The sequence below is a fragment of the Staphylococcus simulans genome (assembly GCF_025561465.1).
Lineage (GTDB): Bacteria > Bacillota > Bacilli > Staphylococcales > Staphylococcaceae > Staphylococcus > Staphylococcus simulans.
The window spans coordinates 288,358-346,028 of record NZ_CP095100.1 but is presented as its reverse complement, the minus strand read 5'-3'; the positions used below and the strand labels follow the sequence as shown (position 1 = coordinate 346,028).

The following is a 57,671-nucleotide window of genomic DNA, read 5'->3' as shown; positions in this document are numbered from 1 at the left end:
CTTGTTTAGAGATTTCCATACTTCTTAGTAAATCTCTGATGGTAATCCCAGGCACTTTATCGATAAAGAATAAGAAGCGATGGTGTTGGCGGCGCATTCCTTTCTTCTCAATAATTTCATCTGCGGTATGAATAAATGTTTTATAGGCAAAATAGAACAAGAGATGATCATAGTCGTTATTATGTGCAGTCATGGTTCACAGTCCTTTATTTCAAAATGTTGTTTTCTGATAATTAACTTTATTATAGCAAGTCTTATAACAGACCTAAAGCACTGATTTTTCTTTTAAGCTTGGTTCAATCAAATAGAAACTTGTGCAATTTGTCTTTATTCTTTGTACAATGACATCAATATAGAACAAAAGGGAGATGATCGAATGGTTCGATTTAAAACTGTTCAAATCACAGACTTAACTGACGAAGACTTACAAGCTATGGGGGCACAAGATCAACTAATTGATGTAAGAGAAGCTGATGAATATGAAGCTGGTCATATTGAAGATGCGTTAAATTATCCACTTTCAACGTTAAATACGAAATTTCCATTAGACCAAGGCAAAACGTATTACATTTATTGTCAAAAAGGCGGACGCAGTCAACAAGCCAGCCAAATGTTAAGTGACAGCGGTTTTGATGTGATTAATTTAAACGGCGGTTATGAAGCATATCTTTCTCAACAAGAAGCACAACCACAACATCAAACTACAAGTAAGCAGGAGCAGACCGAAGTCACTGCCTCTGAGAAAACAATTAAACCAGAACGCAAACAATTAAACTACAGTGGTTTACAATGTCCAGGTCCTATCGTGAATTTAAGCCAAGCCATCAAACAAATACAACCTGGCGAACAAGTTGAAGTGATTGTTACGGATTTAGGCTTTGCGAGTGATATACAAAGTTGGGCAAAACAAACGGGTCATCACTTAATTGATTTAAAAACAGATGATTCAAAAGTCACAGCTATCATCGAAAAAGGTGAAGCTTCTGATCAAGCTATGTCTGTCCACGAATCAAATAATGGCACAACGATTGTCTTATTCAGCGGTGAACTTGATAAAGCTTTAGCTGCTTTAATCATTGCGAATGGCGCACGTGCAGCAGGTCGTGAGGTTTCTATCTTCTTTACTTTCTGGGGATTGAACGCATTAAAACGTACAGATGCGCCTAAAGTGCAGAAAAAAGGATTAGAAAAACTCTTTGATTTCATGTTGCCAAAAAGTCCAGAAAGTATGCCGTTATCTAAAATGAATATGTTCGGTTTAGGACGCTTTATGATGAAACTCTTAATGAAACAAAAGAACGTCGATTCATTACCTGCTTTAATCGATAAAGCAATCGAAAATGATATAAAACTAATCGCATGTACTATGAGTATGGATGTCATGGGTATCAAACGTGAAGAATTGCGTGATGATGTCCAAATCGGCGGTGTTGGCACATATATCGGCGATACAGAACATGCCAAACATAATTTATTTATCTAAAGCATATAGATAATCCTCTGTCTTCAAATTAAGGCAGAGGATTTTTTACATCATCTTTAAATATCCTTCTTACTCTTCAAAATTAATCGAACGTTTGTTCGCTTTTTCTTTGAAAACGCGTCCGTAAAATGCTAAACTTAATTCATGAGTAAAGGTCGTTCTACTATATTGTGAGTACCTCACGTGCCTTGAACTGCAAGAAAGTGAGGTGATATGGATGGACATTATAATCCATGAACTCACGATTAACTTTTCTTCAATTGTGCAAGTGACACTTTTAGCAACAGCCATCAAGTTTATTATCAGCAAGAACGACAAAAAAGACTAGCTATGCAGCAACATAACTAGTCTCTCATTCGGTTCGTTTGGTAATCACAATTGTGCGTTGTGAGCCTTTACTCTAGCCTTCAGTCCTGTAAGACTGAGGGCTATTTTAATACAACTAAAGCTTACCAAATTTATAGCCCACTTTCAATTAAATTGCGGTTCATCTAAAACAAGATTCCATACAATACATCATGCTATTGATCAGTAGCTAATAATCGCAATGGCCCATTAAATACAATCTTAGAAATATATTGAATTAATGTATCTATATCCACACGCTGTTCGTCTTGAACCCAATATTTAATCACACTCAACATTGATCCACTGACATAACTATGGAAATACATCACAGGAATACCAGCTATATCTCCTTTTGGATTCATTCGTAATTTCATGTTCTCTAAAATCATTTCAGAGATTCGTTCCTCTATTTGACTTTGTCTTTCTATTGTTAAAATAACTTGATAAAACTCTAAATTATTATAAACATGAGTGATCACATTTCTTAACACTTGATTAGAAAAGACTTCATAGAACTTATCAATAGATTCAATTGTTTTCATACTTTCAAAAATACGTGTTTTATCATAAAGCACATTCGCATATTCATCTTCCATCTTTTCTAATAAATCATATTTATCTTCATAATGCAGATAAAAAGTTCCTCTATTAATATCTGCGGCTTCTGTAATGTCATGAATAGTAATATGATCTAAGTCTTTTTGTTTAAGTAATTGAATAAAAGCCTTTTTAATCGCGCTTTGTGTTTTACGAACACGTCGGTCTACAGCCATAAATGAACACTTCCTTATTCTTTAATGAACAATTATCAACAATGTGTTGATTAACGAACACGATGCATTAAATTGGTCATTGCATCTATTTCATTACCAATTATAATAATCAAAGTAATGATAAATCAACACTATGTTCAATAAATCATAAGGAGTGAAAAAAATGAACATTTTAAAAAATAAACTACTTTGGATTGCGCCTATCGTATTAGTTTTAATTATGATGTTATTATCAGTCGCATTCTATCCAGCATATAACTCAAAACCAAAAGACTTGCCACTAGCGATTGTGAATTTAGATGAGGGTACATCTATTCAAAGTAAATCTATTAATATCGGAAAAAATTTAGAAGACCATTTACTAAAAAATAAATCAGAGGCCATTCAATGGAAAGCTGTATCCAGTGAGGATAAAGCTAGATCAGGATTATTCAACCAAAAATATTACGGAATCATTGTCTTAGAAAAGGATTTCTCAAAACACGCCTTAAGCAAAACACAAGCAACTGTTATGAAAGCAAAACAACAAGAAATGGAAGACAAAGTAAAATCTGGAGAGATTCCACCACAAGTTGCACAGCAAATGGCGGAAAAAATGAAACAATCTGGATTAGAACAAGTAAAACCACAAGCTGCACATTTAAAAACAATTGTAAGTGAAGGTTCTGGTTTACAAGGCTCTCAAATAGCAAACAAAGTTTTTAATGGGATCAGCACGAATTTAAACCAAAAAGTCATGAAACAAGGCTTAAACATTCTAAATAAACAAAATGTCTCTATTCCAGCTAAAGAGATTGAAAGTTTAATTCAACCTGTTGAAACCAAAGCAGTGTCTGTTGATAAGGTGAAAGATCACCAAGCCAATGGTAATGCGCCATTCTTAATGTTTATGCCAGTTTGGATGGGATCTATTGTCAGCTCAATTTTATTATTCTTTGCGTTTAGAACTAGTCATTTAATTCAACGTAGTCAGCGTGTTATTGCGGCATTGAGTCAAATTGTTGTGGCTGTCCTCACAGCGTTTATCGGAAGCTTTGGATACATTTACTTTATGTCAGGCGTTCAAGGTTTCCACTTTGACCATCCAAACCGTGTCGCATGCTTTGTGATGTTAGCATTCTTAGGTTTCATCGGTTTGATTTTAGGTACAATGACTTGGTTAGGCATGAAGAGCGTACCAATTTTCTTCTTATTGATGTTCTTCAGTATGCAATTGGTCACTACGCCAAAAGAAATGTTGCCTAAATTTTATCGCGACTATATCGCAGGTTGGAATCCATTCTCTAACTATGCGACAACCTTAAGACAAATTATTTATATGCATCATCCTATTGAACTTAACACTACCGTATGGATGTTCATCGGCTTTATGACTTTCGGTATTATTTCAGTGATTGTAGCTGCGTTTGTACGTAAACATTCAGATAAAAAAGCTGAAATCCCAGCTTAAAGATTATTCTCAAATACAAAAATCAATCCACCTTCAAACACGCTTGGCTTTGAAGGTGGATTTTCATATCTTACCTTATTTAAACAACATTATTTCTTTTTCTTCTTTTTGTCTTTTTTCTTTTTATCCTTTTTCTTCTTGTCTTTTGAATCTTCTTTTTTATCGTCTTTCTTTTTACCTTTCTTCTTAGATTTCTTATCTTTGTTGTCTTTGTCGTCTTTCTTACCTTTTCCTTTTTTATCTTTGTCTTTCTTGTCTTTTGATTCTACTTTTTCTTTATCTTCTTGTTTCTCTTCTTTCTCTTCAGATGACTCTGGTGCGGACTTGTCATCTCCAGAAGATTCATTTTCTGAAGACGCTTTATCTGCCTTTGTTGGTTCTTCTTTTACTGCAGTGAATTCTTCTTCTAGTTCTCCTACTGCGATGACTTCGCCTTTGTCATCTGTAGTGAGTGTTGTTTCTAATTCTTCATTTTGCTCTTCATCTAGATGGTAACCCAATTCTAAGACCTGTAAATAAACGGTTACTTGGAAGTCTTTATATTCACCTTTATAGATAGCTTGAACATCACTTTGACGAGATTGTAAATCAGTATGTTCTGTTAACGCAGGTTCTATTACGTTAGTTTGTATAGGTTCTTCTACAATTTCTTCAATAGAATGATCACGTTCTTGTTGATGGTTTTGTATACTTTTATAAATTAAATCAGCATCTTTCAACTCTGGATATTGTTTTAAAAATGCGCTTTTAGTTTCTGGTAATTCAAAGTCTTTCTTGGTTTTTACATCGATATAGACTGCCGCATAATGGAATTTTGTTTGGTCAGAAACATTGTAAACCCAAGATTTAGGCGGGTTTGTCATTTTCTTTAAATGTTCAGTAAAATCACGTTGAATTGTTGATACCGCATGACCTGCTTGGCCGCTAGCGCTTGGTTCAAAATCATGTACATAAACCGTTCTTAGTTTTACCATATCTGTCATTTCATTTTGATCTAGAACTGCTAAATCTAAACGTGACATCTCTCTAGCGACAGTTTCTGACTGTGCTTGACGCAAAACTTGAATTCCTAATAAATCTTTTAATGACTTATCTATACCTGACACTAAAGTTAAATACGTCATATCATCTGCGTAGTGTTTAAAGTTACCTTCTAACTTGCCCAATCTTTTAGTTAAAGCATCTGCGATATTGATTTTCATGTTAATTCCCCCATAGGTTTGATTTATACACTAAGTTAGTAACTTATACCCTATCAGTCGCAAAATAAGATTAAGATTTTATTAGATTGAATACTAATTTAGATTTGCGTCACTCAAAATAAAAAAGCGGTACAGGAGTACACGCTTTATAAGAATTAGCCATTCATGAATTTCAAAACTTCATCATACACTTTTTGAGAACGTTCATTATTTTTAATACGTCTTTTTTGAGACCGAGCCACATACTCCATGGGCACCATATTAAATTGTTTCTTAAAATTGTTGAGGAAAGAACGTTTACTAGAGTATGAATATCTTTTCCAAACTTCTTTGGTTTTTTGATTATCTTCACCATTAATTAATAGATATTCTGCCACGTTAAAGATTTTCACTTGTTGTACGTAATCATTGTAGTTAACACGTGCTGCATCTTTAAATACACGTGATAAATAACTGATATTTAAATCAAAACTTTCAGCGATAGTTGTTAACTTTAACGCTTCATCTGAATGATGATTGATGTACTCAATAATGTGGTTGATTGTCGGGTTATTAGTCATATTGAATAAGTAGATGTCGAAGTTTTCCAAGTAAACACGTAAGTATCTTACCAGTCGAACAATGGTCGCATTCGCTTTCACAAAGTTTGTTTCACATACATAACGTAAAGCCTGGATATAATCATTTTTAATGATATGGTGGATTTCAAAATTGCTTTCAACATGATTGATTTCTTTTAAACAAGCCGGCTTAAAATACACATAATGAATTGATAAGCAGACAACTTTCCCTTCTTTTATTTCCACTTCCATATTTGTGAAATGTGGTTTTTGAACAAAAAGATCTCCTGTTTTATAGGTAAAGTGCTGTGCCCCTTTTTTAACGAAGACTGTACCTGATAAAACTAAATAAATATTAACGTACTCCTCGCTTTTCGAATTATCTTTTATACAAGACCAACCTTGAAAAATATTGTAACTGTAATCCAAAAATATACCCCCCTAATAAAATAAAATGATAATGTGAATGAGTTCTTCTAAATATCCATAGAAAAGCAAGCAGTAAAATAGAAGTGTAAAAGAAGTGATGATTGAGGTAGATACATTTCATAACTGATGAAATTATCCAAAATAAGACTACACCTATTTATAATAAACTAAATGTTCAGAAAATCGAATGCTTTATTGTAAGTTTTTGTGCTAAAATGTTATATTTTTATCTGTTTTATTCAACCAGAAAGCCTTTAGTCCATTCTTTAAGTATATGTAAAATTACTTTATGATTTCTGTGGATTTCATTAAAAAAATTATTGACGCGTTACACATTCTCCTATATAATAAATCTTGTGTTAAAAAGCTATGGAGAAATACCCAAGTCCGGCTGAAGGGATCGGTCTTGAAAACCGACAGGGGCTTAACGGCTCGCGGGGGTTCGAATCCCTCTTTCTCCGCTACGATAAAGGATGAGATACTAAACGGTGTCTCATCCTTTTTTATTAACTTAACGTAAAAATTTCACTAAGTTATTATCATACGCTTAACAAATATTAGACTACATCACTAAACCCCACTCTATCATCTTAGAATGGGGTTCTTTTTATGGCGAGACTACTTTGTCTCACTTATTACGAGTATTTAGACGAAACGGTAAAGATATAGCTGATATTAAGATATAAAAAATAATACGCTGTCAAAAAAGCCGCACTCCCTACGAGTACGACTTTTGTTTAAATATTAATTTTTTCTACGACGACTGCTTACTAAGAATGCGACGCCAATCAATGTGGCTAATCCGCCTACAAGGATGCTGTTAGATTGTGACTGACCTGTATTTGGTAAAGCTTTTTGTTGTTTAGAAGAAACTGTTTGTTCTGGATGTGTAGTTCTAGTTGCTGTGTGACTTAATGTTTGTGATGAACTTTCTTTATCATATTGATGTATATGTCCATTAGAAGTTCGAGTAGTATCTTGATGTTCATTTGTTGATTCATCAGAAGCATTGTTATCTTTAGACGTTTGATGTTTTTGTGTTATTTCGGTTTGATGTTCTACCTCTATAGACGCGCTTTCAGATGATGCTTTCTCTTCTGTTGTATGCTCTAGTTGTTTGTTTGTACCTTCTGTTTTGACTTCTTGTTTAACTTCACTCTCAGTATTCAAATCAACTGATGAAGTTGTTTCAGAAACTATCTGGTTAAGAGAAATTTCATCTGCATTTTCTAGGTGTATTTCTTCTTGTTGTGTAGTTGTTGTAACAGACTTTTCCGATACTACTTCATTGGAAATTGTTTCAAGAGAAGTTGTAGATTTATCTTCAGTTACTGCTGGAATTTCAATATTTTCTATGTTGTTTAACTCTGAAATCAAGTTGCCTTTTAATTCACTTGGTAACTGAGCTATTGCTGATTGTGCTAATTCTTTTGTTGTCTTTACTTTTTCTTGAACAATCGTTAATGCTTCTTGTTCTTCTGTCTGTACATGATGATCTGAAAGTACTTTTTCAAGTTCAATGTGTGCTGTATTATTTGTTGATATTGCTTCCTTCAACGCTGCTTCTGCTTCATTTAACCATTGATCTTGGATGTCGTTTGTACCATTCGCATTAGCGTCATTGATTTCTGGGATGTCGATGCCTTGTAATTGTGCTAATAACGCTGGTAAATTGCCTTTTAGTTCACTTGGTAATACGTTTACTTTTCTCTCTGCTGATGTTTTTAATATTTGCGCTTCTTCTTGTGCAGATTTTAGTAATGTTTGTTCTTGTGGTGTGATTAAGTTGTCGGAAACTGCCATGTTCCATGCTGATTGAGCTGCTTTATCCGCAAGTTCTGCTGCTTTCACAGCGGCTTCGGCATCATTTAACCATTGATCTTGGATGTCGTTTGTACCATTCGCATTAGCGTCATTGATTTCCGGGATGTCAATACCTTGCAGTTGTGCTAATAACGCTGGTAAATTGCCTTTTAATTCACTTGGCAGTGCGTTTACTTTTGTCTCTGCTGATGTTTTTAATGTTTGTGCTTCTTCTTGTGCTGATTTTAGTAATGTTTGTTCTTGTGGTGTGATTAAGTTGTCGGAAACTGTAGAATCAAATAATATTTGAGCATGCTCATCAGCTGACTGTGCTACTTTCACCGCATCTCTCGCTTCATTGATTAATACATCTACATTATCATCAATACCATTTTCATTTTGATCATTAATCTGCGGTAATGTAATACCTTTGAGCAACGCTAAATCTTTTGGAAGATTACCTTGCAATGTTAATGGTAATTGATTTACCTTTTCTTTTGCTTGTGCTTTCACATCTTCGTAAATTGCTTGTAATTGAGCTAATTGTTTATATTCGCTTGGTGTAACTAAACCATCTGCTGTATTCGTTGCTAGTTTTTCCTGTAGTTTAGCATCCATTGCTTGTGCCACTCTGACAAACTCTGTTGCTTCAGCTAATGCAGCATCATCTGCATCTGAAATATTATTGGCATTTTGATCATTGATGTTTGGAACTGTGATGCCTTGAAGTTGTTTTAAACGTACTTCAAATGGTGATTGATAAGCTGCTGGTAATTGCTTCACAATTTGTTGTGCTGAATCTTTAGCACCTTCAAACAATGCTTGATGTTGTGATAAGTTTTGATGTTCTTGTGGTGTAATCAAGCCATTTTCATTTGCTGTATCAAGTTCAGATTGTACCTCTTGATTCATTTTTTCAGCTTGTGCCACACGTGCTTCTGCTTGTTTTAATAATGTATCAATATCATCTGCAATACCATTAGCATTTTGGTCATTGATGTCTGGAATTGAGATAGCTTGCATTTGCGCTAAAGCATTCAGTAATTCATCTTTAACTGCTGCTGGAATCTTACTTTGTTGAATCGTCTCAGTTGCTTGTTCTTTTAGTTTTGATGCATGATTTTGTGATTCAATCAATGTGTCTTGTTCTTGTGGTGTAATTAAGTAATCTGCATTCGCTTTTATTAAATCACCTTGTGCTGTTTCATGTGCAGCTTTTACTGCATTTATTAAATCTTGAAGTGTTTGATCTAACGTATCATCTACATCATTATGGTTGTGATCATTGACTGCTGGTACTGCAATACCTTTTAAAGCATCAAGCATTTTTAGAAGTTCACCTTTTAGTGCATCATCAACTAAAGCAATTTTATCTTTAGCAATATTTTTCTGTGCTAAGAATGCTTTTTGAAGATTTGATAACATATCATGTTCATCGTCGTTGATAACACCATTGTCCTGAGCTGTTTCTAATCCTGCTTTCGCAACTTTTTCTGCTGCTTCTGCTGCCTTAATTGCTTGTAATGCATCACTCATCAATTGATCTTGGTTATCATCGATACCATTTGCATTTTTATCATTCACTTCTGGGATATCGATTGCTTTTAACGCATCTAATTGTGGTTGGAATTCCGGTCTTAAGTTTTCATCAATCATATCCACTGCTTTTTGAGCATAGTGTTTCGCTGTCTTCGTATAGTTGACTTGGTTAATTAATTCTGACTGTTCTTTTGGTGTGACTAATTGATCTTGTTGAATTGACTCTAGTTGTTGTTGTGATGATTCATGTGCACGTTTTGCTTCATCAACTAAGTCTTGAACAGCTGCTTTCAATGCATCTGTATGATCATCAATGTGGTTATTATCTTGATCATTGACAGTTGGTAAAGTAATTTCATTAATCGCATCTAATTGTAACTGCAAGTCTTTTTGATATGCCATTGGTAAAGCATCAATTGCTGCTTGCGCCGCAGCTTTATTAGCTTCTACTAAATTTTTAGCACCGCTTAGAACTTCTAATTCACTAGGATTGATTAAACCGTCTACTAATGCCTCATCTGCTTTAGCTTGTGCTGCTTGCGCCATATCTTTAGTCGCATTGATTAATTGTTGTGCCTTGTCTATTAATGTATCAATATCATCACGAATACCATTTTGATTTTTATCATTCACAGATGGAATTGAAATTCCTGTTAACGCTTGTACTTTTTCAGGCAAATCTTGTCTGTATTTACTCTCAACTGCTTCAAGCTTTTCTTCAGCTAATGCTTTCTTTTGTTTAAATTCTTCTTGTAACGCTTTTAATTGTGCTTGTTCATCAGGGTTTACCACACCATCTGCTTGAACTTCTTCTAATGCTGTTTGTGCTACTGTTTCTGCATTTTTTGCTGCTTCATAAGCTTTGGCTGCCTCATCAAATAAGCTATCTTCTTTATCCGGCACACCATTTTGATTTTCATCGTTGACTTGTGGTGGCCCGATTGGTGTTAATTCATCGAGTTCGGTTTGTAATGTTTGTTTTGCATGTTCTGAAAATAATGCGTCTACTAACGTTTGTGCTGCTGCTTTTTTGTCCTCTGCTAATGAAATTGCTTTGGCTAAATCTGTGCTTTCTTCTGGTGTAGTGATATTATCTTTTTGAATATCATCCATTTGCGTCAATGCATTGTTATAAGCTGCTTTTGCTGCTTCTACCGCTTCTTTCGCTTTATGAATGGCTTGATCTACGTCATCACGAATCCCGTTTTTATCCTCGTCATTCACTTCTGGTACAGTAATACCTGTTAATGCCGCAAGTTGTTTTGGCAGGTCTTTGCGGTATGCTTCTTGAATCGCATTAATTTTTTCATTTGCTAATGCTTTCTTTTGTTCAAAGTTAGCTTGTGCTGCTACTAATGCTTGGTGTTCTGTTTCATCAATTAATTCATTTGGTTTTAGTGCTTCAGCTAACATTTCTTTTGTTGATGTATCTGCTGCTTGTGCCTCTTTCAATGCATCTCCGGCAAAGCGTATTAATAAATCTTCTGAATCTGGAATATCATTTGCATTGTTGTCATTTACTGGTGGAACAATTAAATCAGGGTATTGTCTTAAAACGCTCAGTAACTCTGCTTTTAAAGGCGTTCCCTCTGAGAGATTATGAACATCGGTAAAGGCATTCATTTTAGATTCATATGCAGCAAGTTTGAAAGATCTTAATGATTCGATTTCGTCTGGATTAACTAATCCATCATCTTGTATCGCTAAAATCGCTGCTTTTGCTGCTTTATCTGTTTCTATAACTTTTTGTACAAGTTTTCTGAGTTCAGCCTCTTTATCATCAGCTACATCATTACTATTAGCATCATTCACTTCTGGTACATCAATACCTGTTAATGCTTTTAATTTCCCAGGCAATACACCTTGATATGCTGGATCAACTGCGTCTAATGCTTGTTGTGCTGTTGCTTTCTTTTGTTCAAAATCATGTTGTAAGTTTTGTAGTGTCTGATGTTCTTCTGGTAAAATAGCTTGATTCTCGTTTGCTTTTGTTAATTCAGATTTTGCCAAATCATCAACTACTGTTGCTTTTTCAATTGCTGCCTCTGCTGCTTTAACTAAAGCATCTTGAGTATCTGGAATCATATTGTTGTTATTGTCATTGATGTCTGGAACACGAATACCATCTAATTTTGCTAGTTCTTGCTCTAAAGGTGCACGTAATGCTTCAGGTAATGCATTCACTTTTTCTGTTGCTTCTGCTTTTGTTGAAACAGCTGTTTTCTGAGCTTCTGTTAAATCTTGATGTTCTTTCGGATTAATCAGCTTATCTTGTGTTGCGTCTGTTAAGTTATGTTTCGCTGCTAAATCTGCTGCTTTTGCTTTGTCTAAAGATACTTGTGCTTCTTTAAGCAATGCTTCTAGTTCAGCTTTATCAACATCGTCTGTTTTACCATTATTATCTTTATCATTTACTTCTGGTACAACAATACCGTTTAACGCTGCTAGTTGTGTTGGTAATTCTCCACGATACTGTACATCAATCGCATTGATTTTATCGTTAGCTGCTTGTTTCTTCGTTGTGAAATCTTGTTGTAGCTCATCTAAGTTGTCATGTTCTTGTTGATTAATAACTTTGTCATCATTAGCTTTAACCAATTCTTCGTTAGCTAATTTATCCGCTGCTTCAACTGCTTTAATAGAAAGTTTAGCCGCTTCAATCAACGCATCTTGTTCATCAGGGATGTTGTTTTCATTGTTATCATTAATGCCTGGTACCGTAATACCTTTTAACTTAGCCAATCTTTCTAATAATGGTGTTTGTACTTCTGATGGTAAGGCTTTAACTGCTTTATCTGCTGTTGTTTTTATTGTATCTGCATTTTCTTTTGAGACAGTTAAATCTTGATGTTCTTGAGCTTTAATTAAGTTATCTGCATTGGCTTGTTGTAATTGTGTTTGTGCTGCTTGGTCTGCGGCTTCTGCTTTCTTAACTAAATCTTCTGCGTTTTTCAATGCTGCATCTTGTTGTTCTTTTGCATCTTGATCATCTGGTTTACCATTACTATTTGTGTCATTAACAGCAGGAACTGTAATTCCTTTTAATGCTTCAAGTTGTGTCGGCAAATCACCACGATATTTCTCTTCAATCTGGTTAATTTTATCGCTAGCTGCTTGTTTCTTCGTTGTAAAATCTTGTTGTAAGTTTTCTAGGTTGTCGTGCTCTTGTTGATTGATGGCTTTATCAGCTTCAGCTTTAGTTAATTCTTCGTTTGCTTTTTGATCTGCTGCTTTAACTGCGGCTAATAAATCTTGTGCCTCTGCGATTAATGCGTCTTGTTCGTCTGGAATGTTGTTGTTATTGTGGTCGTTAATTACAGGAACTTCAATTCCATCTAACTTAGCTAATCTTTCTAATAATGGTGTTTGTATCTCTTGAGGTAAGGCTTTAACTGCTGCATCCGCTGTTGATTTTGTTGAATGTGCATCTTCTTTTGCAGCAGTTAAATGAGTATGTTCTTCTGGCTTAACTAATTGATCTTCTTTCACTTGGTGTAATTTTGTTTGCGCTGCTTGATCAGATGCTTCTGCTTTTTCAACAAGATCTGTTGCATTTCTTAATGCAATCGATTGTTGTTCTTTAGCATCTTCAGCATCTGGTTTGCCGTTTTTATTTGTATCATTTGCATCTGGTACCTTAATACCAACAAGTTGGTTTAACTTTTCTGTTAATGGTGTTTGATACTGCACATCAATCGTTGCAATTTTTTCTTTAGCTTTTTGCTTCTTATCTTCAAATTCTTGTTGAAGTGATGCTAAATTATTATGTTCTTCTGGTGTAATCGCATTATTAGCATTGGCTTCTTCTAAAGTAGATTTGGCTTTATCTTCTGCATCTTTTGCTTCTTTTAACGAAGCTTCTGCTTCAACAATTAATGCATCTTGACCATCTGAAATATTATTGTTGTTACGGTCATTGATATTTGGCACTTGAATACCTTTTAATTTCTCAAGTCTTTCTAATAATGAATCTTGCATCTCTTGTGGTAATGCTTTAACTGCTGTATCTGCTGTTGATTTTGTTGTGTCTGCATTTTCTTTTGCGGCAGTTAAATCAGTATGTTCTTGAGGTTTAATCAGCTTGTCTTCATTAGCTTTTTGTAATTGTATCTGAGCTGTGTTATCCGCTTCTTCTGCTTTGCTAACTAAATCCTCCGCATTTTTCAAAGCTGATGCTTGTTGTTCTTTCTTATCTTCTGTATCTGGTTTTCCGTTGTTATCATTATCATTCACTTCAGGTACTGTGATACCAACAAGTTGATTTAATTGATTAATTAAAGGTGACTGATGATTTTCATGTACAGCTCTAATCTTTGCTTCTGCTGCTTTTTTCTTTGCTGTAAAATCTTGTTGTAATGCTGATAAATTGTTATGTTCTTCTGGAGAAATCGCATCGTTTACATTAGCTTGCTGTAATGTTGTTTTTGCTTTATCTTCTGCATCTTTCGCTTCTTTTAACAAAGCCTTTGCTTCTTCAATTAATTTATCTTGTTCATCTAAAATATTATTGTTATTACGATCATTAATTTCAGGAAGGTTTATACCATCTAATTTATTAAGCTCTTCTTGTAACTCTGTTCTTAAACGTTCTGGAAGCATATTCACTTTTTCTTGAGCAGTATTCTTTTTAGATTCACCATTCGTTTTAGCGTTTGTTAAATTATTATATTCTGTTTCACTTACCAGTGAATCACCAATCGCTTGTTGTAATTTCGCTTTGGCTTCTTTATCTGCGATTTTAGCTTCTTCAATGGATGCAGTTGCATCAGCTTTAGTTTTATTATCTATTTCATTTTTAAGTGCATCTGATACTTTTAAGGCAATCATATCATTATCAGTATCTAAGTGCTCCCACTTGTTAACGCCATTATCAAATGACCAAGTTACAGGAACTTCGATAACACCTTTATCAGCATCATAATACTTTTGTAAAGATTGCCATTTAGTACTGTCATTTTTTATATCTTCAGTTGTTAATTGGTGTTCTAAACTAACTGGTAATTCATAACTTTTGTTGTAAAATGCTTGTTGTTTAAAATATTCTGGTTTAGCAACACCGTTTGTACCGGGTACAATTGTTAACTCATTTAATTTATCTTGAGTTAAACCAGTAAAATAGTTTGTCGGAGTTAATGACGCTTTAACACCATCAGGAAATACTGCTTTGATTTCTAGCTTTGTAGGCAATGTTTCAGGCTGTGTTACTTTTCTGTCAGGTAGATATTGGAGTAACGTAATTGCGCCATCACCTTTTGAGTTTGGGTTATCTTTTGTTGAAAAAGGTTGAATCGGTACTAACAATAAACCTTCTGGATGGAATGCTGGTCCACTGGCATTTTGTCCTGTCATAGAGTAAGTAATCTCACTTTGGTTTAAATAAGAAACCGTTACTCTATTTGGGAATCCGTATTTCTCTCCATAAGGATGCTGACCTGATGAAATAATCACTTTTCCATCTTTTAATTCAAGATTTGAAGAAGCAACATGTCTTTCTTTACTGCTAACATATAGTTTTTCTATTTGATCACGATTAAAAGTAACAGATTTTCTTGTATCTAAATTTGTGCGATAGTCATCTAAATCATAAATGTTAAATAAGCCGTTAACACGCTCTGCATCACCTTTAATTTTATTTAGCTCATCTAATACATGTGTGATTGTATCGTTAGTTGAAACGGAGTTATAAAGTTTGTCGATGACTGTTTGATCAGTGTTCTTTAAAAAGTTTAAAGTCGCTGTTGATCCTCCACCAGCTAATGAAACCATTGATAGTAAATCTGTGCCGGACGTTAAGAAGTATCTTGTTTGATTCACATCACTCGATTTAGCTGTGTTAACAACGATGTGTGCTAATGCATCTACTGAGTGTCCGTCTGCAACACCTAAGCTGCTGAAATAAACATAAGCTTCAGAGTTATCTTTATTTAAAGTAATATAATCGCCAAAGTAGGCGTGAATATTACCGTGGCCATTTGCTGTAGTCAGATGTTTTTGAACTGTTTTGTCTTTCTTAACGATAAACGCATATGACTTACTTCTGCCATCTACAAATTTAGGTGAGAAGTTGATTTCTGAAGGCGCTGTTTCAACGCCGGGATTCGCTACTTTCTTCACTAAATCGCTACCAGTATAATCAATGATTTTTCCATTGTACGTTTCATTATTAACGGGTGCTTCAACTTGTTCAACTGGTGGTTCTGTGTCTAATGAACGCTTTGCGCGTGTATGAATCGTTGGATTTGATTCTGATGTTGGGTCAATCGTTGGTGTTGATTCTGGAGTTGTGTCTTTTGCTGTTGGATTTGTTTCTTCTGGTTGTGGTGCTTGTTCTATAGTTGTCGGTGCTTCTGATGTTGTTTGGTTTAATTCTGGATTATGAGGTGCAGTATTTTCAGAGGCAGGAGCTTCTGTTGTTACAGGTGGTGTAACGACTGCTGTTGTTTTTGTCTCTTGGGTTGGTTGAGACGTTGTGTCTGAGTTAGGATTTGGTGATTCAGACTGAGTTTGAGTGGTGTCTGTACTAGATGTTTGTTCTTCTGCTGCTTGGGCGTCATGACTGAGGCCAAACATGAGTGTTGCTCCTACAAGGATAGAAGCGGTTCCTACCGTGAATTTACGGATAGAGTACTTGTTTTGCTTATTAGGCAAAAAATCAAGTCTACGATTGGGTTGTTTCATTGTTGTTCCTCCGATGTGTCTGTGTCTATATGCTGAGTGTTCTTTTCTAAAAATCATTTGCTTACATCCTCTTTTTAAGAGAACAAAATTTATATTAACTGATTTTTTTCGAAAATAAATAGACATCAAAGGAATAGTAAAAAAAGTGCATGTCAAAAGTAAAAAAAGTGCAAGCGATGAATATCCCTTAAATTTTTAGTTGTTTACTGTTTCTAAATAGGACAAAGCTTCTCTATAAATCAATTCAGATATCATATTTTCTGCCCGTTTATAATATTGAGCTTGGTTGATAAATTCTTTGGGACTCATGTGAAATTGGTTTTTAAAGTTTTTTAAATATGTACGATAACTCGCAAAATTATATTCTTTCCATAACTCATTTTCATTACCGCGGATGAGTAATTCTTCTGCTAATTTATATAGCTTGAGTCGTCTTACATATTCATTAAAACCTATCTGCATCTCCTCTTTGAACTTTCTCGAAAGAAAACTACTGTTTACATAAAGTACTTGCGCGACATCGCTTAACTTTAATGGTGCTTTAAAATTATGATTAACGTGTGAAACAGCTTTTAACACATTCTCATTTGTAGTGAAATTAAAAACATAGCTTTCACTTTCGCTGTAGTATATATGCAAATAATTAATGAGTTTAATGATATTGATATCAGCCATAAATAAATCTTCTTCATACATAAAACGAATATAGTTCATAAACGCTTTTTTCATACTAAGCTGTGTTTGGTCTGTTTTAGTGATGTTACGCGCATTTCTTAAATAATATTTATTGAAGTGTACTTTATTGATAGAGAGGCAAACAATACTGCCATCGATACTTTGGATCTGTGAGTATTTCATTTCTGGGGTTGTGACAAATATATCGCCAGTTCCATATTCTAATTCGATCTCATCAATAGTTACTTTAGCCAAACCACTTATCACAAAGTACACAGTAATATATTGGTTGTCGTGCATTAAGTCAAAATTACATACGGACGAAGTAAAAATATTGTAGGTATAGTCCATCATTGATTCTCCTATCAAGTATAAAATTAAGAAAAAGGTGTCTAAAAAATGAATTAAAAAGTGATAGTTAGAAGTGAATTAAAAGTGTCAAAACAAACTAGAAAATGTTTGTGTTAGGAATTAAAAAGGGGCTCTTATGAGAGTTAACTTTGTTTATCATAGCTTATTAATCGTAAAACTTGAATACTTTTTTCTAAATTCAATTGTACTAAATTACAAAATCGGGGATTTCCCTATATGCATAAAAAAGACCGTACCCAATAAAGTGTACGGTCTAAAAACTACTTATGATTTAGTTTTATTTATTGTCATCGTGATTACGACGTCTTCTGAATAACAAGATTGAACCTAGGGCTGCGAATAATCCGCCAAATAATACGCCGCTATTAACAGTGTCTTTACCTGTATCTGGTAAAGCTTTAGCAGTTGATTTTGCTTTTGATTTGTCAGCTGTTTTATTTGAAGATTCATCTTTCACTGTTGATACTCCAACTTTAGAAGATTTATTGTTTCCATCAGTTGTGTTCGTATCAATTGTGTTTGTTCCACCAGATTCTGGTGTATTAATTTTTTCTTTATTCGGAGCAGGTACAACTTCTTTGTCGCCTACTACGATTGCAGTTGATGATTTAGAAATATTACCTGCTTCATCAGTAGCAACTACAGTTACTTTATCTCCATCTTTCAACATTACATCAGAAGGAACATCCACTGACCATGTGCCATCTTGTCCAACTTTGACTGTAACTACTGTGCCATTAGGGAACGTTACAGTAACTGTTGTACCTGGTTCAGCAGTACCTGTGACTACTTTATCTCCAGCATGAATTACATTAACAACTGGTGCTTCTGGTGCAACTGTATCTTTAACTGGTGTTACTGTTTCTTTTGAAACATTGCCTGCTTCATCAGTAATTACTGCTTTCACATTGTCTCCATCTTTCAATGTTACAGCTTCAGGAACATCTACTTTCCAATTACCATCTTTATCTACTTTAGTTGTTACAGTAGATCCGTCTGGGAATGTCACTGTTACAGTTGAACCTGGTTCTTTTCCAGTTCCTGTGACAGTTCTGTCTCCTGCTTCAATCGGGTTCACAACTGGTGCTTCTGGTGCAATTGAATCATGTACTGTGACATCAACAGTAACATTTTCTGTTGAACCATCTGGATATGTCACTTTAACTATAACTGTAACAACATCTCCTTCAGCAGCATCTTCTGGTACTGTAACTGTAATTTTACCAGTATCAGGATTTACTGTAACTGTCCAATCTTTATCTATTCCTGATTCACTCGGAATTTCAAAGCGTGTGCCAGTTGGAACATCGTCTTTGACTTGAGGAATTTCAATAGATTCTTCAGGGTTCACTTGGACATCGTTATATCCAGGATTGTATATATCAGCATCTGGTTGCGGATAAACAGTGATTGTGACATTTATATGGTCAGTTGTGCCATCTGGATAAGTGACTGTTACTGGGACATCATACACACCTGGAATTGAACCACTTGGGATTAATGTTGGATTATCCACTGTAACTTTATATGGTTTTTCAGTATCAGGGTAACCTGGAACAGTTACTTTACCTACAATTTCATCAATCGTTGTATGACTGCCATACGGTTTTTCAATTGGTTGAGTTGTCGGTTCATACGTATCTGAATCTTTTGGACCAACGACTACTTTCACAATAATATGGTCAGTCGAACCATCTGGGTAAGTCACTGTAACTGGAACATCGTATACACCTGATGTGTTTCCATTAGGTAAAACAGATGGGTTATCTACCGTAACTTTATAAGGATTATCCACTTTTGAATAACCAGGTACGATTACTTTAGAAGTAACATCTTCAATTGTAGTTGGTGTACCATATGGTTTTTCAACTTTTCCAGCAACTGGTTCAAAGACATCTGAAGCTTTCGGACCTACTGTCACTTTCACAGATACGTGATCTTTTGTGCCGTCTGGATAAGTGACTGTTACTGGTACATCATACACACCTGAAATTGAACCACTTGGGATTAATGTTGGATTATCCACTGTAACTTTATATGGATTTTCAGTATCAGGGTAACCTGGAACAGTTACTTGGTTTGTGATTTCGTTTACAGTTGTTGGGTGATTATATGGTTTTTCAATATCTTTAGATACTGGTTCATATTTATCATTTTCTGGTTGTGGATTAACCGTAACTTTAACTGTTACGTGGTCAGTCGAACCATCTGGGTATGTCACTGTAACTGGAACATCATATACACCTGGTGTGTTTCCATTAGGTAATACAGATGGATTGTCTACAGTAACTTTATAAGGATTATCCACTTTAGAATAGCCTGGTACAGTTACTTTAGAAACAACATCTTCAATTGTAGTTGGTGTACCATATGGTTTTTCAACTTTTCCAGCTACTGGTTCAAAGACATCTGAATCTTTCGGACCTACTGTTACTTTCACAGATACATGATCTTTTGTACCGTCTGGATAAGTGACTGTTACTGGTACTTCATATTCACCTGGAACTTTGCCATCAGGGATTAGCGTTGGGTTATCTACAGTAACTTTTGGTTGATCACCTGTTGTTGGGTAATCAGGAACAGTTACTTGATTTACGATTTCGTTTACAGTTGTTGGTTGATTATATGGTTTTTCAATATCTTTAGATACTGGTTCATATTTATCATTTTCTGGTTGTGGTGTTACAACAACTTTAACTGTTACATGATCTTTTGTGCCATCTGGATATGTCACCGTTACTGGTACTTCATATTCACCTGGAACTTTGCCGTCAGGGATTAATGCTGGGTTATCTACAGTAACTTTTGGTTGATTACCTGTTGTTGGGTAATCAGGGACAGTTACTTGGTTTACGATTTCGTTTACAGTTGTTGGTTGATTATATGGTTTTTCAATATCTTTAGACACTGGTTCATATTTAGCGTTTTCTGGTTGTGGTGTTACAACAATTTTAACTGTTACATGATCTTTTGTGCCGTCTGGATATGTCACCGTTACTGGTACTTCAAAGACTCCTGATGCGTTTCCACTAGGTACTGTTGTTGGGTCATCAATTGTAACAACAACTTTGCCACCATCTTTAGGGAAGTCTGGAACACTTACTTTTTCTTTAACTTCTTCTGGAGTAGTTGGTGTGCCATATGGTTTTGTGATTTCTCCCGCAGTCGGTTCATATTTTTCGTTTTGTGGTTGCGGATTCACTGTAACTTTAACCGTTACGTAATCTTTTGTGCCGTCTGGATAAGTGACTGTCACTGGGACATCGAATGTGCCCGGTGTTTGACCATTAGGTACTTTTGTTGAATCGTCAACTGTTACTATCGGTGTTCCTTTGTCAGCTGGGAAGTTTGGTACTGTGACTTTGTCTTTGACTTCTTGTTCAGTTGTACCTTGACCAAATGGTTTTGTGATTGGTTGAGTCGTTGGTTCATAAGTATCGGAGTCTTTTGGACCGACCGTAACTTTTACATTCACTGTATCCGTTGTTTTATCCGGATAAGTCACTGTGACTGGAACTTCGAACTCGCCGCTTGTTTTACCGTCAGGTACTTTCGTTGTATCTACAGTAATAACTGGTTGATCTCCTTCTTTAGGGAAATCTGGAACGCTTACTTTGCCTTTGACTTCATCTTCAGTAGTCGCGCTGCCATATGGTTTTGTGATTTCTCCTGCAGTCGGTTCATATTTATCATTTTGCGGTTGTGGAGTCACTGTAACTTTGACTGTTACATGATCTCTTGTACCGTCTGGATATGTCACCGTTACTGGCACATCGAATTCACCTGGTGTTTGACCGTTCGGAATTTTAGTTGGGTCATCCACTGTTACTACTGGTGTTCCTTTATCTGCTGGGAAGTTCGGTACTGTCACTTTGCCTTTCACTTCACCTTCAGTTGTACCTTGACCAAATGGTTTTTCAATCGGTTGGACAGTTGGTTCATAAGTGTCTGAATCTTTTGGACCGACTGTTACTTTCACATTCACTGTATCCGTTGTTTTATCTGGATAAGTCACTGTGACTGGAACTTCGAACTCGCCGCTTGTTTTACCGTCAGGTACTTTTGTTGTATCCACTGTGATTACAGGTTGGTCGCCCTCTTTAGGGAAATCCGGAACACTTACTTTACCTTTGACTTCATCTTCAGTAGTTGCTGTGCCATATGGTTTTGTGATTTCTCCTGCAGTCGGTTCATATTTATCATTTTGCGGTTGTGGAGTCACTGTGACTTTCACTACCACATGATCTTTCGTACCGTCTGGATAAGTGACTGTGACTGGCACTTCAAACTCACCGCTTGTTTTACCGTCAGGAATTTTTGTTTCATCTACTGTCACTGTGAATGGTTGGACGTTTTCTGGATATCCTGGAACAGTAACTTTTCCTTTTACTTCATCAGGTGTTGTTGTTTCACCATAATGTTTAGTTACCTCTCCTGCTTTAGGATCGTATTTCACATTATCTGGTTGATCGCCTACAGTAACTTTAACTACTACATGGTCTTTTGTACCATCTGGATAAGTGACTGTAACCGGCACATCAAATACCCCATGAGTATTTCCATCAGGTAAATTAGTTGGATCTTCCACTGTCACTACTGGTGTACCTTTATCTACTGGGAAGTTAGGTACTGTCACTTTATCTTTCACTTCTTGTTCTGTTGTGCCTTGACCGTATGGTTTTGTGATATTTTCAAATTTCGGTTCATAAGTATCAGCGTCTTTCGGACCTACTGTTACTTTAACTTTCACAACATCTGTTGTTTTATCCGGATAAGTGATTGTTACTGGAACTTCGAATTCTCCACTTATGTTACCGTCAGGGACTTTAGTTGTGTCAACCGTAATAACTGGTTGGTCTCCTTCTTTAGGGAAATCTGGAATGCTTACTTTGCCTTTGACTTCATCCGCTGTAGTTGGAGTTCCGTATGGTTTTGTGATTTCTCCTGCAGTCGGTTCATATTTATCATTTTGCGGCTGTGGAGTCACTGTAACTTTGACTGTTACGTGATCTTTTGTGCCATCTGGATATGTGACTGTCACTGGAACTTCGAATTCACCCGGTGTTTGACCGTTTGGAACCTTAGTTGGATCATCCACTGTTACTACTGGTGTACCTTTATCCGCTGGGAAGTTTGGTACTGTCACTTTATCTTTCACTTCTTGTTCTGTTGTGCCTTGACCGTATGGTTTAGTGATTGATTGTGTTACCGGTTCATAAGTGTCTGAATCTTTTTGTCCTACTGTTACTTTCACATTAACTGTGTCTGTTGTTTTATCCGGATATGTGACTGTCGCTGGAACTTCGAATTCACCTGGTGTTTGACCGTCAGGTATTTTAGTTGTGTCAACCGTAATAACTGGTTGGTCTCCTTCTTTAGGGAAATCTGGAACGCTTACTTTACCTTTTACTTCGTCTTCAGTAGTTGGAGTTCCGTACGGTTTTACGATTTCTCCCGCAGTCGGTTCATATATATCTTTTTGAGGTTGATCGCCTACAGTGACTTTAACTGTTACTTTATCTGTTGTTTTATCCGGATAAGTAACAGTAACTGGGACATCGAATACTCCGTGAGTATTTCCATCAGGCAATTTCGTTGGATCATCTACTGTTACTACTGGTGTACCTTTATCCACCGGGAAGTTTGGTACTGTAACTTTATCTTTCACTTCTTGTTCTGTTGTGCCCTGACCGTATGGTTTTGTGATTGGTTGAACTGTTGGTTCATAAGTGTCTGAATCTTTTGGTCCAACAGTAACTTTTACATTCACTGTATCTGTTGTTTTATCTGGATAAGTCACTGTGACTGGGACTTCGAACTCACCGCTTGTTTGACCATTAGGAATTTTCGTTGTGTCAACCGTTATTACTGGTTGGTTTCCTTCTTTAGGGAAGTCTGGAATGCTTACTTTGCCTTTTACTTCGTCTTCAGTAGTTGGAGTTCCGTATGGTTTTGTGATTTCTCCTGTTGTCGGTTCATATATATCTTTTTGCGGTTGTTCCCCTACGGTCACTTTAACTGTTACTTTGTCTGTTGTTTTATCTGGATAAGTGACTGTCACTGGGACATCGAATACTCCGTGAGTATTTCCATCAGGCAATTTCGTTGGATCATCCACTGTTACTACTGGTGTACCTTTATCCGCTGGGAAGTTTGGTACTGTGACTTTGTCTTTCACTTCTTGTTCTGTTGTGCCTTGACCAAATGGTTTTGTGATTGGTTGTGTTGTTGGTTCATACGTATCTGAATCTTTCGGTCCAGTTGTAACTTTTACATTGACAATATCTGTTGTTTTATCTGGATATGTCACTGTGACTGGAACTTCTACTTCTCCTGGCGTTTGACCATCTGGAATTTTTGTTTCATCTATTGTCACTGTATATGGTTGACCATTTTCTGGGTAACCTGGAACGGTCACTTTTGATTTCACTTCATCTGGTGTTGCTTTTTCACCAAAGTGTTTAACGATTTCTCCGGCTTTAGGATCATATTTCACGTTATCCGGTTGTTCGCCGACTGTAACTTTAACTGTGACTTTATCAGTTGTTTTATCTGGGTAAGTGACTGTTACAGGAACATCAAATACGCCAGGTGTTTGACCATTTGGTACTTTTGTTTCGTCATCGATAGTAATAACTGGTTGAGTACCTTCTTTAGGGAAGTTTGGAATTGTAACATTTCCTTTAACTTCATCCGCTGTAGTCGGTGTACCAAAAGGTTTTACTATTGGTTGTGTTATAGGTTCATACGTAACTGAATCTTTTGGTCCAACTGTTACTTTAACTTTCACAACGTCTGTTGTTTTGTCTGGATATGTGACTGTAACTGGAACTTCAAATTCACCACTTGTTTGACCATCAGGCACTTTACTTGTGTCCACAGTAATAACTGGTTGATCGCCTTCTTTAGGGAAGTCCGGAACACTTACTTTTCCTTTTATATCTTCTTCAGTTGTAGGTGTACCGTATGGTTTTTTAATCTCTCCTGTAGTCGGTTCATACGTGTCTGAATCTTTTGGTCCTGTTGTCACTTTCACGTTAACAATATCTGTTGTTTTATCCGGATAAGTTACTGTGGCTGGAACTTCTACTTCTCCCGGTGTTTGACCATTTGGAATTTGTGCCGGATTATCGACTTTGATTGTCGGTGTACCTTTGTCTTTAGGGAAGTCTGGTACTGTGACTTTATCTTTCACTTCTTGTTCTGTTGTACCTTGACCATATGGTTTTGTGATTGAACCTGTTGTTGGTTGGTACGTATCTGAGTCTTTCGGTCCGACTGTCACTTTCACATTCACTGTATCTGTTGTTTTATCTGGATATGTTACTGTGACTGGGACTTGGAACTCACCGCTTGTTTGACCGTTTGGCAACTTGCTTGTATCAACTGTGATTGTTGGTGTGCCTTTTTCTTTAGGGAAATTCGGCACTGCGACTTTATCTTTTACTTCTTGTTCTGTTGTACCTTGACCATATGGTTTTGTGATTGAACCTGTTGTTGGTTGGTACGTATCTGAGTCTTTCGGTCCGACTGTCACTTTCACATTCACTGTATCTGTTGTTTTGTCAGGATAAGTCACTGTAACTGGGACTTGGAACTCACCGCTTGTTTGACCGTTTGGTAAGTTGTTTGTATCAACAGTGATTGTTGGTGTGCCTTTGTCTTTAGGGAAATTCGGCACTGCGACTTTATCTTTTACTTCTTGTTCAGTTGTTGCTTGACCGTATGGTTTTGTGATTGAACCTGTTGTTGGTTGGTACGTATCTGAGTCTTTCGGTCCGACTGTCACTTTCACATTCACTGTATCTGTTGTTTTATCTGGATATGTTACTGTGACTGGGACTTGGAATACGCCACTTGTTTGACCGTTTGGTAAATTGTTTGTATCAACAGTAATGACTGGTTGTGCACCTGTTTTAGGGAAGTTTGGAACACTTACTTTTCCTGTTACATCATTTGATGTTGTTGGTGTACCATACGGTTTTGTAATTTCTCCTGCTGTTGGTTGATATTTATCATTATCAGGTTGAACTCCTACTGTCACTTTGACATTCACTGTGTCCGTTGTTTTGTCAGGATAAGTCACTGTGACAGGGACTTGGAACTCACCGCTTGTTTGACCATTTGGCAACTTGCTTGTGTCAACTGTGATTGTTGGTGTGCCTTTGTCTTTAGGGAAATTCGGTACTGTGACTTTATCTTTTACTTCTTGTTCTGTTGTTGCTTGACCGTATGGTTTTGTAATTTCTCCTGTAGTTGGTTGGTACGTATCTGAATCTTTTGGTCCTGTAATAACAGGTACATTTACTACTTCACTTGTACCATCTGGATATTGTACAGTCACTGGTACATTTACTGTTCCTGGTGTTTGACCATCTGGAATTGTTGAAGTATCTACTGTATAAGTCGGTTGATTACCATTTCCTGGGAAATTAGGTACAGAAACTTTTGATTTCACTTCATTTTCATCTGTTTTTTGACCAAATGGTTTATGGATTGCTTCAGTTGTCGGTTGATATTTATCGTTATCAGGTTGTACTTTTGTAGTAACCGGAACTTCAATAACTTCTGAAGAATTATCAGGATAATGTACAGTCACCGGTACATTCACTGTTCCTGGTGTTTGGCCATCTGGAATTGTTGTTTCATCCACTGTATAAGTTGGTTGATTACCTCCAGTTGGGAAGTCTGGTACAGATACTTTTCCTGTGATTTCACCAGGTGTTGCTTTATGACCGAAGTCTTTTTCAACTGAGCCTGCAGTTGGCGTATATTTGTCTTTATCAGACTGTGCTTTTGTGACTACTGGTACATTAACGTGCGCAACAGAACCATCTGGATACGTAACAGTAACAGGTACTAGAACTTTACCAGGCGTATTTCCATCAGGTAATTTATCAGGATGATCTATTGTTATTGTAGGTTTTTTAAGATGAGTCGGATATTTAGGGAATGTGACATGACTCATAACATCTTCTTCAGTTGCTGGTTGTCCGAATTCTTTAGTAACTGTTTGCGCTTTTGGTGGATATTTATTAGCTTCTGTTATATGAACAATTACAGATGAACCAGCGATATCGTTACCACCAGAAACAAGTACTGCAGTATAAATATCACCTTCCTGAGCCTCTTTAGGAATCGTAAATCCACTTACTTGTTCTCCTCGTTTTGGCGTTGTAAAGTCCGGAGCTCTATGCACTGTTTGTCCGCTAGGATCTCTCCATTCGATGTGTGTAGGCATTGGTGGTACATCACCATTAGGCAATTTAACATTAACACGACTGCCTGGTGCTGCTGGGTTGTCTGTCGCATTATACGGTACAGTATGAAGATCAATGGTATCCGATGGACTCAATACTACCGCAAAGTTCACATTCGCCCATTGTTGAACCCCTGAATAAGGTGCTGAAATTGGTACGAAAGAGATATTTTGGTTCGCTTTTCTAAATTCTGGTGAGGTAAATCCTGAATACGTTTGGACGAGTTTACCTTTAGTATTTAGCACAAAACCATAAATATGATCTACATCCAAAGTACCATTAGGAAATTTAGCTGCGTAAACCCCATTTCCATCAACCACTGAAACAACAGTAGCTGAAATATATTCTGGATGCGCAGTTAATAATCTTTTCGCAGCTGCAGCACGTTCATGTACAGGTACACGTTGTACTTCATTTCTATAAGCTGCTGCACCTTGTGAAGTTAATGAACTTAATACAACTTTATAACCCGCTGCGACTCTATCTCCTAAATTTGGGTTATAGTTAGGACCAGTTGCTGAGTTGGCTCTATCTCCACCTGAGCTTTCTATCCAAACTTTACCACGAACGACATTATAACCATCAACAGCTAATAGTTCTGGATAACTATGGTTACCTTCGCTTGTAATCCATTGATTTTTAGGTTTCGTCATATAATTACCGACTGGCACTTCAGCCATAAAAATACCTGTACGGCCAATGTTTTTACCTACTACTGGAGTTTGCCCCATATTGTTATCAGTAAATGTGTCTACAAATACACCTGGATAGAATCCACCGGCTTGTCGTAACATTGTCGCTTTGTTGCCATTAGGTAATGTAAAATCTGGAATAGCAAAACGATATTTTTGTCCTTTAAAAGCTTTATATACATGGTGTTTACCTGTCGCATCTGTCCAACCTTGTCTTAAGTCAAAGGCAAAGGCACCTGGACCATCTTGTGCACTGTCATCACGATTTTTATTATGTGTATATGCACGATAAATTGGTGAAATTGATCCATCTTTGTCCATCCATTGTAAATAAACCGGTGTATTGACAGGTACAGGTGCTAAACCATTTGTACCTACAGATGGGATACCTTGGTCCGCCATCCAAGCACGACCGGAAATTAAGTTAGTTTTACTTAATTCATCTGAACCTGAACGGACATAACCGTTTTTAATCGCATCTGCATCAATAATTATCGGTTCAATCGGAAGTGTTACCGCATATTTTACAAAGTCTGGATTATCTGCCACTTGTTCTGCTTCTGTAGTCAAATCTTCACGTACAGCAGGTTTATACCAAGTTTCATATTCATGGGATAATTGATAAAGTAAAGCTTGTTGAATTTCTTCGGGTGTGGCTTGACTGTCTAAATTCAATTCTTGAATTAAAGTCTGCGCTTCTTCTATAGAGACGCCTGAAGATTGTGCATAAAATTCAGCAGCTGTATTCAAATCTTGAACTTGTTGAATGCCTAAAATAGATTGAGGTACTTCTACTTTAGGTGTTTCAGCTACTTTTTGAACTGTTGTGTTTGTCTCAAACGGAGCTGTTTCTGTTGAAACTTCTTGTGATTTTGGAGCTGCAGTCGCTTCTTTTTCGACTGTTGGATCTACAACTTCTTGATGATCAGAAGTTGCTTTTTCTGTTGAATCATTACTAGCTTTTGTTGGTAGTGATTCAACTTCTGTTTTCGGTACTTCTTTAGTTTCATCTGGTGTTGTTATTTCAGATGATGTAGTTACTGCAGTTTCATTAACAACTGCATCTGCATGATTCACTTCAACATTAGTGTCTTTGTCTGGTGTTGTTGCGTTAACTGTAGATGTGGTTGATGTTTCAGCTGCTTTCGCATCTTGTGTATTCACCCCGAATAATAAGATAGCTCCTACTAGAATAGAAGCAGTACCTACAGTGAATTTACGAATAGAATATTTGTTTTTTCTATCCGGTTGGAAAGATGCTTTGTTCTTAGATGTGTGTTCGTCTTTCAACCTAGACACTCCTTAATTTTAATTTAGGCATGCAAAATAATAACAAGAATAATCCCTTTCACCCCTTCTTGCTCTCTTTGAAAATTACAGATTCGTATTCTTCTTATCATCATACATAGCACCAAATAAATTATAACACTTATCTAATTGTACGTAACAATTTTTTGGTTCGTTTTCCTTATGTTATTTTATAAAAAAACGTTATAATTTCACCCAAACTAGTTAACGCATATCTAAATTTAGTTATCTCTCAGAAAGAGAATTAAATATGCTTTTCTATGAATTTTAGACATACAAATAACGTTACAATATAAAAAAGGAATGGATTGCTCCATTCCCAATGTGTTTTACTATTATAGTTTCCTTAGAGTTATTTAATTCTCTTCATTTTCTTGTTCTTGATCAACCCATTCTAACATCAAGTCAAAGTGTCTGCCTTCAGGTTCAATGTTATCCATATGAGCTAAACTTGAAAATGCATATAAATCAATCGTGTTTTCAGTATTTTTTGTCACATAATCAATCGTTGTATCAATCTCTACTTGTGTATCATCAAAACCATGAATGATTAATGTTTTAGTATTCAATGGCAAACGTGAAATGGGTGATGCCGCATATAATATATCTTCTGAAACATCACCAAAATATTCTTCTGCTGCGTTTCGTCCTAATTCCTTCGCTTTTGTATACGGTACATCAGTGACAGGTGATAATGCGACAATTCTATCCGCTTCATCTTCATTATTCAATACGAGTTGTCCACCCACTGAATGTCCTATAAGAATCAATGATTGACCTTCACCTACAAATTCAGAATTTCTAAATGTTTGAACTGCTTTTTTAACGTCCTCTTCTGGTATAGGCCATTTATGTTCTCCACGACGATATTCAACATTTGCGACATTGTAGCCTTTATTTGTTAAAACTTCAATCATTTTATCATTTAAAGAACGATCAAATTTTTGGCGCCAATAACCACCATGAACTAACACAATCCATTTATCAGCATGTTCTCCATTTTTATCATTTGATGCATAAACATCAATTAATTGTTCTTCATGGTCTCCATAATATAATACTTCCATCGATAATCACTCCTAAGTGAATGTGATTTTCTAGCACTAACTCTTTACCCCCTTTTGTCAGCACCCACACTTTGCCGGACTGATAATACATACAAGTTGATGAAATCTGCATTCGTCACATAAAATTAGCCGACAAACCTAGAAGATTTGCCGGCCATTTAAATGATAGTTGTGTTATTATTTTAAGCTGTCTTGAATTTTTTTGATTTCATCTTGTTTTAAATCAACCACGATTTCGCCATCTTTAACTTCTTCTTTTAAAGCTTTTTGAGCTTCTTTAGAATGATAAAGTGCCGCAACTTTTTTCAATGTTTTATCGTCTTTGTCTTTAGAGTTTACTGCGATAATGTTGATGTATGGTTGTGATGCTTTTGTATCATCTTTTTCTAAGTAGATTGGATCTTTCTTCGCATCTAAACCTGCTTTAGTTGCTACGCCGTTGTTGATAACTGAAATATCTACATCATCTAATGCACGTGCTGTTTGTTGTGCATCTACTGCTTTGATATCTAAATTCTTTTTGTTTTCTTCGATATCTTTAATGCCGCCTTTTAAACCGAAGTCTTTAGAAAGTTTGATGTAACCTGCTTTTTCTAATAATTTTAATGCACGTGCTTGGTTAGAAACATCGTTTGGAATGATAACTTTCGCACCGTCTTTTAAGTCTTTAATGTCTTTAATCTTTTTAGAATAGATACCTAATGGCGCAAATACTGTCGTACGAATCGGTGTGATTTTTGTACCTTTATTCGCTTTTTCATATTGATCTAAGAATGCAAAGTGTTGGAATGCGTTCATTTCGATATCCCCATCGTTTAGCGCCTTGTTTGGTACATTGTAATCAGAGAATTGTTTAACTTTCACTGTAATACCATCTTTTTTCGCAAGTTCTGCAACTTTATCCCATACTTTTGTTTCGTTAGATGCTACACCGACTGTAACTGTTTTACTATCATCTTTCTTACCGCATGCAGCTAAAAGAACCACAAATGCGATTGCTAATACTAATAATTTCTTCATTCAATGACTTCCCCTTTACTTGTTTAATTTCTACGAATTTTCTTAGCCAAGACATTCCCTAAAGATTGAATCAGCTGAACCATAATAACTAAAATGACTACTGTAATCACAATGACGATTGTGTCGAAACGTTGATAACCATAAGCAAGTGCCAGGTCACCAATACCGCCTCCGCCGACAGCGCCGGCCATGGCAGTTGCTCCGATTAAACCGATAATTGCTGTTGTTAATGCTAAAATCAATGAACCTAATGCTTCAGGTAATAAGAAGTAACGGATGATTTGAAGCGGTGATGCACCCATCGCATTTGCTGCTTCAATCACACCTGAATTCACTTCTAATAATGAGTTTTCAACCAATCTCGCAATATAAGGTGCGACATAAACTGTTAACGGTACGATTGCAGCGGCTGTCCCAATTGATGTACCTACCACTAATTTTGTGAATGGCACAATCGCAATTAATAAAATAATGAAGGGTACCGAACGCAATACGTTGATGACAGGGTTGAGAATATGATAAATCACCACATTTTCCCATATACCATCTTTCTTAGTGACTACAAGTAGTACACCAAGCGGAATACCGATTAAAGAACCGATTACTAATGAAATAGAGACCATCAATAACGTTTGATATAACGCCTCCATTAATTGAGACGAATCTAATGTAGATCCAAGCATGTTATACGACCTCCTCAAATTCAATATGACTTTGTTTCATATAATCAAATGCACGTTGCTTACTTTCATTTGATCCTTTGATACGAAGTGTTAAATAACCGACTGAAGTATCTTGAATATCTGACATCGATGCATAAATAACATTCACATCTAAATTGAAGTCTTTAATTAATGTTTGAATCACTGACAATCCAATTTGTGAACCTTCTAGATAAACTTTGACGTCCACATAATCTGCGTCAGTTGGTAATTGATGAATCATCTTATCACTAATATCTGTACTGATAACTGTAGAAACGAAGCTTTTCGCAGTTTTCGTCTTAGGATGACTGAACACCTCTAATACACTGCCGATTTCGATGACACTGCCTTGCTCCATAACCGCAACTTTATCGCAGATTTGTTGAATCACGCCCATTTCATGGGTAATCAATAAAATGGTAACGTCAAATGTTCGATTGACCTTCTTCAACAATCGCAAGATTGAATCTGTTGTTGCTGGGTCTAAAGCACTTGTTGCTTCATCACATAACAAGATTTTAGGATCAGTAACCAAAGCTCTCGCAATCGCAACTCTTTGTTTTTGACCACCCGATAACTCATTAGGATACTGTGAACCTTTATCTCCTAGACCTACGAACTCAAGCATTTCGTCAACTTTCTCTTTTATGTATGACTTTTCCTTGCCTTCAAGGATGAGCGGCATCGCAACATTATTGAATACTGTCTTAGAATTTAATAAATTGAAATGCTGGAAAATCATGCCTATATTTTTCTTCACTTTACGCAATTCTTTTTTGCTGTATTGATTGATGTCATGACCATCCACAATAATGTTTCCTGATGTCACATTTTCAAGCTTATTGACTAATCGGATTAACGTACTTTTACCAGCACCGCTATACCCGATGACACCGAATATTTCTTGGCGTTCTACAGTAAAGCTGACATCTTTCAAAGCCTGAATTTCCGTTGAGCGTTTACGGAATGTTTTATTGACATCCTTGAACTCAATCATAGGTAAATCCCCCTTAATAATTTGAAATAAATGAATGTTAACTATTTTGAGATAACTCTATAAAAAGAAACTCCCGAGGACTAATGAAACAAGTCCTCGGGATACATATATCGGCTCGTCTCATCTTCACAGTGTTCTACTGTAGGAATTGGCACAGTAATTAATCTTCATAATTAATCCTGTTGCCGAGGCTTCGCAGGGCCTGTCCCTCCGCCTCTCTGGATAAGATAGTTTTATTCAATTCATTTATATTCCATATATTACAAAGTCTGACAGAAAAAGTCAACATTATTTTTCAGAAATTTAGATAAATTTATTCAATTCAAAAAATCTAAAATAAGAAAGCGATTACATTACTCGCAATAAAAAGAACCAGGCCGAAGCCCGGTTCTTACATACTTAGAACTTAATCTTATTCTTCTTCTTTACGACGTCTTGATCCAAGTACTGTTGTTGCACCTAAACCAGCCATAATTGCACCATAAACTAATGCTGCTGTATCGCCTGAACCTGTTTCAGGTAAAGCTTTAGCTGTTTGTTTAGGTTTTGTTGTTACTTTTGGTTGTGGTTGTTCTACATTATGATAAACCACTTTATGCGTAGTTTGTTTACCTACGAATTTATGACCATGATCATTATTTACATTAATGAATCCAGTATAACCATGAGTATCCGATGTTGGTGTACCATTGTTTCCACTTGGTGTAACTGTATCTGGTGTTGTATTTGGTACTGGTACTGTATTTGGTACTGGTACCGTATTCGGTACTGGTACTGTATTTGGTACTGGTACTGTATTTGGCACCGGTACTGTATTCGGTACTGGTACTGTATTCGGTACTGGTACCGTATTTGGTACTGGTACCGGTGTCGGTGTTGGCACTGGTGTCGGTACTGGTGGTGTCACAGTATTGTGTTGTGCTGGAACCAATGGAATCATTGGAATTGTCACTTTTGGTGTGTCTGGTTTTCTGCAAGGTACGATAATTCTTGTATTATCTGCACATTGTAATATTACATTGCCTTTCACATCATGATTATATCCAATAATCACAACCGCGTTACCGTTCGCATCACAAGGAATATCAACACGTTGACCATCGCTAAAGATAATCACATTCGTATTATCATTATCAATGTAGTTATTGATGATATATATCGGTTGTGTTGTTTGAGCATCTCTGCCATCGCGACCATCTCTGCCGTCACGTCCATCTCGACCGTCTCTACCATCATTTCCTTTTTGAATAGTGATTCTTGATCCATCACTAAATTCAATCACTGTATTACCATTTGGATCTTGGCTTGTACCTTTGACTGTAACTGAAATGCCGTCTTTGCCTTTCGGTACTGTAATTGAGTTGCCATCACTGAATGTCACTACTGTATTACCATTCGGATCGATTGTTTGGCCTGTCACCGTGATTGATTTACCGTCTTTTCCGTCACGGCCATCTTTACCGCGTTGAACAGTTACTTTAGAGCCATCACTGAATTCAATTACTGTATTACCGTTTGGATCTTGGCTTGTACCTTTGACTGTAACTGAAATGCCGTCTTTGCCTTTCGGTACTGTAATTGAATTACCATCGCTGAATGTCACTACTGTGTTGCCATTCGGATCGATTGTTTGACCCGTTACTGTGATTGATTTACCGTCTTTTCCATCACGGCCATCTTTACCGCGTTGAACAGTTACTTTAGAGCCATCACTGAATTCGATTACTGTATTACCATCTGCATCTGGATGTGAATCTTTGACTGTAACTGAAATGCCGTCTTTGCCTTTTGGTACTGTAATTGAATTACCGTCACTGAATGTCACTACTGTGTTGCCGTTCGGATCGATTGTTTGACCTGTCACTGTGATTGATTTACCGTCTTTTCCATCACGGCCATCTTTACCGCGTTGAACAGTTACTTTAGAGCCATCACTGAATTCGATTACTGTATTACCATTTGGATCTTGGCTTGTACCTTTAACTGTAACTGAAGTGCCGTCTTTGCCTTTCGGTACTGTGATTGTGTTGCCGTCACTGAATGTTACTTTTGTATTGCCATCAGGGTCGATTGTTTGACCTGTTACTGTAACTGATTTTCCGTCTGCACCGTCTTTACCAGGTAAACCTTGGTCACCTTTATCTCCTTTTGAGATTGTAACTGAAGTACCATCGCTAAATTCTACAACTGTATTTCCATTAGGATCTTTCGTTGTTGAAGTAATAGAGATTGATTTACCATCTTGGCCTTTTGGAACGACAATTTCATGTCCATCGCTGAAGACTACTTTCGTATTACCATCTGGTTGAACTGTAGAAGAAGTAATTGTGATAGATTGTCCATCTTCACCTTTAGCACCTTTAGGTATTACAACTTCGTGTCCATCGCTGAATGTCACTTTAACATCGCCATTAGGTAAGTTTTCAGTATTTGTGATAGTAATTGATTTACCGTCTACACCATCTTTACCTTTCGGCACAGTAACTTTCGAACCATCACTGAAGTCAATCACTGTGTTGCCATCAGCATCTGGTTCAGCTTTAGTAATTGTGACAGATTTACCGTCTAATCCTTTAGGAATGTTGATTTCACGACCATCTGAGAACGTTACTTTAGTTGAACCGTCAGGTTGTACTTCTGTGCCTGTAATAGTCACTGATGTACCGTCTGCACCTTTGTCGCCTTTATCTCCTTTAGGGATTGTGACGCTGCTGCCATCACTGAAGTTAACTACAGTGTTGCCATCTGGATCTTTCGTTGTTTTAACTACAGTAACTGATGCGCCTGCATCTCCTTTAGCGCCTTTAGGAATGATGATTTCATGTCCATCACTGAATGTAACTTTGATATCACCGCTTGGTAATGTTTCGTTACCAGTAATAGTAACTGACTTACCATCTACGCCATCTTTCGCTTTAGGAATTGTCACTTTAGAGCCATCTGAGAACGTTACTTCTGTATTACCATCTTTATCTGGCACAACGTTTTGAACTGTAATAGATTGACCATCTGCACCTTTATCGCCTTTAGAGATAACTGCTGTACCACCATCACTGAAGTGAATAACAGTGTTGCCGTCCGCATCTTTTTCAGTGCTTGTAACTGTTAATGGTGCTGCATCTTTACCATCTACACCGTCTTTACCTGGGTCACCTTTTTCTCCTTTAGGAATGACAATTTCTTTACCGTCAGAGAATGTAACTTTTGTATCACCATTTGGTTGCGGTTCTACTTTCGCAACTGTAACTGAATCGCCTTTAGCACCTTTATCGCCTTTTGCGATTGTGATTTCATGTCCATCAGAGAATGTGACTTTCGTATTACCTTCTGGTGTTGTTTCTGTGCTTTGAACTGTAACTGATGTACCATCTTTACCGTCTTTGGCTTTTGGAAGTACAACTTTTGAACCGTCAGAGAAAGTCACTACTGTATTACCGTCAGCGTCAGGCGTTGTACTTTGAACAGTAATTGATTTACCGTCCGCACCATTTTGTCCAGCTTCACCTTGTGCACCAGTATCACCTTTGTCGCCTTTTTCTCCTTTAGGAATCACAACTTCTTTACCATCTGAGAACGTTACTTTTGTATCGCCGTTTGGTTGCGGTTCTACTTTCGCAACTGTAACTGATTGACCTGCAGCACCTGTTTCTCCAGTATCGCCTTTATCACCTTTTGTTCCTTTTGGAATAGTGATTGTGCTGCCATCAGAGAATGTCACAACTGTATTGCCATCAGCGTCTGGTTCAGTTTTTTCAACTGTAATTGATTTACCATCTTGTGCTTTTGGAATTGTGACTTTTGTACCATCGCTGAATGTCACTTCAGTATTACCATCAGGTGTTTGTGTAGAGCCTGTGATTGTTAATGGTTTCGCATCTGTGCCATTTTGACCCGCTTCACCTTGTGCTCCAGTATCACCTTTGTCGCCTTTTTCGCCTTTAGGAATTGTAACTTCTTTACCGTCAGAGAATGTAACTTTTGTATCACCATTTGGTTGTGGTTCTACTTTCGCGACTGTGACTGAATCACCTTTATCTCCTTTATCGCCTTTTGCGATTGTGACTGTAGTGCCATCAGAGAATGTGACTTTTGTATCGCCTTCTGGTGTTTTTTCTGTGCCTTGAACTGTGATAGATTGACCATTTAAGCCGTTTTGACCCGCTTCTCCAGTGTCACCTTTATCACCTTTCGCACCTTTAGGAACAACAACTTTAGTACCATCGCTGAATGTGATAACTGTGTTACCATCCGCATCTGGAGCTGTTGATTGAACAGTTACAGATTGACCATTCGCACCTGCGTCACCTTTTTCTCCTTTAGGAATAGTAAGTTCTTTACCATCACTAAATGTGACTTTCGTATCACCATTTGGTTGTGGCTCTACTTTTGCGACTGTAACTGATTGACCGTCTGCACCATTTTGTCCAGCATCGCCTTTTTCGCCTTTAGGGATAACAACTTCGTGACCATCGCTGAATGTCACTTTTGTTGATCCGTCTGGTTGAATAGCTGTTTCAGTAATTGTGATTGATTTGCCGTCTACACCATTTTGACCTGCTTCACCTTGTGCTCCAGTATCACCTTTCGCACCTTTAGGTATTGTGACTGTTGAGCCATCACTAAATGTCACAACTGTATTACCATCCGCATCTGGTTCAGTTTTTTCAACTGTAATTGATTTACCATCTTGTGCTTTTGGAATAGTCACTTCATGTCCGTCTGAGAAGACTACTTTCGTGCTGCCATCTGGTTGGACTTCAGAAGATTGAACTGTCACGGATTGACCGTCTGCACCATTCGCACCAGTATCACCCTTGTCGCCTTTTTCTCCTTTAGGAATAGTAAGTTCTTTACCATCACTAAATGTGACTTTTGTGTCGCCATTTGGTTGTGGCTCTACTTTTGCGACTGTGACTGATTTACCGTCTGCACCATTTTGTCCAGCATCGCCTTTTTCTCCTTTAGGGATAACAACTTCGTGACCATCGCTGAATGTTACTTTTGTTGAACCATCTGGTTGAACAGCTGTTTCAGTAATAGTGATTGACTTACCGTCTGCGCCGTCTTTCGCTTTTGGAATAACAACTTTAGATCCATCATTGAATGTGATTTCTGTGTTGCCATCTTTATCAGGTTGAACACTTTGAACCGTAATTGATTTACCGTCCGCACCGTTTTGACCTGCTTCACCTTGTGCACCTGCGTCACCTTTATCGCCTTTTGCGATTGTGATTGAAGTACCATCTGAGAACGTTACTTTAATATCGCCTTCTGGTGTTTTTTCAGTGCCTTGAACCGTAATAGACTTACCGTCTGCGCCATCTTTCGCTTTTGGAATAACGACTTTAGATCCGTCACTGAATGTCACTTCAGTATTGCCATCAGGTGTTTGCGTTGAACCTGTAACTGTTAATGGTGTCGCATCTTTACCTGCTTCACCTTGTGCACCAGTATCACCTTTCGCACCTTTTGGAATTGTGACTGATGAACCATCTGAGAATGTCACAACAATATTACCTTCAGCATCAGGGACAGTTTTATCAACTGTAATTGATTTACCGTCTTGTGCTTTAGGGATTGTTACTTCATGGCCATCTGAGAAGACAACTTTCGTGCTGCCATCTGGTTGAACTTCAGAAGATTTAACTGTCACGGATGTTCCATCTGTACCATTCGCACCAGTATCACCTTTATCGCCTTTTTCACCTTTAGGAATAGTAACTTCTTTACCATCACTAAATGTAACTTTTGTATCACCATTTTCTTGTGGTTCTACTTTTGCGACTGTAATTGATTGGCCATCTTTACCATCTTGTCCTGCGGCGCCTTGTGCACCTGTGTCACCTTTTTCACCTTTTGCGATTGTGACTGTAGTACCATCTGAGAATGTTACTTTTGTATCGCCTTCTGGTGTTTTTTCAGTGCCTTGAACTGTAATTGATTGACCTGCGGCACCTGTTTCACCAGTATCGCCTTTATCACCTTTCGCACCTTTAGGAATCACAACTTTAGTGCCGTCTGAGAATGTCACTTCAGTGTTACCATCTGGAGTTTGTGTAGATCCTGTAACTGTTAATGGTGTTGCATCTTTACCTGCTTCACCTTGAGCCCCAGCATCTCCTTTTTCTCCTTTAGGAATAGTAACTTCTTTACCGTCACTAAATATTACTTTAGTTGAACCATCTGGTTGCGGTTCTACTTTAGCGACTGTGATTGATTGACCATCTGCACCATTTTGTCCAGCGTCACCTTTATCGCCTTTTTCTCCTTTAGGAATAATGACTTCATGGCCATCACTGAATGTCACTTTCGTTGATCCGTCTGGTTGAACAGCAGTTCCTGTAACTGTAACTGATTTACCATCCGTACCATTTACGCCATCTTTCGCTTTCGGAATGACAACTTTAGATCCGTCTGAGAAGGTCACTTCTGTATTGCCATCTTTATCAGGTTGAACACTTTGTACAGTAATAGATTGACCGTCTTTACCATTTTGTCCATCAACACCAGCTGCACCTGTGTCACCTTTTTCACCTTTTGCGATTGTGACTGTAGTACCATCTGAGAATGTGACTTTCGTATCGCCCTCTGGTGTTTTTTCAGTGCTTTGGACTGTAATAGATTTTCCGTCTTTACCATCCACGCCGTCTTTAGCTTTCGGAATCACGACTTTAGATCCGTCTGAGAAGTTAACCACTGTATTACCATCTGCATCAGGAGCAGAGTTTTCTACAGTAATAGATTTACCATCTTGACCTGCATCACCTTTGTCGCCTTTTTCTCCTTTAGGAATCACAATTTCACGTCCATCACTGAATGTGACTTTTGTAGAACCGTCAGGTTGAACTTCGCTACCAGTGACTGTAATTGATTGACCATCTTTACCATCCACGCCGTCTTTTGCTTTCGGGATGACAACTTTAGAACCGTCGCTGAATGTCACTTCAGTATTGCCTTCTGGTGTTTGTGTTGAACCTGTGATTGTTAATGGAGCCGCGTCTTTACCAGCTGCACCTGTATCACCTTTATCTCCTTTTGGAATTGTGACTGTTTTACCATCTGAGAATGTCACAACTGTGTTGCCATCTGCATCAGGTTTTGAACTATCTACCGTTACAGATTGACCATCAGCACCTTTAGGAATTGTGATGACTTTACCGTCAGAGAATGTAACTTTTGTAGCGCCTTCTGGTGTTGTTTCAGTACTTGTAATTGTGATTGAAGTACCTGGGTCACCTTTATCTCCTTTTTCACCTTTAGGAATGATGACATCATGACCATCACTGAATGTAAGTTTTGTTGAACCATCTGGTTGAACAGCTGTTTCAGTGATTGTGATTGATTGACCATCTTTACCATTCACACCATCTTTGGCTTTTGGAATTGTCGCATGTGAACCATCGCTGAAGTCTAAGATTGTATTACCGTCAGGATCTTGAGATGTACCAGTGACTGTAAGTGGGGCTGCGTCTTTACCAGCTTCACCTTTGTCGCCTTTTTCACCTTTCGCAATCGTGATAGATGTACCATCAGAGAATGTCACTTTCGAATTACCTTCTGGTGTTGTTTCAGTAGCGGTAATTGTGATTGCTTTACCGTCTTTACCATCTACGCCGTCTTTAGCTTTCGGAATGACAACTTTAGATCCGTCTGAGAATGTGACTTCTGTATTGCCATCTTTATCTGGAGCAACGTTTTGAACTGTAATAGATTGACCATCTTTACCGTTTGCGCCGGTTGCGCCAGTATCACCTTTATCCCCTTTAGAAATGACAGCTTGTGAACCATCACTGAAGTGAACGACTGTATTACCAACATCATCTTTTGTTGTTTCAGTGACTGTTAATGGTGCTGCATCTTTACCAGCTGCACCTGTATCACCTTTGGCACCTTTAGGAATTGTTACTTCTTTGCCATCAGAGAAGACAACTTTTGTATCGCCGTTTTCTTGTGGTGTCACACTTGTGATTGTGATAGATGTACCATCTTTTCCGTCAGCACCCGCTGCGCCTGTGTCACCTTTGTCGCCTTTAGAAACAGTGGCAGTGCTACCGTCGCTGAAGCGAATCACGGTATTGCCATCCGCATCTTTTTCAGAACCTGTAACTGTAAGAGGTTTAGCATCTTGTCCGGCATCACCTTTGTCGCCTTTAGGGATTGTTACTTTTTTACCATCGCTGAAGACAACTTCAGAATCACCATTTGGTAATTTATTGATTTGATCAACAGTTACTGAAGTACCGTCTGCACCTTTTTCACCAGCGTCACCTTTATCTCCTTTAGAGATTGTCGCAGTTCCGCCATCGCTGAAGTGGATGACTGTGTTGCCATCTTTATCTTTTTCAGTACTTTGAACAGTTAACGGTGCAGCATCTGCGCCTTTTTCACCTTGTGCACCAGTTTCACCTTTGTCCCCTTTAGCACCTTTTGGAATAGTCACTTTTGTGCCATCTGAGAATGTTACTTCGATATCGCCATTTTCTAAAGGTTTTGTGCCTTGAACTGTGATTGAGTCACCTGCATCACCTTTCGCGCCTTTAGGGATTGTAATCTTAGTTCCATCTGAGAATGTTACTTCATTATCACCATTATCAAGCACTTTACTTGAAGTAATTGTGATTGATTTACCATCTTTACCATCTACACCGGCTGCGCCAGTTTCACCTTTGTCGCCTTTGTTGATTGTAATAGAGTGACCATCTGAGAAGTTAACTTTCGTATTACCTTCAGGTGTAGTTTCTGTACCTGTGATAGTGATTGAAGCACCATCTTTACCAGCTTCACCTTGAGCACCTGTGTCGCCTTTCTCGCCTTTAGGAACCACAACTTGTGAACCATCACTGAATGTTACAACTGTATCACCATCCGCATTTGGTTCAGATGATTTTACTGTAATAGATGCGCCATCTTTACCGTTAGGAACTGTAATTGATTTACCATCACTAAATGTAACTTTTGTGCCATCTGGTGTTTGTTCAGAGCTTTGAACAGTCACTGAAGTACCGTCTGCGCCTTTTTCACCTGAAGCACCTGTATCACCTTTATCCCCTTTAGGAATTTCAAGTGTTTTACCGTCTGAGAATGTCACTTGTTTATTACCATTTGGTAATGTTTCAGTTTTTGTGATTGTCACTGATGTACCATCTTTACCTTTTGGCACTGTGATAGATTGACCATCAGAGAAAGTCACTTTTGTATCTCCGTTTGCTTGTGGTTCGATACTTGCGATTGTGATAGACGTACCATCTTTACCAGCTGCACCTGTATCACCTTTCGCACCAGTATCACCTTTATCTCCTTTAGGAATTTCAAGTGTTTTACCGTCTGAGAATGTCACTTGTTTATTACCATTTGGTAATGTTTCAGTTTTTGTGATTGTCACTGATGTACCATCTTTACCTTTTGGCACTGTGATAGATTGACCATCAGAGAAAGTCACTTTTGTATCTCCGTTTGCTTGTGGTTCGATACTTGCGATTGTGATAGACGTACCATCTTTACCAGCTGCACCTGTATCACCTTTCGCACCAGTATCACCTTTATCTCCTTTAGAGACTGTTGCTGTTTGACCATCACTGAAGTGAATAACTGTGTTACCCGCTTCATCTTTAGTAGTTTCTGTAACTGTGAGTGGTTTAGCGTCTGCGCCAGCTGCGCCTGTATCGCCTTTTTCACCTTTAGGAATTGTTAATTCTTTGCCATCTGAGAAGACTACTTTTGTATCGCCATTGGCTTGTGGTTCGATACTCTTAATTGAAACAGATTCACCTTTTTCACCTGTCGCACCTGTATCGCCTTTATCTCCTTTAGAGATAGTCGCTGTTGAGTTATCACTAAAGTGAACGACTGTATTGCCAGCCGCATCTTTAGTTTCGCCAGTTACTGTTAATGGTGCTGCGTCTTTACCATTCGCTCCAGCTGCGCCTGTTTCACCTTTATCCCCTTTAGAGACAGTTGCTGTTTGGCCGTCGCTGAAGTGGATAACTGTGTTGCCTTCAGGATCTTTAGTTGTGCTAGTTACTGTAAGTGGTTCAGCGTCTTTACCAGCTGCACCTGTGTCACCTTTCGCACCTTTAGGAATTGTTAATTCTTTATCATCTGAGAAGATGACTTTTGTATCACCGTTCGCTTGTGGTTCGATACTCTTAATTGAAACAGATTCGCCTTTTTCACCAGTAGCACCAGTTGCGCCTGTCGCACCTGTATCGCCTTTATCTCCTTTAGAGATGACTGCTTGTGAACCGTCACTGAAGTGAACGACTGTATTGCCAGCTGCATCTTTATCAGTTTTTGTGACTGTTAATGGCGCTGCATCTTTACCAGCTGCACCTGCATCACCTTTATCTCCTTTAGGGATAGTAACGTTGCTGCCATCACTAAAGTGTACAACTGTGTTGCCGTCTTTATCCGGAGCAGAACTTTCTACAGTTACAGATTGACCATCTTTACCTTTTGGAATTGTGATAACATGTCCATCACTGAATGTAACTTTTGTATCTCCAGTTGGTGTTGTTTCAGTGTTTGTGATAGTAACTGAAGTACCATCTGCACCTTTTTCACCAGTGGCACCAGTTTCACCTTTGTCCCCTTTAGAAACAGTCGCTGTTTGACCATCACTGAAGTGGATGACTGTATTACCATCAGCATCTTTAGTTGTGCTAGTTACTGTAAGTGGTTTAGCGTCTGCGCCGGCTGCACCTGTGTCACCTTTCGCACCTTTTGGAATTGTTAATTCTTTACCATCTGAGAAGACTACTTTTGTATCACCATTGGCTTGTGGTGTGATACTTGTGATTGAAATTGAATCACCTTTTTCACCTTTCTTACCAGTAGCCCCAGTAGCACCTGTTTCACCAGTCGCACCTTGTGCACCCGTATCACCTTTGTCTCCTTTAGAAATAACGGCTTGTGAACCATCACTAAAGTGTACAACAGTATTTCCAGCTGCATCTTTATCAGTTTTTGTGACTGTTAATGGTGCGGCGTCTTTACCAGCTGCACCTACGTCACCTTTATCTCCTTTAGAAACAGTTGCTGTTTGACCATCGCTGAAATGGATCACTGTATTACCTTCAGGGTCTTTTGTTGTTTCTGTGACTGTAAGAGGTTTAGCATCCGCACCTGCTGCGCCTGTATCACCCTTGTCACCTTTCGCACCCTTAGGAATTGTTAATTCTTTACCGTCTGAGAAGACTACTTTTGTATCACCATTGGCTTGTGGTGTGATACTTGTGATTGAAATTGAATCACCTTTTTCGCCTTTAGCACCTGTTTCACCAGTTGCACCTTGTGCCCCAGTATCACCTTTGTCCCCTTTAGAGATTGTTGCGTGAGAACCATCACTGAAGTTCACAATTGTATTGCCTTGCGCATCTTTAATTTCACCAGTCACTGTTAACGGTGCGGCATCTTTACCTGCGGCACCTGTTGCGCCTGTGTCCCCTTTATCGCCTTTAGGAATTTCAAGTTTCTTACCATCTGAGAATGTTACTTCTTTATTTCCATTAGGAAGTGTTTTAGTTTCAGTAATTGTAACTGAAGTACCGTCTTGACCTTTAGGAAGTTCGAATGATTTTCCATCAGTAAAGGTTACTTTTGTTGTACCGTCAGCTAATGTTTCGATTTTATCAATTCCAATAGATGTACCGTCTTTACCCGGATCTCCTTTAGCACCTTGAGCTCCTGTTTCTCCACGGTCACCTTTATCTACAGTAATTGTAGAGCCATCACTAAAGTGAACTAATGTATTACCTTGACCATCTTTTTCAGATGAAGTTACTGTCAATGGTGCAGCATCTTTACCTGCGGCTCCTGTTGCGCCTGTTTCACCTTTGTCACCCTTAGCTCCTTGGGCTCCAGTATCACCTTTGTCCCCTTTAGAAATCGTTACATGTGATCCATCACTGAAGTTAACAACAGTATTGCCTTGGCCATCTTTAGCTTCGCCAGTCACTGTTAATGGTGCGGCGTCTTTACCTGCGGCTCCTGTTGCGCCTGTTTCACCTTTATCTCCTTTAGAGATTGTTGCTGTTTTACCGTCGCTGAAGTGGACCACTGTGTTACCAGCAGCGTCTTTTGTTTCATTGACAACAGTTAACGGCGCTGCATCTTCTCCTTTATCTCCCTTAGCACCTTTTGGTACTACGATGGATTTACCGTCACTGAAGTTGACTTTGATATCACCATTCGCTTGTGGTTCTGTTGATGTGATTGTGATAGATTTGCCATCTTCACCTTTCGCACCTTGTGCGCCAGTTGCACCTGTTGCTCCTGTATCACCTTTGTCACCCTTAGCTCCTTGGGCTCCAGTATCACCTTTGTCCCCTTTAGAAATCGTTACATGTGATCCATCACTAAAGTTAACGACAGTATTACCTTGACCATCTTTAGTTTCACCAGTCACTGTCAATGGTGCGGCGTCTTTACCTGCGGCTCCTGTTGCGCCTGTTTCACCTTTCGCGCCTTGTGCACCCGTATCACCTTTATCTCCCTTAGAGATTGTGGCTGTTTTACCGTCGCTGAAGTGGACCACTGTGTTACCAGCAGCGTCTTTTGTTTCATTGACAACTGTTAACGGTGCAGCATCTTTACCTTTATCTCCCTTAGCACCTTTTGGTACTACGATGGATTTACCGTCACTGAAGTTGACTTTGATATCACCATTCGCTTGTGGTTCTGTTGATGTGATTGTGATTGATTTACCATCTTCACCTTTCGCACCCTGTGCTCCGGTTGCACCTGTGGCACCCGTATCACCTTTGTCACCTTTAGAAATTGTGGCTTGTGAACCGTCACTGAAGTGTACTACTGTGTTGCCAGCTACATCTTTTGTTTCACCAGTCACTGTTAATGGTGCGGCGTCTTTACCTGCAGCACCAGTTGCACCTGTATCACCTTTAGAAATTGTAGCGGTTTTACCATCGCTGAAATGTACGACTGTGTTACCAGCAGCATCTTTTGTTTCATTGACAACAGTTAACGGCGCAGCATCTTCACCTTTATCTCCCTTAGCACCTTTTGGTACTACGATGGATTTTCCATCGCTAAAGTTGACTTTGATATCACCATTCGCTTGTGGTTCTGTTGATGTGATTGTGATTGATTTACCATCTTCACCTTTCGCACCCTGTGCTCCGGTTGCACCTGTTGCTCCTGTATCACCTTTGTCTCCCTTAGCTCCTTGGGCTCCAGTGTCACCTTTATCTCCTTTAGAAATGGTTACATGTGATCCATCACTGAAGCTAACAACAGTATTGCCTTGGCCATCTTTAGCTTCGCCAGTCACTGTTAATGGTGCGGCGTCTTTACCTGCAGCACCTGTTGCGCCAGTATCGCCTTTAGAGATTGTAGCGGTTTTGCCATCACTGAAATGCACCACTGTGTTACCGTTTGCGTCTTTTGTTTCGTTAACAACTGTTAACGGTGCAGCATCTTCTCCTTTATCGCCTTTTGCACCTTTTGGTACTACGATGGATTTACCGTCACTGAAGTTGACTTTGATATCACCGTTCGCTTGCGGTTCTGTTGATGTGATTGTGATAGATTTGCCATCTTCACCTTTCGCACCTGTTGCTCCAGTTGCACCTGTGGCACCCGTATCACCTTTTGGCCCAGATGGAATTAGTGCTTCAAATCCATCACTAAACTTAACAATGGTTCCTTCAGGAGTTATTGTATAACTATTTACTCTTAATGAATCACCTTTATCGCCTTTATCTCCCTTATCACCTTTTGGAAGAATAATAGATTTTCCATCGCTGAAAATGACTTCTTTAGTACCATCTGGTAATGTATTAATTTTGTCTATAGTTATACTAGTGCCTGGATCACCTTTTTCACCTTTATCACCTTTTGGAATAGTTACTACTCTTCCATCACTAAAAGTAATAACTGTATCCCCGTTTGGATTTTGCACTGCTGTCCTAATAAATACAGATTTTCCATCTTGACCATTTCTACCATCTAAACCATCTCTACCGTCTAATCCATCTAATCCTGGTAGACCTTGAAGACCTTTATCACCTTTGGCTCCTTTGTCCCCCTTGTCACCTTTGTCGCCTTTTTCACCTTTCGCACCATCTGGAACAAAGAATTCACCAAGTTTTTCACCAGTTGCTTTATTAGTAATTGTTACTAAAGTACCTGGTTGACCATTTTGTTCTGTTTTCAAGCTAGAATAAGCAAGTTCAGGTGTACGTCCATCTCTAGGAACGATGGTTTTACCTGGTAAACTTGTTTTACCGTTTAATGTGGCAGTCGCTGAAATAACTTCTCCCTCTTTTAACGGTACATTTAATGTTTGTGTAAACTTACCGTTGCCATCAGCAGTTGTTTGATATTGAGTCAAACCAACTGTAATAGTTACATTAGCATTTGGTGTAGTTTCACCTGTTACTTGATTTGTACCTGACAATTTAGGATCTAAAATTGGTGGTAAAACCGTTGCATTTTGATTTGCATTCGGATCGAAAACCCCTAATCCGACTATTTCATCAACAGGCGGAGTTGCAACTCGAGTACCTGTGATATTAGTACCTAATTCAATATTTTTATACATCCAAGTTGTTTGAGTCTTTTCTTCTACCCCTTTGATCCCTCTTTTGAGTGTAACTTGCTCTCCAAGCGGTACATCTTTAGTTAATACATATGTCGTACCATAAGGTATAGAAGTCTCAATTGTTTGAACTTTTTGTTTGATGTTAAAGTCGATATTACCATCTAAAACAACTTCCATATTTTTATTAAAATAGTTTTGTGTTGAATATGGGTTTGGTGTTGAGTTGTAACTGCCCCCACTTGGATACATCATAAGATAACCGTTAATACTTAAGTCGCCGTTCCAGTTTTTTACTGGCAAACTAAATTTAATTTGGCCATATCCATTTTTTGCAAATACGTCACTATTAATCGATGGTCTGCCTTCTAAAGCGTAACCCGCTGGATAACCAGGTTTAATTGTCCCAAATTTTATTTCAGCTTTGTTATTTAATGGTACCGTAGTGCCTACTACTGCCCACGTACCTATGATAGGTGCTTGATTTGCTGGTAATTGGAAACCTTCTCCAAAAGTAAAACCACCTAAATCAAATGTATGATATGGTCCAGTACCGACTGGATCTGTGAAGTATTTAACCTCAAAGTTCATTAAATTGTGTGCTCTATCTGGTTTAGCAATAAATTCATAGTGTGCATCTTTTTGACCAATATAAGTTTTACCGTAACCTGTAATGATGATTCCTCTATCTGGATCAATTGAAGCACTAGCTTTCAGCGCACCAATTGCTTCAGGTGTTGAAGCATTTTTTGGAATATCTAAGTTTGATGTCGTATCTGGATCGTTCACTGTATCATCTGTAGAATCAAGTGCTGCACGCACCGCATACACTGTATATTTAGATGTTTGTTCATTGGCATACTCAATGCCTGCACGTAGGATATCTTGGAATAAATCTTCTGCTGATACTGCATTATAATCAACATTTAACTTACTTAAGATGCCTTCTACATCTTGTGCCTTATATGTTTCAGATAATAGATTACGGACTAATCCTTCTTTATCTGATGAGTGTAAATATTGTTCTACAAATTCAACAGGTGCTTTTGCGCCATCGTTTAAGCTTGAGTAATCTACTGTACTTTCAGGAACAGTGTTTACTTGTGCTGTTTCTGTAGTTTTTACTTCATTAGATGGTGCTGTTTCTTTTGTCGTTGTGTCAGCTTTAGGCGTCGATTCAGTTTGTGAAGTTGCCTCAGCTTTTTCTACTTTTTCTGCTTGAACACTTTCTTTATTTGTAGGTGCTACTTGTGCTGTATTATCGGAAGGTTTTGCTTCTGATGTTGCAGCTGCTTGATTTGATTCGTTTGCTGGCTGTGCTGTTGAAACTTCTGGTGTTGTTTGTTGCGTTTGAGTTTCTTGGTTTACAACAGGTGCCTCAGCTGGAGCTGCTTGATCTGCTCCGTGTTCGGCAGGTTCCTCTGCTTGTTGTGCATCTGTTTCTGCTGCTTCTGCGTCACGGCTTGCGCCGAACAATAAAGTAGTTCCAAGTAAAATAGAAGCTGTACCGACTGTAAACTTACGAATTGAATATTTATTATGAATATTCGGTAAGAAGTCTAAACGCTTGTTGCCTGATTTTTTCATGATGTCCTCCGTTTAGTACTTTTGTACATAAAATAATAATGTTTCAAAATGTTTGTTTTTCTCTCACATTCGACTCATTATAGCAAAGTTTTGTACCATTTAGTATAGCAAAACTTAATTTTTAGTGAATTTGTTCGTGTTTGCACATCTAATTTCACTCAAATTTCTAATTAATCCATTTTCAGCCTCAATTTTTGACAATATTTTGTATCACAAATTAATATGTTCTTAAAATTTCTCTTTAATTCGTGTATACTATCTCGAAATAATCTATATGACTTTTCTACGCACATCTCATAGTTATTAATTTTATGTATAAGAAATATTCATCATCAGTTTCTTAAATTAGCATAAATAGAACTGAACCTTCCATTAAAAGAAAGTCCAGTTCTTTAATTTTATTGATGATCTTTTTTGTCTTGTTTATCTTCTTTCTCTTGCTTATCTTCATTTTCTTTTTCTTTAGCTTTTTCACTCTTTTCCGGTGAATAGTTCACACCTTGAGTATATTCATTTGAAGCATCCCAAAGTAAGAATTCATTGATACCGTGATCACGTAACGCTTGAATTTGATCAGAAACCGCTTCTGCATCATAACTCTTATAATTCCCTGCACCTAAATAACTCGCAGTGAAATCTTGCAGCCAAGGACGTGTTTTCGGTTTATGGTCTGCTTTCTTCAATACATCTGATTCTTTCTCTAAGTACTTGTCTACTGTGTTATAAGGTTCTAAGTCAGGATGCTCAATCCCAAAGTCACCGGGGCTCCAATGTGATGGATATATCATAGAAGAAATCACATCTACATTCTCCGCAATTTTAGGGAAACTTTGACCAATACCCGGTGCTTCTTCTACTGTCGCAGAGTAACCAAAGACGTCTGCAGAGATTTGCGCATCTAAAGGATGAATTTCTTTACGCGCTGATTTTAAGAACTGCCTAATACTATCAACACGTTGTTGTGTATTATCCATATCATCGCCTTTATATTTACCATTAGAATATACTAAATCTTTGTCCATATTTTCAAAGCCTTCTGGGAAGCGTACATAGTCGAATTGTACTTCTCTAAATCCAGCCTTTGCTGCTGCTTTTGCGACATCAATATTATAATCTCTGACTTCTTTTTTGAATGGATTTAAGAATTTATCACCGCCATCACTTTCCCAAACTTCGCCATTCTTCTCTTTAAATGACCAATCTGGATGTGCTTCTGCTGCACGTGCATCTTTAAACGTTACAACTCTGGCAATCGGATAGACATTATTCTTCTCTAACGTCTTCATTAATTTTTTAAGATTGACCATTTCCGTTGTATTCTTTTGAATCAATTTATTATCCGAATTCAAGTCCATTGTAATATTACCTGTGTCATCTTTGACATCAATCACCATGGCGTTCAAATCTGTATCGTTAATCATTTTGATTAATTCATCAAAACGTTCACCTTGAAGTGTCCCAGGTGTCACATAAATCCCTTTAACCCCTTCTTTAGGGTATTTAATTTTATTTTTATTATCGTTATGCTTCTCTGATTGTTGGTGTTCTGCGGACTTGTTGTCATTCTTTGAAGTTGAATCATTATTACCGCATGCTGTAAGGATCAATGTACTCGCTGCAGCTATAGTCAGCACGCGTTTCATCAATTTTATCGTCATCCCTTCATCATAAATCAACAGTTATAATTATTTTATACATTTCATGAACAAAAATAATAAACTATCATCACTATTCTAGCTTAACGAAATCGTTGATAGTTGGCAATGAAATTCCTGTTTCTATTTAAAATCTAGCGAAAATTGATTTCATCACGCATTTATTGATGAAACAACACACCTTTAATTCACTTGTGTATATGGGTATAGAAGAATAATACGTTATTTAGGAGAATGATTATGCGGCTAAAATTGACTACACTCACACATTTCTATTATCAATTACCAGAATATAACCTGACAGAAGTCGATGACAGTTGGTATCATCAAACCTTACACCTTCACCTTTATTACCAACCACCCTATGCATTTGAAACACTACTTCAATTCTTAGATCGACGGTCAATTCCAGGTGTGGAGTCTGTATGTGATGATACGTATTACCGTACAGCACTACTTCGATCTGAATCACACACATTTAAAGGTTGGATTGCGGTTACACAAGATGATGAACAAAATGCTTTAGCACTCACATTCAGTGCGAGCCTCTATCCTGTGTTATCTCAAATCATTACACGCATACGTCATCTCTTCGATTTAGATTATCCTCCACAAGCATCAAGAGAAGTGTTGACGGCTTCATGGATGGATTCAAGCACCAGAATGCCAGGAGGCTTTGATGGTTTTGAGGTCAGTGTACGTACAGTATTAGGACAACAAATTACGGTACAAGCTGCGACGACGCTAGCCGGTCGTTTAGTTCATGCCTTAGGAACTCCCTTTGTCTTAGATTTACCTGGTTTATCTGCTTTCTTCCCACCTGCAGAGACACTCATTGCGGCAGGTAAAGCTAATAGTCTAGAAGGCGGTAAAGGTATCAGCGATATTTTAGGACCACTTGGTATTACAGGCAGACGTGCTTCAACCATTGAAGCCATTGCTCGTGCATTAGTTAATGGAGAAATTCAGCTCAAACCTTACCCAATATGGAAAGATAAACAGATAGATACAGAAATCATGACTCAAATTGAAGTTGAAATGAAACGTTTATTAGCTATCAAAGGGATCGGCCCTTGGACTGCACATGCGATCGGTATGCGTGCTTTAGGATATCCCGATGCCTTCTTAGAATCTGACATTGGGGTCATCAAAGCTATGAAAGCTTTATATCCTGATTCAGAAGAAGCCGAAACTTCAAAAGGCCGGTTAGCTCTCGCTGAAGCTTGGCGTCCAATACGCAGTTATGCGGTTATGAATTTATGGAAATAAATGATACAAAAACGTCCTCCACTTTGAAAAATACTCAAATTGGAGGACGTTTCTTTTATGAATTAATAACCAAGCAATGCTTTAATACTAAATCCGACAATCACAGAAACTGTAATCGCAAAGAAGCCAGGTAATATAAAGCTGGTTGGTTTCGTTTGTTTCGTTTCATCTAAATCTACCGCAAATAATAACGTTGGTTGTGCTGGAATGACGAAGTTAACATTTAAAGTTTGCGCCATCGCAATAAAGTACATCGGCGGCACACCCATACTCATCAGAATCGGCAACATAATAGATGCTGTCGCTGATTGTGAAATCACCACAATCGTAACGAGTGAGACTAATATAATTACAAGCCAAGGCACTTGTTGAATCACACCGCCGATTTGTTCTGTCATAATTTTTTTATTGCCTGGGGCTGTGAAAATCGTCGCACCAAGCCAACCAGGTCCAAGTACTGCGAATAATGCCCCAATCGCAGATTGTGTAATATGACTATCCAAAATATCTCTCGTATTTAATTTAACTAAGACTAAGTTGATTGCGGCACTCATATACATAAAGAGCTGCACAATTTCAGTCGTTTCAAGTTTAACTGTTTCTCCATTGACTTTAAATGTCGGTACTAAATCTGAGAAAATACCGAACATTAAAATTAACCCAACCCCTAATAAAAAGACCAAAACACCTAATTTCACACGAGGCGAAAATTTCGTTTGTAGCGGCTGTGCTTCAATATCTTCCATAATATCTGTCGCAAATTGGCTAGGATTCATCTTACGACGTCTTCCGACTACTGTACAATAAACACTCAGTGCTAACATACTAATAATCGCTGTCGGCATAACGATAGATAGGTATTTGCCCATCGTGACACCTGTCACTGCCAATGTCGCAATAATATAAGCCGTCGCAGAAGCTGCTGGACTACATAATAATGCTAAGTTAGCCGTTAACACAGATACTGTTAATGGACGTTTCGGTTGAATCCCTGCACGTGTCGCAGTTTTAGCGATAATCGGTTCTAGTGATAAGGCAATATTTGTTGTCCCGATACCGAAGACAAAGATAAAGACAATCATGGGTGCGATAAAGATGATAGATTTCGGATAGCGCTCAATCACTTTAGAAGCAAGGTAAACTAAGTAATCAATACCACCTGTAGCTTGTAAGGTTCCACCCGCAATCCCAATGGATAAAATAATCAATACCGCTGTAACAGGTGCTGAACCTGGCGGCAGACCAAAGATAAAAATCATGATCAGCTGTGCCACAATTGCGAAGATACCGCAACCCAGTGCACCTGCCAGCCGTAACCCCATCAGTATGGCCAGAATCATGATAATAATTTCTGTGATAAATAGAAACATTTTAACTCCTCACTTTAGTATCTCTATATTGTGAAAAAGATAACATAGTCCAGTTTATCACGATTGCGTCACAATTTGGTAAGTCAAAATTACTAAAATATGAAAGTTTAGTGAATACAATTTTCTAAAATAACAACTTATAAATATGTATGAAAAAAAGCCCTGGCACGTAGCCAAGGCTTTAAATACTGAATACTATGCTCTATCCCAATAACGTACTTGATCAAATGCTTTCACAATTGTTTGTGGATCATCTGATACAAAGATACCAGGCGCATCTAATTTCACTTTACCATCTTGTAAGTCTTTAGAAGCCGCTTCATTAAAGATAATTGGTTTCTTATGCTTATAAGATAACGCCGCAAACTCTTCAGCATCTGGAATTAAACCATTACCATCTGACAAGATGACTAAGCTGTCGAATAATGTCGCATGCGCTGTATCATACGTTTCATTGATTGAGATATCATCAGACAAGTCTTTTTGTTGCTTGCCGACAAACGCATAGTTTAAACCATGCTCTGCGAATGTTTTCGCATAATTTTTCAATGTTTCTGCGTCAATATCACCGTTCACTAATACTGCCACTGAGTGACCTGGTAATGGACGGTCATATTTTTCCATAGTCAATTGACTGTCTTTCTTATCTGATTTTACTTCTTCATTTTCTTCTGGTACTTGTACACCCACATTGTCTGCGACACGTTCAGCTAATTCACGATCAATTTTATTTAATTGATTCACTGCACGTTGACGCACATCCATGCTTTTACATTTACCGATTTCAAATGAGAAGCCATCCACTGTATGGTCAAATTCAGGTTTTGTTAAACTGTTCAGATATAGTTTCGCTTGTGAATAGTAATCTTTGAAACTGTCACTGCGTTTACGGATTTTGTGTCCTTCTACTTTTTCAGGATAGTGTACATAACCGCCTTCTGCTTTTGAACTTGTGAATGGGCAATTGCCTTCTAAAGCATTCTTATGATAAGACGTTTGACCTTCATGAATGTTCATTTGATGCATCGCATCACGTTGGTTGTTACGTACTTTATTCACAGGACGGTTGATTGGAATTTGGTTGAAGTTTGGTCCGCCTAAACGTGAGATTTGTGTATCTGTGTAAGAGAATAGACGTCCTTGTAGTAATGGGTCATTTGAGAAATCGATACCTGGTACGACATGACCTGGGTGGAATGCGACTTGTTCGATTTCATCAAAGACATTATCTACGTTTCGGTTCAATGTCATTTTACCAACGACTTTAACTGGCACTTCATCTTCTGGCCAAATTTTTGTCGGATCTAATAAGTCGAAATCAAAGTCGAATTCTTGGTCTTCTCTTAAGATTTGTAAACCAAGTTCCCAAGCTGGATAGTCACCTTTTTCAATTGATTCATGTAAATCTTTACGGTGGAAATCGATATCTTTACCTTGTAAGATTTGCGCTTCATCCCATACAAGAGATTCTAATCCGTGAACTGGTCTCCAATGGAATTTCACGAAGAATGCTTCACCTTGTGCATTGACTAAACGGTACGTATGTACACCGAAGCCTTCAATTTGTCTAATATTCTTAGGAATACCACGGTCACTCATTGCCCATACTGCAGTATGTGAAGTTTCTGGATTTTCTGCGAAGAAGTCCCAGAATGTATCGTGTGCTGTACCACCTTGTGGTGTTTCTGTATCGGGTTCAGGTTTAACCGCATGAATTAAATCAGGGAATTTGATTGCGTCTTGAACGAAGAATACAGGAATATCGTTACCTACTAAGTCAAAGATACCTTCATCTGTATAGAATTTCGTCGCAAAGCCACGTACGTCTCTGACTGTATCTGGTGAACCTTTTGAACCTTGTACCGTTGAAATACGTACAAAGACAGGTGTCACTTTGTCAGGATTTGTGAGGAAGTCTGCTGAAGTATACTCAGATAAATCTTCATAAACTTGGAATTCACCATGTGCACCAAAACCACGTGCGTGAACGACACGTTCAGGAATACGTTCATGGTCAAAATGCATAATTTTCTCACGGAAATGGAAATCTTCTAATAAACTCGGTCCTCTTTCACCTGCTGTGAGTGTTAATTCATCTTCACTGACTTTTGTTCCATTATTCGTCGTCATCGGCTCGCCTTCATGACTTTTTCTGAATTGGTCTAATTGTTCTTGCTTTTTGTTTTTAGCCACACAAATAACCTCCTATATATTAAGTCCTAATTATGAGTTTCCCGTTTCATTTTAAACAAAACACTTTTTGTTTTTGAAGATAATTTTAATACAAAGTTTATAAAAATTTACAATCAAACAGTTCTGTTCATCTTGGGTTGTTTTCAGTAAAATGATACTATGTATAATTAATAGAAAAGGTGGAAGCTATGTCACTCCCAACTCATTTACGTATTGAAGGTTCGCTTTCAGAAATTATAGAAGTATTAATGAAGTATGAAGATGCTTCAACGTTATCTCATGATATATTTAAAACCAAAAATGTTGAAGCGATGTTATATCAACTATTTGTTAAACATATGAGTCAAAAAGAACGTCAAATCATAGAACGCTCAATAAAAACGTCTGAATATATGACTTTTATTGAGGAAAAAGATGCGCAACATATGCAGCTTTTAGCACAAACACATTATTTATTGCCAATACAAAAAAACTTAAATTATATCGATACTGAATTTCTGAACAACTACAATTACTATATTTTAAATGGTTCTCCAACAAAATTCCCTGAGTTAGCACAAACAGCCAAAGATCAAAATAGTATTAAATACTGGGTGGAATCTGGCAGACGTGCAAAAGATAATATGACACTCTCAGAATTCTTAGATGTAAACTTTACAGTTAATCAATTAAAAGAGATTTGTCGTACTCATAAAATCAAAGGATTTTCTAAAGGACCGAAAAAGCATATCATTCATTTAGTAGAACAAGCGTTTTTTGAGTCGCCTGACAATTTTATTGTCGGGTATTCAAAAGAAGCTTATCAGCTGCTTGCTTATTTCATATTAGAAAATCGTAATAGTATTCCAAAAAGCATAGCCGAAGACTTAAATACTGATTTCTGGCTGATTGATACTGATCGCTTAAATACAATTTACTTTATCCCTGCAAATACAATGAAACAAATCAAGGATTTCTTTAACACACATAAGATGAATCCTTTAGATTATGTTCGTCCTGAAGACCAAGTGTTATACCAAGATTCAACAAAGGGAACTGTAAAAGAAACAACTGAAGTGGATACATCACATTATACTGCCACAGATGAAGACGAAGCGATAAATTTAGAAGCAAAGCTAGAGCGATTACTTGCTCAAGAAGAACAGCTTTCATCTGAATTTGAATTTTTCGCGGTGTTATTAAACCTTTATGGCGTTGTGCCTTACCAATTTGCGACCACTTTATTCAACCGCTTCTTCAACGAAGCTAAAAGTGAAACAGAAATCAAAACAATGGCAGCAGATCATTTAAAAGATATTTTAGTCAGTGACAACGATTACTATATCCATCCTTTAATTGAAGAAGAATATCCAGATATCCTTGCACACTTTGAAGATATCAGTTATTTCGTTCCGACTAGCTATGAAGCACTGTTAACAGCTGGAGAACTTGATACATTAAACACAAATAAAAATATTCGTAACGCTCTCAAGTTCTTTTTAAAGCTTTTTAAAGATGATGACATGAAAGAATTTTTAATGGACATTATCGTTCTGCAACCGTTAAAAAAACACACAGACATAACACAACTGGATCATATTATAGAGGAACTAGCACTAGAACCTGAAGTTCGCAGATTCAACAATTTAGAAGTCAAACGTCATTTGAAAAAGCTTGCATATTATTTACCGCTATGGAAGTTACGTGGTCATAGCCAAGCAGAACTCGATGCTACTGCACGATAGAACTCTTTAACACAAACTCATATTAAAACAAAAAAAGGAAGTCACTTCATGACGCTGACCATGAAAGACTTCCTTCTTTAATTTGAAAGGTATAAATATAGAGGGTGAATGAATTTTAGAATACTAGCTTATGACTTTACTTGTGCTTTCTTATAATAATAAATTGGAATTCCTGCTAAGGTCACGACAATCCCGATGATTGCCAGTACAGGTTGTGTAATTAATGTGTTAATTAATACGAATATACCTGCCGCTAAGGCAATGATTGGAATCACTGGGTACAACGGCACACGGTAAGGTCGTTGTAATTCAGGTTCTCGTTTGCGTAAAAGTATGACCGCTAGGAAAGCCATACAATAGAATGTCCAAATAACGAAAATCAACATGTTCGTAATCGTATCAAACGCACCTAACAACATCATTATTGTAGCGATAACCAATTGAATGACACCGCCTAACCAAGGTGTATCTGATGGCGTTAAGCTTAAGAATGCGCGTTTAAATGGTAATTGATCGATTTGTGCCATCGCATAAGGAATCCTCATGCCTGTCATCGTATAACCGTTCATGGTACCGTACACAGAAATCAAAATACCGATAGTGATAATCTTGCCGCCGCTTGCGCCGAATAGAATAGATGAAGCATCACTTGCGGCATTTAAGTTACCTACGATATGTTCAATCGGCAAGGTCATTAAGAACGTTGCGTTGATTAATAAATACACAACCATAATCAAGCCAATACCTAAAGCAATTGCGCCAGGTAAATCTTTCTTAGGATTTTTCATTTCCCCGGCAATATTACCGACATGAATCCATCCGTCGTATGCGAACATTGTCGCAAGCAAGCCGCTTCCAATCGCTTCAAACCAACCAGAACTTGTACCATTCACCACTGGGAATAAAGAGAATGATACTTCGCTGCTTTGGAAGAAGCCGAATAATACAATCATCGCAAT

Annotated in this window: 20 protein-coding genes, 1 tRNA gene, 2 pseudogenes and 1 riboswitch (2 of these 24 only partly in view); of the genes and pseudogenes, 5 read left to right on the top strand and 18 right to left on the bottom strand. The window is 37.8% G+C overall.

Annotated elements, in window-relative coordinates:
* Window positions 1-193, bottom strand: the 5' portion of a protein-coding gene (locus MUA87_RS01345; protein WP_002480016.1) for a MarR family winged helix-turn-helix transcriptional regulator. Its footprint begins 263 nt before the window's first position; 193 of the gene's 456 nt are visible here — the first part of the coding sequence; the start codon lies at window positions 191-193; its stop codon lies off the left edge, out of view.
* Window positions 194-376: 183 nt separating this feature from the next.
* On the opposite strand from MUA87_RS01345, the gene MUA87_RS01340 reads away from it, so the two are divergent.
* Window positions 377-1,483, top strand: a complete 1,107-nt coding sequence (locus MUA87_RS01340; protein WP_262551158.1) for a DsrE/DsrF/DrsH-like family protein — start codon at window positions 377-379, stop codon at window positions 1,481-1,483.
* A gap of 521 nt (window positions 1,484-2,004) precedes the next feature.
* On the opposite strand, the gene MUA87_RS01335 is transcribed toward MUA87_RS01340, so the two are convergent.
* Window positions 2,005-2,604 (bottom strand): TetR/AcrR family transcriptional regulator, encoded by a 600-nt coding sequence (locus MUA87_RS01335; RefSeq protein ID WP_070462685.1) that lies wholly within the window; start codon window positions 2,602-2,604, stop codon window positions 2,005-2,007.
* Between the two features lie 163 nt (window positions 2,605-2,767).
* Here MUA87_RS01335 and MUA87_RS01330 point away from each other — a divergent pair, with 163 nt between their 5' ends.
* On the top strand, window positions 2,768-4,054 hold the full coding sequence (locus MUA87_RS01330; RefSeq protein WP_002480019.1) for a YhgE/Pip domain-containing protein: 1,287 nt from the start codon (window positions 2,768-2,770) through the stop codon (window positions 4,052-4,054).
* Between the two features lie 89 nt (window positions 4,055-4,143).
* Here MUA87_RS01330 and MUA87_RS01325 read toward each other — a convergent pair whose 3' ends face one another.
* Together MUA87_RS01325 and MUA87_RS01320 are read right to left on the bottom strand one after the other, a co-directional pair.
* Complete coding sequence (locus tag MUA87_RS01325) at window positions 4,144-5,256, bottom strand: hypothetical protein (protein ID WP_262551155.1); 1,113 nt, start codon at window positions 5,254-5,256, stop codon at window positions 4,144-4,146.
* Window positions 5,257-5,411: 155 nt separating this feature from the next.
* Window positions 5,412-6,245: a helix-turn-helix domain-containing protein gene (locus MUA87_RS01320; protein WP_002480021.1), complete on the bottom strand. Its 834-nt coding sequence runs from the start codon at window positions 6,243-6,245 to the stop codon at window positions 5,412-5,414.
* 371 nt (window positions 6,246-6,616) lie between these two features.
* Between MUA87_RS01320 and MUA87_RS01315 the strand changes: the two genes are divergently transcribed.
* Window positions 6,617-6,706: transfer RNA gene (locus tag MUA87_RS01315), tRNA-Ser, on the top strand.
* A 283-nt stretch (window positions 6,707-6,989) separates the two neighbouring features.
* On the opposite strand, the gene MUA87_RS01310 is transcribed toward MUA87_RS01315, so the two are convergent.
* The 11 genes and pseudogenes from MUA87_RS01310 to MUA87_RS01270 form a co-directional block, all read right to left on the bottom strand.
* Window positions 6,990-14,414, bottom strand: a complete 7,425-nt coding sequence (locus tag MUA87_RS01310; RefSeq protein WP_394356891.1) for an LPXTG cell wall anchor domain-containing protein — start codon at window positions 14,412-14,414, stop codon at window positions 6,990-6,992.
* A gap of 1,751 nt (window positions 14,415-16,165) precedes the next feature.
* Window positions 16,166-16,265: pseudogene (locus MUA87_RS12835) on the bottom strand (YSIRK-type signal peptide-containing protein); the annotation flags it as partial.
* A gap of 195 nt (window positions 16,266-16,460) precedes the next feature.
* Entirely contained in the window at window positions 16,461-17,291 is an 831-nt protein-coding gene (locus MUA87_RS01305; RefSeq protein WP_023015618.1) for an AraC family transcriptional regulator, read from the bottom strand.
* Between the two features lie 298 nt (window positions 17,292-17,589).
* On the bottom strand, window positions 17,590-28,554 hold the full coding sequence (locus MUA87_RS01300; protein WP_262551153.1) for a Rib/alpha-like domain-containing protein: 10,965 nt from the start codon (window positions 28,552-28,554) through the stop codon (window positions 17,590-17,592).
* 374 nt (window positions 28,555-28,928) lie between these two features.
* Entirely contained in the window at window positions 28,929-29,639 is a 711-nt protein-coding gene (locus tag MUA87_RS01295; protein WP_023015621.1) for an alpha/beta hydrolase family protein, read from the bottom strand.
* Between the two features lie 177 nt (window positions 29,640-29,816).
* Complete coding sequence (gene gmpC / locus MUA87_RS01290; protein ID WP_002480032.1) at window positions 29,817-30,659, bottom strand: dipeptide ABC transporter glycylmethionine-binding lipoprotein; 843 nt, start codon at window positions 30,657-30,659, stop codon at window positions 29,817-29,819.
* Window positions 30,660-30,682: 23 nt separating this feature from the next.
* Window positions 30,683-31,342, bottom strand: a complete 660-nt coding sequence (locus MUA87_RS01285; protein ID WP_002480033.1) for a methionine ABC transporter permease — start codon at window positions 31,340-31,342, stop codon at window positions 30,683-30,685.
* 1 nt (window position 31,343) lies between these two features.
* Window positions 31,344-32,360 carry a methionine ABC transporter ATP-binding protein gene (locus MUA87_RS01280; protein WP_002480034.1) on the bottom strand — a complete coding sequence of 339 codons (1,017 nt, stop codon included), beginning with the start codon at window positions 32,358-32,360 and terminating at the stop codon, window positions 31,344-31,346.
* A 117-nt stretch (window positions 32,361-32,477) separates the two neighbouring features.
* Window positions 32,478-32,589, bottom strand: a riboswitch (SAM riboswitch).
* 183 nt (window positions 32,590-32,772) lie between these two features.
* Window positions 32,773-46,917 (bottom strand): hypothetical protein, encoded by a 14,145-nt coding sequence (locus MUA87_RS01275; protein ID WP_449452785.1) that lies wholly within the window; start codon window positions 46,915-46,917, stop codon window positions 32,773-32,775.
* Between the two features lie 1,449 nt (window positions 46,918-48,366).
* A pseudogene (locus tag MUA87_RS12940) lies at window positions 48,367-48,501 on the bottom strand (YSIRK-type signal peptide-containing protein); the annotation flags it as partial.
* Window positions 48,502-48,899: 398 nt separating this feature from the next.
* The gene (locus tag MUA87_RS01270; RefSeq protein WP_394356885.1) at window positions 48,900-50,159 is read right to left on the bottom strand and encodes a putative glycoside hydrolase; all 1,260 of its coding nucleotides are present in this window, start codon (window positions 50,157-50,159) and stop codon (window positions 48,900-48,902) included.
* A gap of 237 nt (window positions 50,160-50,396) precedes the next feature.
* Between MUA87_RS01270 and MUA87_RS01265 the strand changes: the two genes are divergently transcribed.
* Window positions 50,397-51,425, top strand: coding sequence for a DNA-3-methyladenine glycosylase family protein (locus tag MUA87_RS01265; RefSeq protein ID WP_262551152.1), 1,029 nt, complete (start codon window positions 50,397-50,399; stop codon window positions 51,423-51,425).
* 62 nt (window positions 51,426-51,487) lie between these two features.
* On the opposite strand, the gene MUA87_RS01260 is transcribed toward MUA87_RS01265, so the two are convergent.
* Both MUA87_RS01260 and MUA87_RS01255 read right to left on the bottom strand, forming a co-directional pair.
* A complete protein-coding gene (locus MUA87_RS01260) occupies window positions 51,488-52,747 on the bottom strand; it encodes an anaerobic C4-dicarboxylate transporter family protein (RefSeq protein ID WP_394356890.1) in 1,260 nt (419 codons plus the stop codon).
* A gap of 243 nt (window positions 52,748-52,990) precedes the next feature.
* Window positions 52,991-54,925: a catalase gene (locus MUA87_RS01255; RefSeq protein ID WP_119559527.1), complete on the bottom strand. Its 1,935-nt coding sequence runs from the start codon at window positions 54,923-54,925 to the stop codon at window positions 52,991-52,993.
* A 251-nt stretch (window positions 54,926-55,176) separates the two neighbouring features.
* Between MUA87_RS01255 and MUA87_RS01250 the strand changes: the two genes are divergently transcribed.
* Window positions 55,177-56,712 carry a hypothetical protein gene (locus MUA87_RS01250; RefSeq protein ID WP_262551150.1) on the top strand — a complete coding sequence of 512 codons (1,536 nt, stop codon included), beginning with the start codon at window positions 55,177-55,179 and terminating at the stop codon, window positions 56,710-56,712.
* A gap of 128 nt (window positions 56,713-56,840) precedes the next feature.
* Here MUA87_RS01250 and MUA87_RS01245 read toward each other — a convergent pair whose 3' ends face one another.
* Window positions 56,841-57,671, bottom strand: partial view of an APC family permease gene (locus MUA87_RS01245; RefSeq protein ID WP_002480045.1) — the 3' portion only. The gene runs 492 nt beyond the window's last position; 831 of the gene's 1,323 nt are visible here — the last part of the coding sequence; its start codon lies off the right edge, out of view — the gene reads right to left on this strand; its stop codon occupies window positions 56,841-56,843.

Excerpts from the sequence above, each read along its gene's own strand:
- MUA87_RS01340 (WP_262551158.1), top strand. The coding sequence starts at position 377 with ATGGTTCGATTTAAAACTGTTCAAATCACAGACTTAACTGACGAAGAC.
- MUA87_RS01335 (WP_070462685.1), bottom strand. The coding sequence starts at position 2,604 with ATGGCTGTAGACCGACGTGTTCGTAAAACACAAAGCGCGATTAAAAAG.
- MUA87_RS01330 (WP_002480019.1), top strand. The coding sequence starts at position 2,768 with ATGAACATTTTAAAAAATAAACTACTTTGGATTGCGCCTATCGTATTA.
- MUA87_RS01325 (WP_262551155.1), bottom strand. The coding sequence starts at position 5,256 with ATGAAAATCAATATCGCAGATGCTTTAACTAAAAGATTGGGCAAGTTA.
- MUA87_RS01310 (WP_394356891.1), bottom strand. The coding sequence starts at position 14,414 with ATGATTGCCTTAAAAGTATCAGATGCACTTAAAAATGAAATAGATAAT.
- MUA87_RS01305 (WP_023015618.1), bottom strand. The coding sequence starts at position 17,291 with ATGGACTATACCTACAATATTTTTACTTCGTCCGTATGTAATTTTGAC.
- MUA87_RS01295 (WP_023015621.1), bottom strand. The coding sequence starts at position 29,639 with ATGGAAGTATTATATTATGGAGACCATGAAGAACAATTAATTGATGTT.
- gmpC (WP_002480032.1), bottom strand. The coding sequence starts at position 30,659 with ATGAAGAAATTATTAGTATTAGCAATCGCATTTGTGGTTCTTTTAGCT.
- MUA87_RS01285 (WP_002480033.1), bottom strand. The coding sequence starts at position 31,342 with ATGCTTGGATCTACATTAGATTCGTCTCAATTAATGGAGGCGTTATAT.
- MUA87_RS01280 (WP_002480034.1), bottom strand. The coding sequence starts at position 32,360 with ATGATTGAGTTCAAGGATGTCAATAAAACATTCCGTAAACGCTCAACG.
- MUA87_RS01275 (WP_449452785.1), bottom strand. The coding sequence starts at position 46,917 with ATGTATAAAAATATTGAATTAGGTACTAATATCACAGGTACTCGAGTT.
- MUA87_RS01270 (WP_394356885.1), bottom strand. The coding sequence starts at position 50,159 with ATGACGATAAAATTGATGAAACGCGTGCTGACTATAGCTGCAGCGAGT.
- MUA87_RS01265 (WP_262551152.1), top strand. The coding sequence starts at position 50,397 with ATGCGGCTAAAATTGACTACACTCACACATTTCTATTATCAATTACCA.
- MUA87_RS01260 (WP_394356890.1), bottom strand. The coding sequence starts at position 52,747 with ATGGGGTTACGGCTGGCAGGTGCACTGGGTTGCGGTATCTTCGCAATT.
- MUA87_RS01255 (WP_119559527.1), bottom strand. The coding sequence starts at position 54,925 with ATGACGACGAATAATGGAACAAAAGTCAGTGAAGATGAATTAACACTC.
- MUA87_RS01250 (WP_262551150.1), top strand. The coding sequence starts at position 55,177 with ATGTCACTCCCAACTCATTTACGTATTGAAGGTTCGCTTTCAGAAATT.